Annotated in this window: 51 protein-coding genes and 2 pseudogenes (2 of these 53 cut by a window edge); 29 read left to right on the top strand and 24 right to left on the bottom strand. The window is 70.2% G+C overall.

Features of this window, described 5'->3' with window-relative positions:
- The 4 genes from AC07FA_RS18850 to msrB form a co-directional block, all read left to right on the top strand.
- On the top strand, positions 1-342 hold the end of the coding sequence (locus AC07FA_RS18850) for a pyrimidine reductase family protein (protein ID WP_479076772.1). It extends 474 nt beyond the left edge of the window; 342 of the gene's 816 nt are visible here — the last part of the coding sequence; the start codon falls outside the window, past its left edge; it ends in the stop codon at positions 340-342.
- A gap of 185 nt (positions 343-527) precedes the next feature.
- Positions 528-980, top strand: coding sequence for an indole-3-glycerol phosphate synthase (locus AC07FA_RS18845; protein WP_479076770.1), 453 nt, complete (start codon positions 528-530; stop codon positions 978-980).
- Positions 981-1,022: 42 nt separating this feature from the next.
- Positions 1,023-2,417 carry a UDP-N-acetylmuramate--L-alanine ligase gene (murC, locus tag AC07FA_RS18840; RefSeq protein ID WP_479076769.1) on the top strand — a complete coding sequence of 465 codons (1,395 nt, stop codon included), beginning with the start codon at positions 1,023-1,025 and terminating at the stop codon, positions 2,415-2,417.
- 10 nt (positions 2,418-2,427) lie between these two features.
- Positions 2,428-2,835, top strand: coding sequence for a peptide-methionine (R)-S-oxide reductase MsrB (gene msrB, locus AC07FA_RS18835; RefSeq protein ID WP_479076768.1), 408 nt, complete (start codon positions 2,428-2,430; stop codon positions 2,833-2,835).
- A gap of 27 nt (positions 2,836-2,862) precedes the next feature.
- Here the strand turns inward: msrB and AC07FA_RS18830 are convergent, their stop codons facing one another.
- The 4 genes from AC07FA_RS18830 to AC07FA_RS18815 form a co-directional block, all read right to left on the bottom strand.
- A complete protein-coding gene (locus AC07FA_RS18830) occupies positions 2,863-3,324 on the bottom strand; it encodes a hypothetical protein (protein WP_479076767.1) in 462 nt (153 codons plus the stop codon).
- Between the two features lie 135 nt (positions 3,325-3,459).
- A complete protein-coding gene (locus tag AC07FA_RS18825) occupies positions 3,460-4,842 on the bottom strand; it encodes a hypothetical protein (protein WP_479076765.1) in 1,383 nt (460 codons plus the stop codon).
- Positions 4,843-4,863: 21 nt separating this feature from the next.
- Entirely contained in the window at positions 4,864-5,808 is a 945-nt protein-coding gene (locus AC07FA_RS18820; protein WP_479076763.1) for a hypothetical protein, read from the bottom strand.
- Positions 5,809-5,891: 83 nt separating this feature from the next.
- A complete protein-coding gene (locus tag AC07FA_RS18815; protein ID WP_479076761.1) occupies positions 5,892-6,419 on the bottom strand; it encodes a hypothetical protein in 528 nt (175 codons plus the stop codon).
- A 540-nt stretch (positions 6,420-6,959) separates the two neighbouring features.
- On the opposite strand from AC07FA_RS18815, the gene AC07FA_RS18810 reads away from it, so the two are divergent.
- From AC07FA_RS18810 to AC07FA_RS18800, 3 genes are read left to right on the top strand one after another with little or no spacing between them, the layout of a single operon-like run.
- Complete coding sequence (locus tag AC07FA_RS18810; RefSeq protein WP_479076760.1) at positions 6,960-8,174, top strand: RCC1-like domain-containing protein; 1,215 nt, start codon at positions 6,960-6,962, stop codon at positions 8,172-8,174.
- Positions 8,164-9,351, top strand: a complete 1,188-nt coding sequence (locus AC07FA_RS18805) for an RCC1 domain-containing protein (RefSeq protein WP_479076759.1) — start codon at positions 8,164-8,166, stop codon at positions 9,349-9,351. The genes AC07FA_RS18810 and AC07FA_RS18805 overlap by 11 nt, the downstream gene beginning before the upstream one ends.
- A gap of 9 nt (positions 9,352-9,360) precedes the next feature.
- The gene (locus AC07FA_RS18800) at positions 9,361-10,536 is read left to right on the top strand and encodes an RCC1 domain-containing protein (protein ID WP_479076758.1); all 1,176 of its coding nucleotides are present in this window, start codon (positions 9,361-9,363) and stop codon (positions 10,534-10,536) included.
- Positions 10,537-10,594: 58 nt separating this feature from the next.
- Here the strand turns inward: AC07FA_RS18800 and AC07FA_RS18795 are convergent, their stop codons facing one another.
- From AC07FA_RS18795 to AC07FA_RS18760, 8 genes and pseudogenes are all read right to left on the bottom strand, one after another.
- Positions 10,595-10,822, bottom strand: coding sequence for a hypothetical protein (locus tag AC07FA_RS18795; RefSeq protein WP_479076756.1), 228 nt, complete (start codon positions 10,820-10,822; stop codon positions 10,595-10,597).
- A 173-nt stretch (positions 10,823-10,995) separates the two neighbouring features.
- Entirely contained in the window at positions 10,996-12,453 is a 1,458-nt protein-coding gene (locus AC07FA_RS18790; RefSeq protein ID WP_479076754.1) for an FG-GAP repeat domain-containing protein, read from the bottom strand.
- A gap of 154 nt (positions 12,454-12,607) precedes the next feature.
- Positions 12,608-15,019: a GTPase-associated protein 1-related protein gene (locus tag AC07FA_RS18785; protein ID WP_479076752.1), complete on the bottom strand. Its 2,412-nt coding sequence runs from the start codon at positions 15,017-15,019 to the stop codon at positions 12,608-12,610.
- Positions 15,020-15,140: 121 nt separating this feature from the next.
- Positions 15,141-15,386 (bottom strand): DUF397 domain-containing protein, encoded by a 246-nt coding sequence (locus tag AC07FA_RS18780; protein ID WP_479076750.1) that lies wholly within the window; start codon positions 15,384-15,386, stop codon positions 15,141-15,143.
- Positions 15,383-16,234: a helix-turn-helix domain-containing protein gene (locus AC07FA_RS18775; RefSeq protein WP_479076748.1), complete on the bottom strand. Its 852-nt coding sequence runs from the start codon at positions 16,232-16,234 to the stop codon at positions 15,383-15,385. Before AC07FA_RS18775 ends, AC07FA_RS18780 begins: the two co-directional genes overlap by 4 nt.
- Before the next feature lie 204 nt (positions 16,235-16,438).
- Positions 16,439-16,543: pseudogene (locus tag AC07FA_RS18770) on the bottom strand (MarR family transcriptional regulator); the annotation flags it as partial.
- A 104-nt stretch (positions 16,544-16,647) separates the two neighbouring features.
- Positions 16,648-18,060 (bottom strand): non-reducing end alpha-L-arabinofuranosidase family hydrolase, encoded by a 1,413-nt coding sequence (locus AC07FA_RS18765; RefSeq protein WP_479076746.1) that lies wholly within the window; start codon positions 18,058-18,060, stop codon positions 16,648-16,650.
- A 635-nt stretch (positions 18,061-18,695) separates the two neighbouring features.
- A pseudogene (locus tag AC07FA_RS18760) lies at positions 18,696-19,114 on the bottom strand (IS5 family transposase); the annotation flags it as partial.
- 446 nt (positions 19,115-19,560) lie between these two features.
- Between AC07FA_RS18760 and AC07FA_RS18755 the strand changes: the two are divergent.
- The 3 genes from AC07FA_RS18755 to AC07FA_RS18745 all read left to right on the top strand — a co-directional run bounded on the left by AC07FA_RS18755 (position 19,561) and on the right by AC07FA_RS18745 (position 21,326).
- Complete coding sequence (locus tag AC07FA_RS18755; protein WP_479076744.1) at positions 19,561-20,022, top strand: ATP-binding protein; 462 nt, start codon at positions 19,561-19,563, stop codon at positions 20,020-20,022.
- A gap of 237 nt (positions 20,023-20,259) precedes the next feature.
- Positions 20,260-20,859, top strand: a complete 600-nt coding sequence (locus tag AC07FA_RS18750) for an RNA polymerase sigma factor (protein WP_479077232.1) — start codon at positions 20,260-20,262, stop codon at positions 20,857-20,859.
- 155 nt (positions 20,860-21,014) lie between these two features.
- Entirely contained in the window at positions 21,015-21,326 is a 312-nt protein-coding gene (locus tag AC07FA_RS18745; RefSeq protein ID WP_479077230.1) for a hypothetical protein, read from the top strand.
- Between the two features lie 28 nt (positions 21,327-21,354).
- Here AC07FA_RS18745 and AC07FA_RS18740 read toward each other — a convergent pair whose 3' ends face one another.
- The gene (locus AC07FA_RS18740) at positions 21,355-22,071 is read right to left on the bottom strand and encodes a DinB family protein (protein ID WP_479076742.1); all 717 of its coding nucleotides are present in this window, start codon (positions 22,069-22,071) and stop codon (positions 21,355-21,357) included.
- A 185-nt stretch (positions 22,072-22,256) separates the two neighbouring features.
- Between AC07FA_RS18740 and AC07FA_RS18735 the strand changes: the two genes are divergently transcribed.
- The 4 genes from AC07FA_RS18735 (at position 22,257) to AC07FA_RS18720 (ending at position 24,963) form a co-directional block, all read left to right on the top strand.
- Positions 22,257-22,664, top strand: coding sequence for a peptidase inhibitor family I36 protein (locus AC07FA_RS18735; RefSeq protein WP_479076741.1), 408 nt, complete (start codon positions 22,257-22,259; stop codon positions 22,662-22,664).
- 155 nt (positions 22,665-22,819) lie between these two features.
- Positions 22,820-23,716: a hypothetical protein gene (locus tag AC07FA_RS18730; RefSeq protein WP_479076740.1), complete on the top strand. Its 897-nt coding sequence runs from the start codon at positions 22,820-22,822 to the stop codon at positions 23,714-23,716.
- Between the two features lie 81 nt (positions 23,717-23,797).
- Positions 23,798-24,406, top strand: a complete 609-nt coding sequence (locus AC07FA_RS18725; protein ID WP_479076738.1) for a sugar O-acetyltransferase — start codon at positions 23,798-23,800, stop codon at positions 24,404-24,406.
- An 11-nt stretch (positions 24,407-24,417) separates the two neighbouring features.
- Complete coding sequence (locus tag AC07FA_RS18720; protein WP_479076736.1) at positions 24,418-24,963, top strand: TetR/AcrR family transcriptional regulator; 546 nt, start codon at positions 24,418-24,420, stop codon at positions 24,961-24,963.
- 138 nt (positions 24,964-25,101) lie between these two features.
- Here AC07FA_RS18720 and AC07FA_RS18715 read toward each other — a convergent pair whose 3' ends face one another.
- Positions 25,102-25,542, bottom strand: a complete 441-nt coding sequence (locus AC07FA_RS18715) for a MarR family winged helix-turn-helix transcriptional regulator (protein ID WP_479076734.1) — start codon at positions 25,540-25,542, stop codon at positions 25,102-25,104.
- A gap of 88 nt (positions 25,543-25,630) precedes the next feature.
- Between AC07FA_RS18715 and AC07FA_RS18710 the strand changes: the two genes are divergently transcribed.
- A complete protein-coding gene (locus AC07FA_RS18710; protein ID WP_479076733.1) occupies positions 25,631-26,044 on the top strand; it encodes a nuclear transport factor 2 family protein in 414 nt (137 codons plus the stop codon).
- Between the two features lie 215 nt (positions 26,045-26,259).
- Here AC07FA_RS18710 and AC07FA_RS18705 read toward each other — a convergent pair whose 3' ends face one another.
- The 3 genes from AC07FA_RS18705 to AC07FA_RS18695 form a co-directional block, all read right to left on the bottom strand.
- Positions 26,260-26,772, bottom strand: a complete 513-nt coding sequence (locus AC07FA_RS18705) for a hypothetical protein (protein ID WP_479076731.1) — start codon at positions 26,770-26,772, stop codon at positions 26,260-26,262.
- Positions 26,772-27,449 (bottom strand): hypothetical protein, encoded by a 678-nt coding sequence (locus tag AC07FA_RS18700; protein WP_479076730.1) that lies wholly within the window; start codon positions 27,447-27,449, stop codon positions 26,772-26,774. The genes AC07FA_RS18705 and AC07FA_RS18700 overlap by 1 nt, the downstream gene beginning before the upstream one ends.
- A gap of 469 nt (positions 27,450-27,918) precedes the next feature.
- Positions 27,919-28,350 carry a hypothetical protein gene (locus tag AC07FA_RS18695; RefSeq protein ID WP_479076729.1) on the bottom strand — a complete coding sequence of 144 codons (432 nt, stop codon included), beginning with the start codon at positions 28,348-28,350 and terminating at the stop codon, positions 27,919-27,921.
- Positions 28,351-28,491: 141 nt separating this feature from the next.
- On the opposite strand from AC07FA_RS18695, the gene AC07FA_RS18690 reads away from it, so the two are divergent.
- On the top strand, positions 28,492-29,118 hold the full coding sequence (locus AC07FA_RS18690) for an RNA polymerase sigma factor (protein WP_479076728.1): 627 nt from the start codon (positions 28,492-28,494) through the stop codon (positions 29,116-29,118).
- Positions 29,115-30,251: a CU044_5270 family protein gene (locus AC07FA_RS18685; protein ID WP_479076727.1), complete on the top strand. Its 1,137-nt coding sequence runs from the start codon at positions 29,115-29,117 to the stop codon at positions 30,249-30,251. Before AC07FA_RS18690 ends, AC07FA_RS18685 begins: the two co-directional genes overlap by 4 nt.
- A 131-nt stretch (positions 30,252-30,382) precedes the next feature.
- Here the strand turns inward: AC07FA_RS18685 and AC07FA_RS18680 are convergent, their stop codons facing one another.
- Entirely contained in the window at positions 30,383-33,379 is a 2,997-nt protein-coding gene (locus tag AC07FA_RS18680; protein WP_479076725.1) for a 3-keto-alpha-glucoside-1,2-lyase-like domain-containing protein, read from the bottom strand.
- Between the two features lie 243 nt (positions 33,380-33,622).
- Here AC07FA_RS18680 and AC07FA_RS18675 point away from each other — a divergent pair, with 243 nt between their 5' ends.
- From AC07FA_RS18675 to AC07FA_RS18660, 4 genes are all read left to right on the top strand, one after another.
- The gene (locus AC07FA_RS18675; protein ID WP_479077228.1) at positions 33,623-34,468 is read left to right on the top strand and encodes an alpha/beta fold hydrolase; all 846 of its coding nucleotides are present in this window, start codon (positions 33,623-33,625) and stop codon (positions 34,466-34,468) included.
- 415 nt (positions 34,469-34,883) lie between these two features.
- Entirely contained in the window at positions 34,884-35,912 is a 1,029-nt protein-coding gene (gene tdh / locus AC07FA_RS18670) for an L-threonine 3-dehydrogenase (RefSeq protein WP_479076723.1), read from the top strand.
- A gap of 60 nt (positions 35,913-35,972) precedes the next feature.
- Positions 35,973-37,166, top strand: coding sequence for a glycine C-acetyltransferase (locus AC07FA_RS18665; RefSeq protein WP_479076721.1), 1,194 nt, complete (start codon positions 35,973-35,975; stop codon positions 37,164-37,166).
- A gap of 61 nt (positions 37,167-37,227) precedes the next feature.
- Positions 37,228-38,157 (top strand): LysR family transcriptional regulator, encoded by a 930-nt coding sequence (locus AC07FA_RS18660; protein WP_479076719.1) that lies wholly within the window; start codon positions 37,228-37,230, stop codon positions 38,155-38,157.
- 74 nt (positions 38,158-38,231) lie between these two features.
- Here the strand turns inward: AC07FA_RS18660 and AC07FA_RS18655 are convergent, their stop codons facing one another.
- Positions 38,232-38,621, bottom strand: coding sequence for a VOC family protein (locus AC07FA_RS18655; protein WP_479076717.1), 390 nt, complete (start codon positions 38,619-38,621; stop codon positions 38,232-38,234).
- Positions 38,622-38,826: 205 nt separating this feature from the next.
- On the opposite strand from AC07FA_RS18655, the gene AC07FA_RS18650 reads away from it, so the two are divergent.
- Entirely contained in the window at positions 38,827-39,462 is a 636-nt protein-coding gene (locus tag AC07FA_RS18650) for a nucleoside/nucleotide kinase family protein (RefSeq protein ID WP_479076715.1), read from the top strand.
- Positions 39,463-39,591: 129 nt separating this feature from the next.
- Positions 39,592-40,722 carry a M24 family metallopeptidase gene (locus AC07FA_RS18645; protein WP_479076714.1) on the top strand — a complete coding sequence of 377 codons (1,131 nt, stop codon included), beginning with the start codon at positions 39,592-39,594 and terminating at the stop codon, positions 40,720-40,722.
- 146 nt (positions 40,723-40,868) lie between these two features.
- Here the strand turns inward: AC07FA_RS18645 and treZ are convergent, their stop codons facing one another.
- The 3 genes from treZ to AC07FA_RS18630 form a co-directional block, all read right to left on the bottom strand.
- On the bottom strand, positions 40,869-42,629 hold the full coding sequence (gene treZ / locus AC07FA_RS18640) for a malto-oligosyltrehalose trehalohydrolase (protein WP_479077226.1): 1,761 nt from the start codon (positions 42,627-42,629) through the stop codon (positions 40,869-40,871).
- Positions 42,630-42,830: 201 nt separating this feature from the next.
- Positions 42,831-43,742 (bottom strand): GNAT family N-acetyltransferase, encoded by a 912-nt coding sequence (locus AC07FA_RS18635; protein ID WP_479076712.1) that lies wholly within the window; start codon positions 43,740-43,742, stop codon positions 42,831-42,833.
- Positions 43,743-44,036: 294 nt separating this feature from the next.
- Positions 44,037-44,990 carry a GNAT family N-acetyltransferase gene (locus tag AC07FA_RS18630; protein ID WP_479076710.1) on the bottom strand — a complete coding sequence of 318 codons (954 nt, stop codon included), beginning with the start codon at positions 44,988-44,990 and terminating at the stop codon, positions 44,037-44,039.
- Positions 44,991-45,165: 175 nt separating this feature from the next.
- Between AC07FA_RS18630 and AC07FA_RS18625 the strand changes: the two genes are divergently transcribed.
- From AC07FA_RS18625 to AC07FA_RS18615, 3 genes are all read left to right on the top strand, one after another.
- Positions 45,166-45,732, top strand: coding sequence for an FHA domain-containing protein (locus tag AC07FA_RS18625; protein ID WP_479076708.1), 567 nt, complete (start codon positions 45,166-45,168; stop codon positions 45,730-45,732).
- A gap of 210 nt (positions 45,733-45,942) precedes the next feature.
- On the top strand, positions 45,943-48,180 hold the full coding sequence (locus tag AC07FA_RS18620) for an MMPL family transporter (RefSeq protein WP_479076706.1): 2,238 nt from the start codon (positions 45,943-45,945) through the stop codon (positions 48,178-48,180).
- A gap of 142 nt (positions 48,181-48,322) precedes the next feature.
- Positions 48,323-49,420, top strand: coding sequence for a cytochrome P450 (locus AC07FA_RS18615; RefSeq protein ID WP_479076705.1), 1,098 nt, complete (start codon positions 48,323-48,325; stop codon positions 49,418-49,420).
- On the opposite strand, the gene treY is transcribed toward AC07FA_RS18615, so the two are convergent.
- Together treY and glgX are read right to left on the bottom strand one after the other, a co-directional pair.
- Complete coding sequence (gene treY / locus AC07FA_RS18610; RefSeq protein WP_479076703.1) at positions 49,323-51,746, bottom strand: malto-oligosyltrehalose synthase; 2,424 nt, start codon at positions 51,744-51,746, stop codon at positions 49,323-49,325. The genes AC07FA_RS18615 and treY overlap by 98 nt on opposite strands.
- A 101-nt stretch (positions 51,747-51,847) precedes the next feature.
- Positions 51,848-54,019, bottom strand: a complete 2,172-nt coding sequence (glgX, locus tag AC07FA_RS18605; RefSeq protein ID WP_479076701.1) for a glycogen debranching protein GlgX — start codon at positions 54,017-54,019, stop codon at positions 51,848-51,850.
- 347 nt (positions 54,020-54,366) lie between these two features.
- Here glgX and AC07FA_RS18600 point away from each other — a divergent pair, with 347 nt between their 5' ends.
- From AC07FA_RS18600 to AC07FA_RS18590, 3 genes are all read left to right on the top strand, one after another.
- A complete protein-coding gene (locus tag AC07FA_RS18600) occupies positions 54,367-55,599 on the top strand; it encodes an SAV2148 family HEPN domain-containing protein (protein ID WP_479076699.1) in 1,233 nt (410 codons plus the stop codon).
- A 100-nt stretch (positions 55,600-55,699) separates the two neighbouring features.
- Positions 55,700-56,428: an exonuclease domain-containing protein gene (locus AC07FA_RS18595; protein WP_479076698.1), complete on the top strand. Its 729-nt coding sequence runs from the start codon at positions 55,700-55,702 to the stop codon at positions 56,426-56,428.
- 218 nt (positions 56,429-56,646) lie between these two features.
- On the top strand, positions 56,647-56,754 hold the start of the coding sequence (locus tag AC07FA_RS18590) for a basic amino acid/polyamine antiporter (RefSeq protein ID WP_479076697.1). Its footprint extends 1,347 nt past the window's final position; 108 of the gene's 1,455 nt are visible here — the first part of the coding sequence; it begins with the start codon at positions 56,647-56,649; the stop codon falls past the right edge of the window.

Genomic DNA, 56,754 nt, shown 5'->3' with positions numbered 1-56,754 from the left:
GCTCCGTCCGACCGCGTCCAGGAGGCCGAGCGGGCGGGCGCCCAGGTCGTCGTCGCCGGTGAGGGCGCCGTGGTGGCTCCGGAGCGGGCGGTCCGCGAGCTGGCCGCCCGCGGTCTGACCCGGCAGCTGACGGAGGGCGGGCCGAGGCTGCTCGGCCAGTTCGTGGCGGCCGACGCGCTGGACGAGCTCTGTCTGACCGTGTCCCCGATGCTGTCGGCCGGAGACGCGCAGCGGATCGCGGTGGGCCTCTCGGTGGGAGTGCCGGAACGATTCGCCCTGACGTCGATGCTGGAGGAGGACGGGTTCCTGTTCACCCGGTACCGCCGTGAGCGGTCTGGCTGATCCGCGACCCGGCACGTGTTGACACGAGTTCTGACAAGTAACGGAATTTCCCGTTCCGGTTAGCTCCGGATGGGCACACTTACTTCTGCAGACCCCGTGGGAGCGCGGGGAAGGATGGTTTCAGCAGCGACCGTCAGGTCGATGGGACAAAGCGGAAGGCCCCTGTCGTGTTCACAAGCGTTTTGATGATCGAGAAGCCCCTCACCCCGGAGGACGTGGAATTCGTCACCACCCTCCACGGCGAGGAGCGGATCTCGTTCGTCGTACTGATGCAGCCGCGGGGCGACCAGGCCGACGTACTCCTGCGTGCGATCGACGACGTGGCGCTCGGCGAACTGAAGGAGGCCACCCGGGAGGGCGCGGAACCGGAGGGCACAGACGCCCGCGAGCCCGCCGAACTCGCTCTGGAGTACTCGCTCCAGGCGCTGCGCAAGGCCGGTTCGGACGCCGTCGGACAGGTGATCGAGGACCACCCCCTCGACAAGCTGAAGACCGTCGTGGACGAGGCGACGGCGGACGAGGTCATCGTCCTGACCGCACCGCACTACGTGGAGGAGTTCTTCCACCGCGACTGGGCCTCCCGGGCCCGTCACAAGGTCGGTGTACCGGTGCTCAAGCTCTTCGCGCACAGCGAATAGGCTGGGGGACCGTTACTAGCCTCGACCCTGGGAGACACGCGCATGGCACCCGGAATTCCTGCCGCCCTTGAACGGCCGCACTTCATCGGCATCGGCGGCGCCGGAATGTCGGGCATCGCGAAGATCCTCGCCCAGCGGGGCGCGAAGGTGGCGGGCAGCGATTCCAAGGAGTCCGCCACCGCCGAGGCGCTGCGGGCGCTGGGGGTGACCGTCCACATCGGGCACGCCGCCGGCCATCTGGCCGACGACGCCACGTGTGTGGTCGTCTCCAGCGCCATCCGCTCCGACAACCCGGAGCTGGTCCGCGCCGCCGAACTGTCGGTCCCGGTCGTGCACCGCTCCGACGCGCTCGCCGCCCTCATGGCGGGCCTGCGCGCGATCGCCGTCGCCGGTACGCACGGCAAGACCACCACCACGTCGATGCTCGCCGTCGCCCTGACCGAGCTGGGCCTCGACCCCTCGTACGCCATCGGCGGCGACCTGGAGGGTCCCGGTACCAACGCCAGGCACGGTGAGGGCGGGGTCTTCGTTGCCGAGGCCGACGAAAGCGACCGCAGCTTCCAGAAGTACGACCCCGAGGTCGCGATCGTCCTCAACGTCGAGCTGGACCACCACGCGAACTACGCCTCGATGGACGAGATCTACGACTCCTTCGAGACGTTCGTCGGCAAGGTCGTCCCCGGCGGCACCCTGGTGGTCTCCGCCGACCAGCCGGGCGCCGTCGAGCTGGTCCAGCGGGTCCGCGACATCTCCTCCCTGAACGTCGTCACCTACGGCTCCGCGCCGACCGCCGACGTACGCGTCCACAAGGTCACCCCGCGCGGCCTGACCAGCGAGGTGACGGTCGTCCTGAACGGGAAGTACCTCACCTTCACCGTCTCCGTGCCCGGCAGCCACTACGCCCACAACGCGGTGGCCGCCCTCGCCGCCGGTGTCGCCGTCGGCATCCCCGCCCACAACCTCGCCTCGGCCCTCGGCAAGTACACCGGGGTCAAGCGGCGCCTCCAGCTCAAGGGCGAGGCGGCGGGCGTCCAGGTCATCGACTCGTACGCGCACCACCCCACCGAGATGACCGCCGACCTCGAAGCCATGCGCGGCGCCGCGTCCGACGCCCGCCTGCTCGTCGTCTTCCAGCCCCACCTGTTCTCCCGCACCCAGGAGCTCGGCACCGAGATGGGCCAGGCCCTCGCGCTGGCCGACGCCTCCGTGGTCCTCGACATCTACCCGGCCCGCGAGGACCCGATCCCGGGCATCACCAGCACCCTGATCGTCGACGCGGCGAAGGCGGCCGGGGCCGATGTCGTCGCGGTCCACGACAAGGCGACGATCCCCCAGGTCATCGCGGGAATGGCGAAGCCCGGTGATCTCGTTCTCACCATGGGAGCGGGCGACGTCACGGACCTCGGCCCGCAGATCCTGGACCACCTGTCGAGCTGAGGGAGCCACTGTGGCGTACGACATCGAGAAGCCGGACGAGCAATGGCGGGCGGAGCTGTCCCCCGCCGAGTACGCCGTGCTGCGCCAGGCCGGCACCGAACCCGCCTTCCGGGGCGAGTACACGGACACCAAGACCGAGGGCGTCTACTCCTGCCGGGCGTGCGGCGCCGAGCTGTTCCGCTCCGACACCAAGTTCGACTCGCACTGCGGCTGGCCGTCGTTCTACGACCCGAAGGACACGGACGCGGTCGAACTGATCCAGGACAGCTCCCACGGCATGGTCCGCACCGAGGTGCGCTGCGCCCGCTGCGGCTCGCACCTGGGGCACGTCTTCGAGGGCGAGGGCTATCCGACGCCCACCGACCAGCGGTACTGCATCAACTCGATCTCGCTGACGCTGGCGCCCGACGAGAGCTGAGCCCGCCCGGCGGCCGGGGCCCCGAAGTCAGTCCTCTTCGGGCGCCTCGGGGCGCAGCAGCGGATGCACGACCCCGGGAAAGACGCGGGCCCGGACGACCGGCTCGGCCGAACCGCCCTGGATGACCGTCTCGGCGACGCCCCAGGGGCGGCCGGCCAGGTGCACGGTGAGGGTGTACGAGGACGGGCAGCCCGTGCACTCGTAGCGGTCGGCCCAGGTCTCCACGTCCGTGACACTGCCCGGGTACCGCTTCACATGCAGATGCGTGGCGTGACAGCGGTCGCACTTCTCGCCCGGCTCGCACGTCCCGCCGCAGGGGCAGGGGACGTCGAGGGAGTCCGCGGGGCGCCAGTGCTGGATGAGCAGGGCTTCCCGGGTCTGGCCCATGTCCTTCATGGCCTTCAGATTCCGGGCGGCCACGTTGTACGACTCGCCGGTGGCGGCCATCCGGTCCCGGATCACGTCCTTGCGTCCGCGGTTGGTCGTCATGTGTTCCTCCTGGGTTTCACGCAGCCCGCCAGGAGGCCCACGAGATAGCTTCTCCCCACGGTACCTGCCCGAAGGGGCACGCCCGTGCGCCGGTGCCCGTCCGCGGGCACCGGCGCCATGGTGTGAGGGGGCCTGTCAGCCCTTCGCCGAGGTGCCGTGGACCGCGCGCACGCCCGGGGCGGTCGGCGCGGGGATCTCCAGCAGCCCCTTGTCGGCGGAGTCGGCGGGGGCGTCGGCGTCCACCGGCGTGGTGGTCATCGGCCGCGCGGCGGCGCACCGCTGCTTCTCCGACTCGGACATCGGCCCGGTGCGCTGGAGGACACGGTCCGGGACCGCGCGCGACGGGCCGTCGATGACCGCGTGCAGCCGGTAGTCCTCCTTGTTGCTGTGGAACCAGCCCTCGACCCGTTCCCGGCTCGGCTGGAGCTCCACCCAGCTCACCTCACCCGGCTGGATCTTCTCCACGATCTCGCGCCGGTCACTGGAGAACCACTGCCAGGGCCGCTGCCAGCCCTTCTCGTACGCCAGGGCGAACTGGGTCGCCATCGGGCGTTCCCTGAGGCGCTTCGTGTCCTCCTCGCGGTCCCCGGTGCTGGGCAGCCTGGCCACCTCGTTGAGCGCGAGCCCCGCGTCGACGTAGGTCTGCGCGATGCTGTCGTGGGTGCGCTCGGCGTAGCTGAGGACCCGGGTGTGCTCCAGCGGGTTGCGGGTGCAGTTGATGAACGCCTCGCCGATCACCCGCGCCCGGCCGTAGTAGCGGAACGACATCCGGCTGTCGGGCCGGAAGACGCACGCGTTCTCGCCGTTGCAGGAGGCCGCGGCGTTGTGCAGGGTCTTCTCGCGCTCGTTGCCCTTGTACGCCTCCGAGCGCTCCAGGTTCATCCGGGACACCCGCTTGTCCGGATCGGTCGGCACCTCCACCACGCGCACCTTGGCGATCATCGGTGAACACGTCACATGTGTACGGGAGTCGGTGACCTTCGACGTGAAGGCGAGCACGGGCTCGTTCTCGGTGGCGGTGAACTCGTAGCTCCGGGCGGTCCAACGGCCGCTCCCCGCCTTGCCCTTGGTGCGCCCGGCCTCCCCGGCGGTGGTGACGGCACGGACCGTCCCGCCGGAGCCCTCCACGGTGTACGGCTGGCCGTCGGCGACCTGTTCGGGCGTGCACTCCTTGGACACGGCCGGGCTGTCCTCGTAGCTGACCGTGACCTTGGCTCCCGTGCGCACACCGCGCAGCCTCTGCTGGAGGGAGTTGTTGTCCTTCTGGAGCGCGACACCGTGGGCGTTGTCGCCCCGGCCCGAAGCGGACGGCGAATAACGCTGGTTGGAGCCGGTCCAGAAGTCGATGCCGACGGTGGTGGGGCCCTCCCCCTTCATGACGGGTTCGGCGAAGTCGGAGTTGAGGACGGGAACGGACTGGGCCGGTGCCGCGGCACCGGCGGGGGCGGCGCCGAGCGCGGCGGGCAGGGCGAACCCGGCGATGCCGAGCACGGCCAGGGTGCGAAGAGGCAGGGACATGAGAGCTCCTGGGGACAAGGATCAGCGCTGGGCGGGCAGAAGGGCGTCCTGGCGGGTGGGCAGGACACCGCGTGGTACGAGTCCCTGGGCCGGGACCTCGCGCAGACCGGTCTGCGCGGCACGGTCGGTGTCGACGTCGGGCGCCTGGTTCCCCGTGGGCCGCTTGCGACCGCAGAGGCTGTCCGGGACCGGGTAGGTCTGCGCCACGAACGTGCTGCTGTTGACCATCGACGGACTGTCCACGGCGATGTCGCTGATCTTCGCGCCCTGGTCCGTGACCAGGCTCCCGACCACCCGGCGCATCGCCGCACTGGCCCCGAACACCAGCATGTCGTACGGCTTGACGACGGACTTGTAGGCGGTGGCCTCGGTGTTCTCGACCGTCCAGGACTTGCTGTACGTGGCCTTGAAGGCCGCCTGGAACGCGAGGGTGGCGGACATGGTGCCCGATGCCTTCGCCCCGCCGGTGACGCTGGTCTTGTTGCCGTTCTCGGACGTGGGACCGTCCTTGAGGTTCGGCGTCTTGTTGGTGCTGTGGGTGTCGTTGCCGAGGGAGGTGGAGACCTCTCCGGTGGCGGAGACGGTGCCGCTGGCGGTGATGCTGCCGGAGATCTCACCGCCGATGTTGTCGGTGCTGCTGGAGCGCAGCGTCACGGTACGGGTCACGTCGATCGGGTCCACCGTGCAGTTGACGACCGCGTTGCCCAGGGACTTGACGGCGGTGGCGAACTCCCGGTCCTTGGCCGGGTCGATCGTGAAGGTGCAGGCGTTCCGCCTGGACTTGTTCTTCTCGCAGTACTCCAGCACCTCACTGATCCTCGCCGCCCGGTTGTCGGCGGTGAACGCGCGGGCGGTGGGCACGCTGTCCGCGCCCTCCTCGGCCATCGCGGGGGCGAGCGGGGCGACCAGGCCGAGGGCGATCAGGGGGAGGAGCAGCGTGGAGCGGTGCAGGGCGCGCTTGGGCATGACGGAGTTCCTTCCGGCTGTGGGATAGCTGGGGGAGCAGGACGCAGGGAGCGTGGAGCGGGGGAGAGGCGAGCGGGGACGGCTCAGGAACCGAGCAGGGAGCAGAGCTGCGAGACCGGGAAGGGCGACGCGCCGTCCTCGGCGGAACCGGGCGGCAGGGAACCGGGGAAGCCGTCGCAGGTGGACTTGACGGTCGACGCCGCGTTGTCCGAGGGGTCGGGCTTGAACGAACCGATGGTCCCGGTCATGTCCGAGATCCCGCCCTCCTCGCGTGCGCCCTTGCCCGCCAGCTTCTCCATGCAGGCGCTGGAGCCCGGCGGGCACTCCTCCAGCTTCTCCTTGGCGGCGTCGATGTCCTTGCCGGCCTGGGTCGCCGCCTCCTTGTTCTTCTCCTGCTCCTTCTCGATCTCCTTGGCCTCCTTGTCGTTGGCCTCGCGGTCCTTGCACGCCTGGTCTTCCGGCTTGCATTCCTCGGCGGGGGCGGCAGTTGAAGCCTGTACGGGGTGACTCGCGCCGTACGCGGCGGCGGAGCCCGCGAGGGGGAACAGGGCGGCGGCACACGCGGCGGCGACCAGCAGAACGGGGCGGGCGGGCAGCGGACGGATACGCATGGGGGACTCCAGGCGAGGGGAGGTGGGGGACGGGTGGGCCTGTGGGGGCCCGTCGGGGGACGCGCGGCCCGTGGGGGCGGGCCATCGGGTCGGCAGGGGGAAAGGGGGCGCGGGGCGGAGCCGGGGGACGGCTACGCCAAGATCGTCAAGCGCAGTGAAAAAGTACATAAGCCGCGTCCCGCGCGGCCGGGGACACACGGAAGTCATGGCCCGGGAGGGAAGCTCACCGCATCGGCGTAGTGGCGCCCAAGTCCCTTTCACGACAAGGCTCCAGAGGCCCGCGCCCTTACTCCCGACTGGCCCGTGGCACCCCTGCCGCAAGCCGCCGGTACCCCTGCGTACCCCGTACAGCGGCCCGTCGCTCGGGTGGTGGCTCCGGTTCGGCGCGCACAAACGATCTTGTCTGGACAGTCTTGAGATGAGCGCGGCGGCCGTGACCCGGTCCGCCGGGCAGCGCCGTAGGCATCCCATGCTCACGGCCGTCCCCATGCCCAGGACCCGCCCCGCCTCGTCCCACGTACCCCACACCGAAGGACGCCCATGTCCCGTTCCACGCGTCGTACTCCGCGCCTGCGCGCCCTGTCCGTGCTGGCGGCCACCGCCACCGCACTGGCCGCACTGCCCGCCCTGGCCCCACTCGCCAGCGCCAACGAGGGCAACCCCACCGTCCTCGCCTGGGGAGCGGGCCGCACCGGCCAGCTCGGCAACGGCACCAGCACCGACAGCCTGACCCCGGCCTCCGTGACGAGCCTCTTCCGTGGCGACGTCGACCAGCTCTCGGCGGGCGGCACGTCCTCCTCCGACTCCTTCGCGCTCGCCCGCACCGACAAGACTGTCAAGTCCTGGGGCAACAACTCCATGGGCCAGCTCGGCAACGGCGGCTCCATCAACCAGACCGTCCCCACCACGGTCCCGCGTCTGACTAACATCAAGGACATCGCCGCCGGCGGCAGCCACGCCCTCGCCCTGGACACCAGCGGCCAGGTCTACTCCTGGGGCGACAACGCCTACGGCCAGCTCGGCAACAACCGCACCGGCGACAGCCGTACCGTCCCGGACCGCGTCCAGGGCATGCCCAAGGTCAAGCAGATCTCGGCGGGCTGCGACTTCAGCCTGGCTCTGCTGGAGAACGGCAAGGTGTACGCGTGGGGCCGCGGGGTCTACGGCCAGCTCGGCAACGGAAGCCGCGCCGTCAGCGCCGTACCCCGCCAGGTCCAGGGACTGGAAAACATCACCGAGATCGACGCGGGCTGCCACCACGCCCTCGCCCTGACCGCCGACTCCACCGTCAAGTCCTGGGGCTACAACCTCTACGGCCAGCTCGGCAACTCCTCCACCAAGTCCGCCGTCACCCCCGTCGACGTCGACTGGCTGGAGGACGTCTCCGACATCGAGGCGGGCGCCCACCACAACTACGTGATCACCAGCGACAGCAAGGTCTGGGGCTGGGGCAACAACCAGTACGGCCAGCTCCTGGAGTCCGACGAGGCGTTCGACTCCAACGTCTCGCGCACCAACCGCACCGCCCCCGTCGAGATCCCCCGCCTTGACGGCGCACAGCACCTGGCGGCCGGCGCGCGCCACGGCGTCGCCGTCACCTCCGACGACGTCTTCTCCTGGGGCCACAACGGCGAGGGCCAGCTCGGCAACGGCACCACGGTCCCGCGCTACGAGTCCGTGAAGATCCTCAACGAGGGCTCGGCGATCAAGGACGTGGCCGCCTCGCTGGGAGGCAACACGACGTATGCGTACTGAGTCGTACGGCCTCCGTACCGCCGTGGGCGCCGCGTTGACCGTGGCCGTCTCCCTCGCGGCAGCCGTCCCGGCGCAGTCCGCGGGGGCCGACCCGTGGGTCCGGTCCTGGGGAACCAACGCGGCGGGCCAGCTCGGCAACAGGTCGACGGTCACCCAGCCCACGCCGGGTTCGGTCCCGGAACTGCGCCGCGCGGACGTACGGCAGGTGGCGGCGGGCGGCTACTCCGACGTCAGCGGATTCGCGGTGGCCGCTCTCGACGACGGCACCGTGAAGGCCTGGGGCGCCAATCCCACCGGCCAGCTCGGCAACGGCACTCAGACAGGCCAGAACATGTCCGCCACCGTCGCCGGACTGACGGGCGTCACCGCGGTAGCCGCGGGCCAGGAACACGTGCTCGCCCTGAGCGGCGGCCGCGTAGTGGCCTGGGGCGCCAACCAGTACGGGCAGTTGGGCAACGGGCGGACCGTCCCGCTCCAGGACGGCACGGAGAACCGGCCCGTCGCCGTCCAGGGCCTCGACCGGGTGACGGACGTCGGCGCGGGCTCCGCCTTCAGCGTCGCCCTCCGTGAGGACGGCACGGTGTGGACCTGGGGCGCCGGGCACAACGGCCGGCTCGGCCACGGCGACACCACCAACCTCGACACACCACGCCGGGTCGACGGGCTCACCGACGTCGTGGCGATCTCCGTCGGCCTTCAGCACACGCTCGCGCTCGACGCCGACGGCACCGTCAGAGCGTGGGGCCACGGCGGGAGCGGCCGCCTCGGCACGGATTCCCAGGACGACAGTCCGGTCCCCGTCGAGGTGGCCCATCTCGACGGCGTGTCGAGGATCTACGCGGGCGGTCGCCACAACTTCGCCGTCCTGGACGACGGCGAGGTCCGGGCCTGGGGTGCCAACACCTCCGGCCAGCTCGGCGACGGCACCACGACCGACCGCACCACCCCCGTCCCGATCGACACCCTGCGCGACATCCAGGACATGGACCCGGGCGCCGACCACAGCCTCGCGGTCCGCACCGACCAGTCGGTCATCGCCTGGGGCGGCAACGACGCCGGGCAGCTCGGTGACGGCACCACCACACCCCGCCTCGCCCCCGTGAAGGTGCTGCCCGCCGGAAGCGGCATCACCCACGTCGACGCGGCCACCAACGTGAAGTCCAGCTACGCCTACTGAAAGGGCGCCATGACCACCCTGCGCACCACGCTCACCGCCACCCTCACCCTCGCGGCCCTCGCCGCCCCATGTCTCCCCGCGCACGCCGCGCCCAGCGACCCGTGGGTGCGCGCCTGGGGCATCAACAACCTCGGCCAGCTCGGCAACAGCAGCATCGTCAACCAGCAGACCCCTGCCGACGTGCAGGGCATCGCCCGCGACGACGTACGGGAGATGTCGGGCGGCGGCGACGCCGACAAGAACTCCTTCGCCGTCGCCCTCCTCAAGGACGGCACCATCAAGTCCTGGGGCGCCAACCTCACCGGCCAGCTCGGCAACGGCACCCTCGTCGGGCAGTCCTTCCCGGCCGCCGTCGCCGGGCTCGCCGGTGTCAGTGACGTGTCGGCCGGCAGCAACCACGTACTCGCCGTGCGCGGCGGACGCGTCCTTTCCTGGGGCAGCAACACCAAGGGCCAGCTCGGCAACGGCCTGACCGCGGCCGACCCGACCGGGGTGCAGAAGACCCCGGTCGACGTGCAGAGCCTCAGCAAGGTCAAGGACGTCGGCGCGGGCTGCGACTTCAGTGTGGCCCTGCGTCAGGACGGCACGGTCTGGGCCTGGGGCGAGGGCGCCAACGGCCGCCTCGGCAACGGGGACAACGCGGCTCGAAACACGCCGCAGAAGGTCAAGGACCTCGCCGACATCGTGGCCATCTCGGTCGGCTGCGCCCACGTCCTGGCCCTCACCGCCGACGGCACGGTCAAGTCGTGGGGCAAGAACACGGAAGGCGAGCTGGGCAACGACTCCGTGGCCGACAGCAACATCCCCGTGGACGTGCACCACCTCGACGGCGTCGCCAAGATCTCCGCCAACGCCTACACCAACTTCGCGATTCTGGACGACAACAGCGTCAGCGCCTGGGGCAAGAACGACGTGGGCCAGCTCGGCGACGACACGACCACCACGCGCACCACCCCGGTCCCGGTCGCCATGCTCCAGGGGGCCACGGAAGTCGTCAGCGGCTTCGACTACACGGTCGCCGCCCTGGACGACGGCTCCGTGATCTCGTTCGGCGCCAACGCCAACGCCCAGCTCGGCGACGGCACCATCACGGCAACACGTAAGCCGGTGACGGTACTTCCGGCGGGGAGCGGAGTCGCCCACGTCGCGGCGGCGACGACGGGCAAGTCCACGTTCGCGTACTGAGCCCGGTAGACCTTCGGACGCCGCCCCCGGCAGGAAGCCGGGGGCGGCACCGCGCGTATCAGCGGTTGAAGGACGACCCCAGGGCCGCCTTCACGGCGACCGTGCCGAGCGTGAACGCCGGATCTCCGTCCCCGTCCCCGTTGAAGTCGCTCCGGAGCCCGGCGGAGGCGGTCGTCGCCTGGACCGGGCCGGACGGCACGGCGGCCTGCGCGGCAGGCAGGCTGATGACGGCGCAGGCCACGGTGATGGCGAGGACGAGAGGTGTGCCGAGTGCACGGGATGCCACGAGGGCTCCTTAGCGCGAGAGTGCGCGGAACATCCCGGGCACGTTCACCCGGCGCTCTCCGCGCGTACGAGCGCGGTTGATCTGCACCCACGGAGACAGCCGAATCCGGCCAAGGGCTGTAGCGCCGGGAGCGCCGGGGAAGTCCTGATCAGAACCCCCCGGCGCCGCACGCCTCAGCGGTTGATCGATGCTCCCAGGGCGGCCTTCACCGCCACGGTGCCGAGCGTGCCGTGGCCGAAGGTGAAGGAGCCGGTCCCGGTCTTCATGGAGGGGATGACCCACATGGAGCCTTCTCCGGCGTTCTCCCCGGGCGCGCTGACGGCGAGCTCGGCGCGGCGGTCCTTGTTGCCGTCGATGAAGGCGGCGGACTCGCCGAACAGGTCGTCCGCCTCGGCGGTGCCGGTGATGCCCGCGGTGGTCTGGTTGAAGCCGGTGGAACCCGTGCCGGTCGGCCCGGCCGCCGTTCCGGGCAGGATCACGATGCCGCCGGCCCGCTTGGTGGTTTCGAGAGTTTCGTTCGGTACGCCGACGGCGACCTCGCCGAAGCCGTCACCGTTGGTGTCGGCGATGGAGAGGGACGAACCGAACCCGTCGAGGTACTCGGCGACACCGGGCACGCCCGTCGAGTCCTGGTTCATCATCTTCGCCTTGCCGACCTGGGGGCCCGTGGCGCCGCCGGGTACGTACGTGATCATGCCGCCGAAGGAGAACGGGAAGTCCTCGTCGCCGTCCAGGCCGTCGTCGCGGCCCACGACGATGTCGGCGTACGCGTCGCCGTTGACGTTGCCGATGGCGACGGTCTCGCCGCCTTCGAACCGCCGTACGTCGCTGTGCCTCATATCGACGAACGGCCCAGGACCCGTGGGGCCGCCGGTGGCGATGCTGGCGACCCGGGAGTCCTCGCCACCGGCGACACCGACGATCTCGTCGAAGCCGTCGCCGTTGAGGTCGCCCGCCGCCATGTCGAACCACCCGTGGTGGTAGTCCGCGGACACGGCAGTGGTGCCGGCTGCCGAGCCCTGGCGGGTGAACGGACCCTTCAGGACCTGGAGGACGGAGGCGCGCGTCGTGCCGATGTCCTGGCTGCCGTCCCCGTTGAAGTCGCCGACGACCAGCTGGCTGCCCACGTAGTCATTGGTCTCGCCCGTCAGGAGCGTGGCGCCGCCCGAAAGCCCGCCCGCACCGCCCCAGACGACGGTCAGGGAGCCTGCCCCGGAGACGGTGCCGACGGACTCGGCCCACGCACCGACCACCAGGTCGGCATAGCCGTCCTTGTCGAGGTCGGCCGAGACGATGGTGGTGCCGAACGCGTCCGAGGCCTCGGCCGTGTCGGGTATGCCAGCCGAGTTCTGGGTGAGGACCTGCTTGGTGGCGGTCTGCAGGCCGGTGCCGGACCCGTAGACGACGCCGACGTAACCGGCGCCCGCGAGGCCGCCGACCGTGGCCCCGGGCGCGGTGAAGGCCAGGTCGGCGTAGCCGTCGCCGTTGAAGTCGGTCTTCGTCCCCGGCAGGGCGGTCGTCGCCTGTACCGGGCCGGACGGCGCCGTGGCCTGGGCGGTGGGCAGAGCGACGAGTGTGGACGCCATGGTGAGGGCGAGGACCACACAGGTGCCGAGTGCACGGGATGCCACGCGGGCTCCTTAGCGGGAGAGTGCGCGGACAGGTCCGGACACGTTCACCCGGTAGCCGTCGCACGTTCGAATGCAGTTGATCTGCACACGTACAGACAGCCGGATCTGGCCAAAGGTTGTACCCGTCGGACACACGTGATCAAGAAGCGACGGTTCAGCCCCGCCGCACGCGCCCCGAAATCCGCCGGCCGAGCCGTCCGAGCGTGCTCGGCCGGTTCCACGCCCGGAACGCGTCCGCACGGCCGCTGCTGCCCGCGCTCTCCACGGCCTGCTCGACCTCCTTGAGCCGGCCGGGCGCGAGTGTGCGTACGGCGGGCCGCAGTACGTCCTTGAGCAGGGCTTCGGCCGTGGTGTTCCACACCGGGCCCGCATGCGGGTACGCGGTCCAGACCCCGAAGCAGTCGGCCGCGTAGACGGCGTCGGTACGCAGCCGCTGGGCGACCCCCTCCGTACGGGCCACCCGGTCGTACGCCGCCACCAGATCGGCATCCTCGCTGTGCACGAACGCGTACAGCTCGGCCTCCGGACGGTCGTGCGCCAGCAGTCGTACGGCCAGGGCACCGAACGCCCGCTCCCGGACGGCCGGCTCGACCGGTTCGGCCTGCGCGCACAGAGTCCGGGCCCGCTCCACCCAGCCCGCGTCGGCGGCCCCGGAACTCACCTCGCGGGCGAAGTCGAGCAGCTGCAGCGCGCCCCGTACCCGCCCCTCGATCTCCTGCGGGAAGCCGCGCAGCAGATCGTGCGTGAGCCCGGCCGCCTCCTCGTCGTCGGCGGCAGCGGCGAGCGCCGCATCGACGAGCCGCGCCCACGTCCCGGCCACCCGGTGCGCGTCCGACGTGGCCGCCTCAAGCAGCAGCCGCGCCTCCCCGGCCGTCGGCGCACGGTCCCCCCACACCAGCCCCGCGGCCGTCCGCAGGACCATCGGCTCCGCGAACGGCGAGAGCCCCGCCGCCCGCAGCACCCGGTGCCACACCGCCGCCCGGTCACCGCCCAGCGTCGCCCGCGCCCCGGCGGCCTCCGCGCACATCCGCAGGTGCGGCAGCGACTGCGTCCCCGTGAACGGCAACGTCACCCGCCCCAGCAGCCGTTCCACCGCCCCCGGATCGTCCGGCGCGAGCCGGTCCAGCGCGCCGAGCAACGCCGTCCGCACATCGAACTGCTCGTCCAGCAACTCCAGCAGCGCCGGCCCGAACTCCGGCTCCTCCTCGGCGACCAGCGCGGGCGCCAACCGCCGTACGACCGACGGCAGGAACTCCGCACAGTCCACGTCCAGCAGCCGCGCCACCCGCAGCAACTGCACCGTCCGCGCCACCGTGCCACCGGTCGCGGGCGCGCTCAGCTCCGCCAGGATCTCCGGGCCGAGTACGCTCCCGATCGCCTCGCCGTCCGGCCCCGCGAACGCGGAACGACCGGGCAGTTCCAGCGAACCGTTCCCCCCACGCACCGCTTCCGTCACCAGCATCGCCGCGAGCGGCGCGGTCGTCGAGACCGGCGAGCGCCCGTCCAGAGCCCCGAACAGCCGCCCCACCGCATCGAATTCAGGACCGGTACGGTCGTCGACACCCGGCGACGTCAGCGCCTCGATCAACTGCCGTGTCTGCTTGGCGTCCAGCGCGTACGGCCGCTCGGCGGCCCAATCAGCGGCAGCAGCCCTCTCGTTGGAGCCGAGCGCGATCCCCGCACACAGTGCCGTCACAGCCAGCGGCCCGGCGGCGAAAGGCTCCCCGGGAAGCTCACCCGCCTCCCGGAACAGCTCGGGCGCCCGACTCCGCCAGATCCGCGCGGCGGTCTCCGCCCACGCATCCTCCGAAGCTCCCTGGGGACGAGCCCCGGTGCACGTATGCACACGGAGGCCGTTGCCCAACTCCCGTACGTCATCCGGCAGTACGCCCACGACCCGGTGCGGTGAGTGCCCCGGCTTCCGGGTGTACGTCGTGAACGTCAGCCGCTCGGCGCTCTCCCGGGGCAACGCGGCCCCGGCCAGCGCGACCCACCGTGCCACGTCCGCACTCTGCCGCTCGACGAGCACGACCGGTGAGACCGGCGGACTCTCCTCGCTCACCCGGCGCAGATCGGCGAAGACGGACGCGAGCCACGGACTCCGGGAGACGGCGAAGTCGCCGAGCCCTTCACGCACCGCCCCGTGCCCCGGCGGCAGGCTGCTGAGGGGGTCGGGTATCGCACCGCCGGGTGTCACCGAGACCCAGTGCGGCGACCTCCACGCGTCGACCGGCAGCCGGCCACCCGTCAGCCGCGCGTCCACGGGCAGATGCACCGCGTGGGCGTGAAACCGCAGGGGAGCGGAGCCCGCCCCGCGCACCGGCACCGTGCGGCAGAGCAGCCGACTGCCGTCGGACAACGTGCTGAAGCTGAACGCCTGCGGCAGGGACCACAGTTCGGCATCCGACGGAAGGAACGGAACGTCGGCCGGAAACTCGTACCCGATCAACGGCTCGATCTCGGCGAGCAGCGCCGCCGAGATCCCGGGACCGACCGCCGTGAACCGTCCCCCCGAAGCCTCGCTCCCCGGCGCGGCGGAGGTGTAGTGCACCTGTGCAAGGCTCATGCGTCGGCCCTCTTCGTCCCTGCCGCGAGCGTCCCCGTATCCACCCCACGGCTGGGGGCGGGGAGAAGTCCCGCAGCCGTGGGGGCGACGCTATCAAGAGGGGGCGCACTGATGTGCGGGCTCAGACCCCAGCGGCGTACGAGACGAAACTCGCCCAGGAACCGGGCCGGAGCGCGAGCTGCGGGCCTTCGGTCACCTTGGAGTCGCGGACGTGGATGGTGTCGGGGCAGGTGGCGACTTCTACGCAGGAGTCGCCGGACCCGCTGCTGTAGCTGGACTTGTGCCAGGAGAGGGCCACTTCTACGCAGTCGTCTCCGGAGCTGCCGCTGAAGCTGCTCTTGAACCAGATCAGTTCTGTGGTGCTCATACCGCTCCTCGCATCTGCCGCAACAGGCTCAGGGAGTCCTCCAGGGAGAGAGCCTGTGACCGCATCCTGGCATACCTCATCTTGAGCATGCTGACGAGTTTGGGGTCGGAGATGAGCTGCCCGCTTTCCTGCCCTTCGCTGTAGCCGAGCCAGCGGTTGCCGGGGGTCTCGCACAGCCGCATGGGCCCGTCCATCCCTGCGTGCCCCGTACGTACCAGAGGCATCACCTGGACCTCCACATTGCGCAGTTGCGCGATGTCGAGCACTTGGTCAATGAGTTCTCTGGTTACTCCTGGTCCGCCCATCTGGCGCCGGAACAGATGCTCTTCAACGATGAAGCTGTACGAGGTGTTCGGCCGCTCCCGCAGCAGACGCTTACGTCCCAACCGGGCCGACAATCGGTCCTCGACCTCATCGTCACCCAAGGGAGGAAGCCGGTTCTCGAACAACCGCCTCGCGTACGCCTCCGTCTGCAACAGCCCCGGCACCAACCGGCATTCGTACGTGTACAGACTCACCGCCTCTGCCTCCAGCTTCGCCCACTGGCGGAACCAGCTCGCCAGCCCCGGCCGCCGGGACAGATGCCGTGCGGCCCCCCGGATCGCGCCGAACGCGTCCAGCACCACTTCCGCGCGGTCCACGAAGTCCCCGGGAGGGAAGCGTCGGCCCTGCTCGATGGAGGCGACCGTCGGCACCGAGTAGCAGACCAGCGGTGCGAATTCCTCCTGTGTCAGGCCGGCCCGTTTCCGGAACGCCTTGACGACCTCTCCGAACGCTTTGAGGCTGTCCGAGGATTCCGGCTCCCCGCCGCTCGTAATTCCACTCGTACTGCCCCCGATGTCCGCCATGGCCGGTCACCTTTCGCGCCTGTCCCCAACCGCTCCAATCCAACTGATCAATCGTCACGTTCCGTGAGAGGTACTGTCCACTTTCTGTACCCGTACGCTGACCGAGCGTACGAGTCGCTGACCTGGTGCGTGTGGGGGTCATGAAGGCCGCGTGAGCAGGCGGAGCTCGTCCACGAGGGCATGGACGTCACGCGCGGCACTGCTCACCGCGCTCTTGCTGTCCTCGGCGGCGATGAAGGCGGCCCACCACTCGTTGTCGCGGGCCGTGCGGGACCAGAAGGTGCGGAAGACCCAGCGGACCTGGTCGCCCGCCAAGGTCCTCGCCGACGCCTGAGCGGGCGGAACCCCGGCCGACGCACGGCTGGGGTTCCGCGAGAGGGCGCATGGGTGAATATCACCCTGGATCAGACGGGTCAGCGCTGCAGGGTGAGGACGCCCGGCCGGTACGGCAGTTCGTCGTAGTCGCCGCCGGCGGTCGGGGACTTGCCCTGGTAGAGGAACTTCAGGTTGCAGGGGTCGATGGTCATGGTCTGGTCGGGGTTGTCGCGGACCAGGTCACCGTGGCTGATGTCGTTGGTCCAGGTGGCACCGCTGTTGGCCTTGCCCGCGAAGGGGTTGCTCTCGCTGCCGGCCTGCGGGGTCCACGTGCCGCTCAGGCTGGAGGCCGTGAATGAGCGGAAGTAGCGTCCCTGCGCACCCATCGCCTCGACGATCATCAGGTACTGGTTCTGGCCCTGAACCTTGTAGACCTGGACCCCCTCGAACAGGTTGCTCGTCGTGTCGCTCATGATCGTCGTGTACGACGAGCCGAAGCTGCCCGGGAAGTTCCCGATCGGCATGCTCGCCCGGTAGATCTTGCCGTTGTCACCGGCGAAGAACAGGTACATGTTCTGGCCATCGGCGATCAGGGTCTGGTCGATCGGGCCGGTGTTGGAGCCGGAGATGCTGCCGGTGAACAGCGGCTGCGGCGCGGACCAGCCGTTGGCGTTGGCCGGGTCGTTCGACGTGCGGTAGACGAAGGCCGACGCACCCCACTGGTACGCCAGCACCCAGATGTTCTTGGGCGCGAAGTAGAAGAGCGTGGGCGCCACCGCGGCCTGGCTCATCCCGGTCTGGCCGGCCGACGCCATGTCCGACCAGTTCGTGAAGGGGCTGAACATCATCGAACCGTACGACGATCCGGTTGAGTTGGACGCGTAGACCAGGCGCTTGCCGTTGTGCATCACGCTGGTGAAGTCCTTCAGCGAGACCCACCCGTTCGCCGGCTGCGCCAGGGCACCCGTCGACGTCCACCGGTACGTCGAGGGCAGAGAGCACGTGCCGCCGGCGGACAGCCCCGTCCACTTCTGGCTGCTGCCGCCGTTGCACGTCCGGAGCTCCACCGCCGTGCCGTTGGCTGTACCGGAGCCCGTGACGTTCAGACACAGCCCGGACTGAACGCCGACGACCGTGCCGTCGGCGTTCACCCGCCACTGCTGGTTCGCACCGCCGGAACAGGTCCAGATCTGCACACGGGTACCGGAGGCGGTGGCGTGGCCCGGAACATCCAGGCACTTACTGCCGTACACCGTCAGCTGGTTGCTGTCCGTCGACGTCCACTGCTGATTGGCCCCGCTCCAGCAGTCGTAGATCTGCAGGTACGTGCCATTGGTCTGGGAGGCGTCCGGCACATCGAGGCACCGTCCCGAACCCACACCGCGCAAGGCGCCACTGGCAGCCGCCTGAGCCGGGGTGGCGACGAGCATCGCCGCCAACGCGACCAGGGCCGCCACCGCGGCGGCGAAGACCGCAGACAGGCGTCTGCGGCTGAAGTTTCCACTGCGCATGGGGACTTCCAATCATTGAACAAGGTGATTGAGGAGGTCATGACATATGCACGCGCAAGCAAGACGGCACAACGTTCGTTATATCGAACAAGGTTCGACTTGCCGGGCAACCTGAATGATAGGGACTCGCCAAGCAGCGTCAATACTTCTCGCATGAATCGCCATCAGCACCGAAACATTCGCTGCCCTGGCGCCTCCATCGGATGACTGATCTGCGCAGGTGAACCGCCCTTCAGATCGCGGCGAGGCCATTTCCAGGGGCAATGGCCACACGCGCGACCGCCCTCCGGGGCCGCGCCACCCCCTGTTCTCTCGAATAACAGCCGAAATGTTTCGAGGTGCATGGTTGGTCGGTATCGGGAAAAGGCTTCCCGCCACCCAAGAGCCCGCCCGTCGAACCTCGCGTCAAGGTGGTCGTCGGGGAGTCGGGGAGTCGGGGTGTCAGTGGCTGGTGACAGGATCCAGGGGCTCTGATCGAGGGCCGGGGACCATCCCCGCGGGTGCGGGGAGCAGCCACACCCTTAGGAGCTCATAACACGATCATGATCGATGCTTCTTGAGTCGCCGCCAGCAGATGAGGCCGCAGGCCAGGGAGGCGAAGGCATCGTGGAGTTCGGTGCGACGTTCCCAGCGGCGACGGGCGGGATGCCTTCGACCAGGGCGAGGGTCTGGGTGACGTCGTTGACGTTGGCCGCCGTGGTGATGACCTTGAGCGGGGTGCCGCGTCCGTCGCAGATCAGGTGATGTTTGCTGCCCGTCTTCCTCCGGTCGACCGGCGACGGACCGGTGTCGGCGCCCCCTTTTTCGCGCGAACGTGGGAACCGTCCACGCATGCCCTGGACCAGTCCAGCTCGCCGGCCGCGTTCAGTTCGGCGAGCAGGTTCCGGTGCAGCTGGCCGAAGACCCCGGCCTTCCGCCAGCGGTCCAGCCGCCGCCAGCAGGTCTGACCTGAACCGAACCCCAGCTCCATAGGCAGCAGTTGCCAGGCGATGTCGTTGTGCAGCACGTACAGGATGCCCTGGAGGCACATACGGTCCGGTACCGGCCGTGGCCCGGCGATCGCTCGGGCCAGGGCGGCAGAAACGACCAGGGCTCTTCAGCAAGATCGTGTTACGAGCTCTAAGCAGCCGTGCGGGCGCGCCGCAAGCTGGTCCCGATTAGTCGTACTTGCTCGCGGTGGCAGGCGGGGGAGGTGGGGTGGGGTTTCCCCAACCGGCTTTACTCACCCACCGGTTAGGAAGAAGCTCGGGCCTCGTGTCTCGCATCCCGCTGCTCGCATCCCGAGGCTTGAGCTTCGGGGTGCCCACTCCCGTACGTACCCTCGAACGAGTGAGGAATGGCGTCCGGGTCTCGAAGCCCGAGATCCGAGCCCCGAGATGCGGGGCGGCCCCGAGGTCACGGACCGTCACCCCGACGGCTCGGTGGGCGTATCCGTACGCATACTCCGCGTACGAGCGCCCGATCTGGAGATATGAGGGCTGCGGCCGCCACGCTCGTCGCATGGAAGCTCCCTCTGCAACCCCATGCCCGCTCACTGTGCGTGAGTTCACCCAGCGCTTCAGCGCCACTCCCCGGGGTGCCCGTCTCGCCCGGCGGTTCGCCAGGTTCGAGCTGGACCGGTGGGGCATCCCGTACGGCGGCGACGTGTCCGACACGGCGGCGCTGCTCGTCGCGGAACTGGCCGCGAACGCCGCCACCCACGGCCGCGTACCGGGCCGTGACTTCGAACTGGCCCTGACGCTCACCCCGCGCGGCCCGGCCCTCAGCACCCTCCGTATCGAACTCTCCGACACCCGCACCGAGACCCGCCCGCCTTCGCCCGGTGACATCACCCCGCCTCCGCCCGACGCCGAGACCGGCCGGGGCCTGGTCCTGGTGGAAGCTCTGGCGGACCGCTGGGAGGTGCTCGACCGCCGTCCGCCCGGCAAGACGGTCCGCGCCGAACTGGACCTGCTGTACTGAGGAAACCTCGGCCGGAGGTGAATCCTTTCCGGACCTCCCCGTCTCCTATCTGCGTACCGGCCGAACGGGCCGGCAGAACCGGGAGGAAACACCCATGATGATCACTGGCCTCGTAGCGATCGGAGTCCTGCTCGTGGGCGCGTGCAGCTGGCATCTGGTGCGGCGCTACAGGAGCCGAAGCTGACCAGCGCCTGCGTGCGGGGGCGGGGGGCCTTCATGTCTGAATGTGGGGAGCACATGAAACAACGCTTTTCCTGGCCGGACGAGCGACTGATCAAGGCAGCTCAAGACGGCGATGTCACATCGCTCACCACCGTTGTCGTGGAATCGCAGCCCCATGTGCGCAAGTTCGCGCTGTCGCTGTGCGCCTCGCAGCAGGACGCGGAGGACGCGGCACAGGAGGCGTTGATCATCCTCTACCGGAAGATCGGCACCTTGCGGGCCACGGGCGCGCTCGCCTCATGGATGTTCCGGATCGTGCGCAACGAATGTCTTCGGCAGGTACGGCTGCTCGTCCCGCGGAGGGTCGAGGCGTCGGCCGAACCGGAGGCGTCCGCGGAACAGTCCGCCGAGGACGCGGTGCTGCACAGGCTGGAGGCGGAGCGGATCGCGGCTGCGGTGAGTGCCCTTCCCCCTGACCAGCGACAGGTCCTGATCATGCGGGACCTACAGGGCCTGCCCGGCAGGACTGTCGCCCATGCGCTCGGTCTGAGCAACGCCGCAATGAAATCGCGGTTGCACAGAGCACGCGCCACACTGCGGGACGCGCTGACAGGGGCCGATCGGGCGGCCGGCCAGGCCATGGACCAACCAGAGGGAGGAGACCCGCGACCATGAACACCGCGAACACTGCGAATACCGTGAACGCTGCGAGGACCGTGGCCACTCCGAACACCGTGACCCCCGCGAACACTGCGAAGTCCGTGAGCGCTGTGAAGTCCGGGCGGGGTGAGAAGGGCCGGGCAGCAGGCGCGCAGTCCGGGGCGCCCGAGATGAACTTCGCCAGCACGTCCGTCTCGCGCCACCTGGCGCGCGGCGCCATCGGCTTCGGGCTGATCATCGGCGCGATCGCCCTGGTCCCCGTCGCCGGCCCGGCCGCCCTGCTGGCGGCCCCGTTGTCCCTGATCGCCTTCCGTGGCTGCCCCACCTGCTGGATGGTCGGCCTGGCGCAGACCATCTCCAGGGGCCGTCTGGAGCGCCGGTGCGTGGACGGCGTCTGCACCCTCACCAAGGCGCACCCGGCGACGAACGCCGTGGCGCACGAGCCGGCAGTCGGCAACAACGGCCCGGCCACCTCCCGGTGACCAGGCCACGTGCACCGAGAGACCGAGGTCAGCGGGCCCTGTCGCGGGCCCGCCAGAGGTCGCGGAGCACCGCGATCTCGGCCATGTGGTGGATGAATTCCAGGTTGGCCCCGGCCAGCACGGTGATGTACGGGTCGTCGGGGTCGGAGCCGTAGGGATACTGCGAGAAGCCGACCGTGTCGAGCTGCTCCTCGGTGAGGGCGGCGACGCTGTCGCGCCAGCGGTCGATCAGGGCCCAGAACCGTTCGAGTGCCAGGGCGGCGGAGGGGGTGAAGTCGACCAGCAGCTTCGGCTCCTGCCGCCGCTCGCCGAAGGTCCACTCCCATTGGCCCGCGAAGCAGGAGTGCAGGTGCGCCAGCCGCCAGGCGATGGTGGTGACCGGCGTGTCGTCGGGGGCCGGGGCGCCGGTGTGGGCGAGGACCTGCTCGACCCGCTCGACGCTCACGCTCCAGTCCTCGGCGATCTTGTCGACCGTCATGCCGTCGGCCGCCTGCCGGGCGATCTCGGCGTACTCGTTCGACGGGATGTCCGGGGCGCCCTTGTCGAGCACCCATTCGCCCGGCCCGTACGCCCTCGGCGTCACCGCCTCGCCCCGGCGGCGGATCGACCAGCAGCCGGCCACCGGCTCCCACAGGTGCTCCTCGTCGCCGAGCCCGGTCAGCCGTACCTGGGCCATCTCCCTGGCCTGGTCGAACTGGTCGATGAGCAAGCTCAAGCGGTCGGTTCGTGCACCCTCTGTCTTCATGCGTGGAAGTTAACGGCTCACCTCATGGAACGCCACTGATTTTCCCGTGGGGATGAATCGGGCATTTCGGTGGGTCGGAATTCGGCCATGAGTCTCGATTATGTCGTCACAAAGAAAAGCTTGATCACCGACTGGTGCGGTGTTAGCGTCCTCCGCGTATCAGCCCGGCGAGAAATGGAGTATCCATGTCGAAACTGAAGGCCGCTTCCGCGCTTGCGGCAGTCGCATTCACCGCCACTGTCGCTTTCACCGGAAGCGCGGCCGCGGGCAGCTACAACGGCGTATGCGAAAGCTCCAACGGTGGCGAGGTCTGTCTGTACGACAGCAACAACAACACCGGCAGAGTTTATGACACGCTTTACAGCAAGGCGTCGTACACCGGCACGTATTACGGCTCGGACGTCGGCATCAACGACACCGTGTCGTCCACCTGGAACCGTGACCCCGACACCGAGGTCACTTTCTACGCCGGGGCGAACTACACCGGCACCGCCATGGGGAATGTCCCCGGTTGGAAGGTCAACTGGGAAGGCGGCTGGGCCGACAAGTGGAGCTCGCACTGCTTCGCCAACAACTCGGCCTGCCCCAACTGATGTCCGTGTAGGTGAATCCCCTGGTGGGCGGCGGTGCGGGACGTCCGACCGTCCCCACCCGCCAGGGGCCGCGAGCCGCGATCCGCGGTCGGGCGGCAGGTACGGGTGGTAGGTATGGGGGGATTGGGATGCTCAACAAAGGTCGGTCGCTTCTCGTGCTCGCCCTGCTCGGCTCCGTGGTCACCGGGTGCGCGAACAGCGAAGTGTCTCCTCGGAACGCGAATACCAAGGAGACGCTGAGAATCAGTCGGGCGGACGCCTATTACGAGGGGGGTGAGATCAAGCTCCCGCTCGATGCGTACGCACTCACCAAGGACCAGCGCCGCGATTTCTCATCGGCCGTCTATTCGCTGTCCAGCGCATGTATGAAAGACTTCGATCTGAGCTGGCCGAAGCCCGTCGAGCAGAATTCCAGAGAAGGCGACAATTCTCGCCGCTACGGAGTCGTCGACGCACGTCATACCAAAGAGTTCGGGTACGGAGTCCCCCTCCCCGAGGGTGTGACCCTGGCGGAGGCGCTGAAGGTCGGCCGTCAGAACACGGAGAGAACCAGAGTGCTCTCCCAGAAGACCCGTGATGTGTATACCGGCGAGCGCGTTCGGAATTACGCCGGAAAAAAGGTGCCCAAGGGCGGTTGCCGCGGTAAGGCGTACGGGATTCTGGGACTGCCCCCGCAGGGAATGACGTCCACGACCCTCGACGCCATGCGGTACGAGGCGTGGGACAGGGCGCGCAACCACAGGATCGTGCTGGACGCCGTCGTGCAGTGGAGCGCGTGCATGAGCAAGGCGGGCTATACGTACAAGACGCCCGAGGACGCGGTCGCCGACCCGGCCTGGCAGCGCCAAGGAGAGCCTTCGCGCGCGGAGATCGCCACCTCCGCCGCCGATGTGCGGTGCAAGCGCGACGTGATGCTGGTCGAGAAGTGGCACGCGCTGGAGGTGAAGAACCAGGAGCGCCTGGTGCACGAGAGGGCGGACGTGCTCAAGGGACTGGGGAGCCAGGTGAAGTCGCTCGTGACCCACGTCGAGCAGGTGCGCGCCGAGGGGTGAACCGGCCGGAACGTTCATGGCGGCGTACGTCTTGGATGCTCCGAGCGTACGACCGTACGCCGGGAGCGTACGATCGTACGCATGACGACGGACTCCACGGACTCGACCGGCTCGGCGGACTACTTCGCCGGCGACCCACGCACCAACCTGGAGCGGATGCTCGCGGGCGACCACTACATCGCCGACGACCCGGAGATCGCCCGACGGCAGCAACGCGCCATGCGACTCGCGGCGCGCTACCAGGCCGTCTACGTCGAGGACACCGTGGGAGCCAGGCCGCTCCTGGCCGAGCTGCTCGCCTCCGTGGGTGAGGACGTCGACGTACGGCCGCCGCTCCACGTCGACTACGGCAGCAACATCACCATCGGGGCCCGTACGTTCGTCAACTACAACCTGACCGCGCTGGACGTCGCGCGGATCACCATCGGCGAGGACTGCCAGATCGGTCCGAACGTCCAACTCCTCACGCCCACCCACCCCGTGGAGCCGAAGCCCCGGCGCGACAAGCTCGAAGCCGCACTGCCCATCACCATCGGCGACAACGTCTGGCTCGGCGGGGGAGCGATCGTGTGCCCCGGCGTGACGATCGGCGACAACTCCGTCATCGGTGCCGGTGCGGTGGTCACCAAGGACGTCCCCGCCAACGTCGTCGCGGTCGGTAATCCCGCGCGGCCCGTCCGCAGCATCTGAGGCGCACCCTCGTGGCAACCGGACAGACCGACCCGCAGCGGCGCGAGCGCATCCTCGCCGCCACCCTGGACCTGATCGCCGACGACGGCGTGGCCGGCGTCTCCCACCGCAAGATCGCGAGCCGCGCCGAGGTGCCGCTCGGCTCGATGACGTACCACTTCTCCGGCATCGACGAGCTGCTGCGCGAAGCGTTCACCGGATTCGCCCGTCACATCCAGGACGTCTTCGCGCTGTACCTCAGCCGTGCCGACAGCACCGAGCAGGCCCGGGAAGCGGTCACCGACCTCATCCACACGCTCTCCGAGGGCCCGCGCCGCGATCTCGTACTCGCGCAGGAGCTCTACACGCTCGCTGCCCGGCACGCGGAATACCGGTCGCTGACACAGGAGTGGATGCTGCGCAGCCGCCACCTGCTGGAGCAGCACTTCGACGCGGACACGGCCCGCCAACTGGACGCGCTGATCGAGGGTATGACATTGCACCGTGCACTGGACGCCTCACCTCACGACCGCGCACTGACCCGGCTGGCCGTCGCCCGCCTCACCGCCGTCGCATAGGCGGCACCCACAATCAGCCCGTGGGGTGCGGACCTGACACCGCGCCCCACGGGCGTTCGTACGCGACGCGACCTTCGGCCCCGCCTTCACCCGCACACCGAGTTTCAGCACGCCACCCGCAGCCTTCTTCAGCCCGCTTCAGGCGCGTTGGTGGTGCGTGAGCAGGCGAGTGAGCAGGCGGGTCAGGGTCTGCCTGTCCTCGGCCGAAAGCGGTTCCAAGAGGTCGTCCTGCACCTTGTCGAGCGCTCGATCCATGCGTCGCAGGTGCCGGTGACCTGCCGTGGTGAGGGTCACTCTGTTGCGCCTTCGGTCATCCGGGTCCGGCGTCCGCTCGACGTAACCCTGCTCGGCCAGTTCGTTGATCGCCGCCACGACGTCGCTGCGGTCCATGCTGCACCGGCGGCCGAGCTCGGCCTGGCTGGCCACCCCGAACTCGTCCAGTGCGGCCAGGATCCGGTAGTGGTAGCCGCGCGCGCCCACCTCGGCGAAGCCGTCGGACGCCAACCGATGGGCGTGCACTGCTACCTGGGTGAGCAGCCAACTCGGCTTCGCGGTCAGGTGCGCGGGGGTCTCTTCCACGACAGTCAGCCTACATCGTTGGCGCTGCCAACGAACCTCTGTATAGTTGGCGCCGCCAATGTTGGACTCGCCAACGAAAAGGTATGTCATGTCACCGAATACCGTGCTCGCTGACCGTATCGAGATCGCCGACCTGTTCTCCCGCTTCGCACTCCTGCTCGACGAGAAGCGGTGGGAGGATGCGGGCACCGTCTTCACCGACGATGTGTCGGGCCACTCGCCCCGCTCGGGCGAAATCCGCGGCATCGACGAGCTCGTCGGCTTTATGCGACAGGCCGAGGTCGAGGGGGAGCGCACCCAGCACCTGACCACTGACCTGCTGGTGGACGTCAGCGGCGACCAGGCGGCCGCCTCGGCGAACTCGCTCGTGTACTTCTACCGCGATGGCCAGGCCCCCCACCTGACAAGCGGTCTTCGTCTGGCCTGCACCGCGGTGCGGACGCCGGCGGGCTGGCGAATCCGCGAGACGCGAACCATGCTCGCCTGGATGCGCGAAAAGTGATCTCTCTCCGACGAAAGCCCCCGTCGGCTCGGCCGGCGGGGCTTTCGTCGCGGGCCATGGGGGCTGATGTGCCGCCGCGCGGGCCCCGTTCACGACTCGGTGGTGCAGTGCCTGGGGCGCGGCGGGCTCCCACCCGGCTCCAGCGGGGTGAGGCCGGGTGGCCGCCGTCCGTGACGGCAGCCACCCCACCGCTTGATCGCGACTCGAGACAGGCCCTAGTAGCGGTCGTGCGAGGCGTTCTCGTTCTTCAGGGTGGACACCAGGTTGTCCGAGGGCCAGTAATCTCCGCAGGTCGGCAGGAATGCCTGGCTCGGCCCGCTGTATCCGGAGTAGAAGTAGACGCGATATGTGGCCGAGCACTCGCCGTTCGACGCCGAGGCCGCGTTGTTCTTGACCGCCTGGCCGTCGCCCTCATTCGACAGGACGCACGTGGCGGCGGTTCCGGAAATCTGCCCGGGCCTGAACACGTACCGCACCAGGGCCACCCCGTTCGGGGAGTACCCGAAGTAATCGGGTATGTCATGGTTCGCAACGAAACAAGGGCTGGACGAGTACCACGTCTGCTCGCCCCGGCTGTTGAAGTGAATGGCGAAGCAGTAGCTGTTCCCCGACGAACTGCACGCATCCCCTTCGTACGAGGTGGCGGCCGATGCGGGAGTCGCCGAGAGAGCCAGGGCGCTCATGGCGCAGAAGGCGGCGATTCCGGCGATTCTCTTCCTGATATTCATTAGTTACCCGCCGCCTCGTACGCCTGACGAACCTTTGCCGAGTTCTTGTCCTTTACGCTCTTCTCCTTGGCGAGCTTGGAGGCGTTCTCCTTGATCGCCTTCTGCTGCCCCGCCTTCTCCTTCGTGTTCCAGACTCCGATGAGCTTGGAATCCGCCTTGCACTCGACATCGGCGACCGCGTGCGCGATCTCCTCACGGCCGGCGGTGGGAGCAGACGGTGAGAGGCCGAGCTTGTTGAGGTCTTCGAGGGGGTGGCTCCGCTCGTACCCCTTCTGCTTCATGCAGGAAACCCACTGCGCGACGGCCTTGACGACCTCGGGGCTCTTTCGCGTCTCCTCGAAAACGGTGATCCCCATACGCTCCGCTTCGGGCGTCTGGGGCATGGGGAACATGCGCCGCGCCTCTCCGCGGCAGCCGCCGTCGGGAAGCGGCTTCCCCTCGTAGGTGCCGTTGTCGACCCCCGCCCCCTCGCCGGTGAAGACGGCCGACTCGGCTCCCGCGGCGGGTTCCCAGTACGCGGATTCCTGGACGCCGGTCGGGAGGTGATATCCGAACTTCTTCGCCAGGTCGAGATCCGAAATGCCGTAGCGGCGGCCCAGTGCGGAGTCCGCCTGCATGACCGCCGACTGCTCGGAAATCTGCGGCGGTCCGAAGTCGGCGAATCCGAAGCGCGCCATGCAGGAACGCCACTGATCCTGTACGGCGACCTTCCAGGCGTAACCGTCGACTGAACTTGTGGCGTAATCATCCAGGGGCAGAGTGAGCCCCTTGGCCAACCCCTTGGTGGGAGCCGTCGGCAACTCGTCGAGCGCAAGCCGCTCGGCCGTTGGTGGCGCACCGTTCCCGGCTCGGATTTCGGGTGATTCATCTGCTTGTTGTGTTCCGCACCCAACAAGTAGAGCCGCGAGCGTGGCGACACTCGCTATCCCTCTGATCGGTCTCAAAGCGAAAGGACCTTTCGTGTGATACCTCGGCTGTCGAACTACAGCACGCCCCCCCACGAGGGCACCTAACCGAGAGTGCGCCGCCCATTGCGGACGGTCCCGGCGCGGCCGAGCATATGCATGCCAAAAGTGAATGTCTAGACCTTTATTCTGACGCCCCGTCGACAGCGTGAGAGGGGTGGGCGCACGGGGTCGGCCGAGGTCAACGGCCCTCGGTGTCGGGGGGATTGGCGTCATGGGGGTGGGTGTCGCGGGGTTTGGCGTAATGGGGCTTGACGTCGAAGCCGCACCCCCGGGCCGCTGTGGGAGCCAGTCCCCCCAGCACCACGACGCCGAGCGCGCCCCCGACTGCGGCAAGGGTGCCGTGGAAGAGGAGCAGGGGTCCGGCGACGAGCCCGGCGACGAGGGCCAGCAGCGCGACCGTGCCCACCCAGCTCTCGTCGTCCTGGGTCCATGAGCGGATGCGGACTCCGGCGAGTATCAGCGCCATGACCCAGAACTCGGTGCCGAACAGCCACCCCAATTCCCCGGTGCTCGCCCGCACGCACCAGGCGTCGAGGTACGAAACGATCGCGGCGAGGGGCGCGATGAGGGCCCCTTTCCCGGCCGCGGTGATCAGAGACGCCTTGGTCAACCGACTTCCCCCGGGTTGGTGCGGCATTGGCGTCCTAGGGTGCTACGGCCGCCGGGCGGCAGTCATCCGTCCGGTGGGGGTGTGATGTGGATCACAGGAACTGGCCGGCGTGGTCGGACAAGTCAGAAGGTGAACTACTCGATGCATGCGCGCATCCGCGCGGGGGACCCGGAGGCCTTCCGGGAGTTGTTCCGCGACCACGCCCAGCTGATCTACCGGCACGCTGTCCGGACCACCGGGGACTGGGCCGCAGCCGAGGACATAGTCTCGCTGACCTTCCTGGAGGCCTGGCGGCTGCGCGAGAAGCTGCGGGACGAAGGCGACAGCCCGCGGCCCTGGTTGATGGGCATCGCGGTCAACGTGCTGCGTAATACGGGCCGCGCGGCGCGGCGGCACGAAAGAGCCCTCGCCAGACTGCCGTTACGGGACGTGCTGCCTGATTTCGCGGACGAACTGGTCGGAAGGATCACCGACTCCGAGGAACTCGCCGCGGCGAAGGTGGCCATGGGGCAGTTGCGCAGAGGTGAGCGCGAGGTGTTCGCGCTGTGCGTGTGGTCGGGCCTCGGCTACGCGGAGGCCGCCGAGGCGCTCGGCGTGCCGGTCGGCACGGTGCGCTCCCGCCTGTCGCGCGCGAGGAGCCGCCTGCGCAAGCTGACGGACGGTGAACTGCGCCACCGCCGCAGAAAGATGGAACGGGTCGGGGCGGTCGGACAAGTACAGAGTGACCGCATCGATGCGGTCCGGTCGGAAGAGGAGAGGCACCGATGAATCGCACCCCCTGGCGGCGGCGCCGAGAGCCGCTCGACCATGCGGAGCTGGCGGGGCTGCTGCCGGCGCCGGGCGATCCGGCGCTGCCCCACGGCCGCATGACGACGCTCGAGGAGCACCTGATGCACGAGATCCAGCAGGCGCAGGCCCGCAAAGCCGGGGAGCCGGAGCCGCAGGCGGCGGCCCCGGTTCCCTCGCGGCCTTCCGGCCGGCCGCTCCGTGGCGGTCGTCGGCTCGCGCTGATCGGGGCGGCCGTCGCGGTGGCGGTGCTGGCCGGTGTGGCCGGGGCCACCCAGTTCGCCGGCCAGGACACGGTCGAAGCGGCCGGTCCGCCGGAGTGGTCGGTGCCCGCGTCGGTCGTCCAGGCCGGGCAGGGCACGACCCAAGGGCTGGACAGCACGGTCGCCCTGATCTCCGGAGCGGCAGCCCGCGAGAAGCTGCCCGAGCCGAAGCCGGGCCAGTTCATCTACATAAAGAGCCAGGTCTCCTGGCTGACGACGTCAGAGGACGCCGACGGCAAGAGCGAGACCTACGTACAGAAGCTGCATCCCCGCCAGGTGTGGATGTCACCGGACGGACGCAAGGGCTGGCTCATCGAGCCGGGTAACGGCACCACCTCTCGCGAAGGGCTGACCCTGGACGCCGAGGGCGAGGCGCTGGCCGAGGGGCCGACGCTCGGCGGCCCCAGTTACGACTACCTCAAGAAGCTCACCACCGACCCCGACGAGCTGCTGAGAAAGATCTACGCGGAGACGAAGGGGCAGGGCAACGGACCGGACCAGCAGGCGTTCACCACGATCGGTGACCTGGTGCGTGAGCAGTTGATGCCGGCGGAGTTGACGTCCGCGCTGTACCGGACGGCGGCGAAGATCCCTGGCGTGATGGTGGTGAACAAGACGACCGACGCGGCGGGCCGCCAGGGAATCGCCATAGCCCGGACCGACGAGCATTCCGGCGACCGCACGGAGTGGATTTTCGACCCGGAGACCTTCAGCTACCTGGGGGAGCGCACGGTGCAGATGCGTGACCGGAACGGGATCAAAGCCGGCACGGTGACGGGACACACAGCGATAACGGAGCGCGCGGTCGTCGACGAGATGAAGGAGCTCCCGGGGTCGAGGAACACGATCTGACGATCAGACATCACACGTCCGGAGCGGCCAGAGCGTTCGACCGGGGCTTGCCGCCCCGGTCGGACACCCCGGTCGGACACCCCAGCCGTACACTCCGCCCGTCCACTCCGCCCGCACACTCCGCCCGGCCTCTAGACCAGCGGCTCGATCCAGATATTGCGGTAGCGGACCTTGCTGCCGTGGTCCTGGAGGCGGATGGCTCCGGCCGTCGGGCCCTCGGGAGCCCCGGCACCCGTCGGTCCGTCGATGGCCACGTTGTCGTGGACGGTCTTGCCGTTCCATACCACCGTGACCCGGGCGTCGGCGGTCTTCTTGCCCGTGTCGTCGAAGCGGGCCGCGTGGAAGGTGATGTCGTACGACTGCCACGTCTCCGGCGGTGTCGCGGCGTTGAGGTCCGGAGCCTTCTTGGTGTAGATCGCCCCGGCCTCGTTGTCCGCGAGAGTCGTGTCACCGTACGAGTCGAGGATCTGGACCTCGTAGCGGTCCTGGAGGTAGACGCCGCTGTTCGCGCGGTTCTGGCCGGTCACGTCCGGAGGGAGGTTCGGCAGCCAGAATTCGGCATGCAGGGTGAAGTCCTTGAACGACTCCTTGGTGCGGATGTCACCGCAGCAGACCTCCATCGAGTCGCCGGCCATCGGCCATTGCACCGTCCGGCCGTCGGTGTGCTGCCAGGCCGCCTGGCTCGATCCGTCGAACAGCGGGACGCGTTCGCCCTGGGGGCGCACGGTGATCAGATCGAGGTTGACGTGGCCGGTGTCCCCGCTGTCGTACACATAGGTGATCCGATTGCGCCCGGCGCGCAGGGTCAGCGGCTCCGTCTGCGTCGACCAGGTGTCCCAGTCGCGGGTGCTCAGCAGACTGGTCTGCTTGATCTTCGTGCCGTTGACGTGAACGCTGATGCTCTTGGTACCGGTGAAGGGATTCGGTCCGTTGGAGTAGCGCAGCCCCACGTCGTATGTGCCCGCCGCCTCGACGTCGACATCGAAACTGGTGGCGGCGCCCTCGGTGCCGTAGCCGTCGACGAAGCCTCCGCCCGAGTAACCCGGGTGGTCGGTGCCGAAGGAGGCGCCGCCGGTGAGGGTCGCCTCTTCTGCCTCGTACAGGGGGGACGGGGTCTGTTTGCCGGGCATGGAATTGAGTGTGTACCACGCCTCCGTGCTCCACAGGGATTCACCGCTCGACGAGCTGAAGGGCCGGGGGGAGCGGACGTGGACGACGCGGTTGGCCTTCAGGCCGGGGATGTCCAGGGTGACCTTCCTGCGGTCGGACGACAGCGTGGCCGACCGTACGGACAGGGTCTCCTCGTCGACCTTGGGGCCACCGTAGGAGGGGGTAGGGACGTAGAACCACTGCTTGACCTTGTACCGCTCGGCCAGCTCGGCCGCTGTCTCCTCGGAGAGCGGCTGGGTGTACTCCAGCTCGAAGCCGCCCGGCTTCGCGCGCATCGCCAGGATGTCGAAAGCCTTGTCGCCGCTGGGGGACAGCTTCTGCAGACCGTAGGTGAGCTTGCCCTCCTGGCCCCAGTTGCCGCCCGCGCCGAGGCCACCGGCGTAGATCGCGCCGTCCGGCCCCATGCTGATCCGGTTGACCCCGGCCTCCAGGCCCTGGGTGAAGCGGAACACGGCCCCCTGGTACTGACCTTTGACCTTCTCCAGATACGCCCGCTGGATGCCGCCGTAGGTCACGTCACCGAACAGCATCTGTCCCGCGAACCTGCCCTCGGCGAGCAGGAGCGGGGTGCTGGGAGAGTTCGCGATGTCGTTCTGCGGCAGCCACAGCACCGGCTTCGTCACGGGGTTCGCGTCGAAGGGGCCGTCGGGATTCGTGTAGTGGTTGAAGAAGCGGTCCTGTTTGATGTGGACCAGCTTCGACGAGGGCAGCCAGCCGCCCTGGTTGTCGGTGACGAAAATGTCGCCGCCAGGCCCCCAGCCGATGCCGTTGGGAGTACGCAGACCACCCGCGACGTACGAGACCTCACCGGTCTTCCGGTTCACCTTGATCGTGGAGCCCCGGTTCTCAGCGGGCTGCGGATCGGTGGTCGCGCCGCCGTAGTTGATCGCCACCGAGAGATTGAGGTAGAAGAACCCCTTCTTGTACAGCAGGCCGAAGGCGAATTCGTGGAAATTGCCGCCGTACGGCCAGGTGGCGATCGTCTTCTGCTCGTCGATCACATCGTCGCCGTCGGCGTCGGTGAGCTCGGTCAGCTCGTGCTTCTGCGAGACGTACAGCTTGCCGTCGACGGATTTGACGCCCATGGGTTCCTTGAGCCCGCCGACGACCTTCTTGGCCGTCACCTTGCTCGTATCGGTGTTCCCCTGGACGTTGTCGAGGAGGTAGACCTCGCCCGCCGTCTGGGTGCTGCCGCCCCAGGTGGTCACGGCCAGCCGGCCGTCCGGCAGCCAGTCCATCGCGGTGACCTGCGGTTCGAAGCCCTCGGGGCGCAGATCTGTCAGCCGGTAGTCGGGGTGGACCGAGTTCAGGGGCAGCCCGTCGCCCGGCGCGTCCGATACGCCCTCGCACTCCTTGCGGCCCGGCGCCGTGACGCGTACGACATCGGCATCGGTGCTCAGCACGGAGTTGGGCACGACGGCGAAGCCGGAGGCACCCGGCGGCTGCCACGCCAGGGTGATCTGCTGCCCGCCGGTGCGCTCGAAGTGCTCGATGCGAAGAGAGTGGTGGCCGGCCGACAGAGTGACGGAACCGTCCTTGGGTTCGGCGCCGTGCAGTCCGTCGTGATCGATGACGAGCTGATCGTCGATCAGCAGCCGCGAGCCGTCGTCGCTGGTCAGCCGGAAGGTGTACGCGCCGTCCTCCGGGACGGCGATGTTGCCGATCACATGCGCGACGAAGTAGTCGCCGAAGCCGAAGTCGTCCGGAGAGCTCCAGTCGATCGTCGGCATCAACTTGTCGACATTGGGAGTCTGTCCGGACTTGATGTCGCACAACTCGCTGAGCGGCGACTGTACATCGAACACCCGCAACGTGACCCCGGGCTCCTGCGGCGGTAGCTCTGCCCGCCCGGACGGTTCGGCTCCGGCCGGTGACGCGGAGAAGGCGCCGACGAGGAAGGAGGCGACGAGCAGCCCCACCAAGCGTCTGCGACAGCGTTGATACAGCCGTGAGTTCATTCTTCCTCCTGGCCCCTCCAGTGAGGAGCACGTGGGCGAACGTTCTACGGGAGTTGTCCGGCAGCGCCTTACCTGAGCGGAAGTTGGGGGGTTGCGACGGAAACAGTAGGAGGCTTTTGCTGATGACGTCCATACTTCGTCATCACTGTGTTCAAAGTCGGACGCGAAGGACCCGAACACCCATCCGGCGAGCTCCGCCGCTGACAGACTGGACGGATGGCCGAAGCATCGGAATTGCCCGTAGTGTCCGAAGTCGAGCTCTCCGCAGGCGTGATCACGTACGAGGACACGGGCGGGGAGGGGCCGGTGACCGTCCTCCTGCACGGGGTCGCGATGGACGGCTCCCTGTGGCGCAACGTCGTCGACGGGCTCCGCGCCGACTTCCGGTGCGTCGTACCGACCCTGCCACTCGGCGGGCACCGGCGGCCCATGCGGCCGGACGCGGATCTGTCCGTCCTCGGAGTGGCCCGGCTGGTGGCGGAATTCCTCGAGGCGCTCGACCTTCGGGACGTCGCGCTCGTGATGAACGACTGGGGCGGGGCACAGGCCCTCGTCGCGGACGGCCGGGACGAGCGGATCGGCAAGCTGGTGATCACGTCCTGCGAGGCATTCGACAACTACCCTCCGGGCCTGCCCGGTTCCAACCTCCACGCCTCCGCGAGGATGCCCGGCGGCCTGTATCTCGCCTTCGCCCTGCTCAAGCTGAAGCCCATGCGGCGGCTGCCCATGACTTGGGGCCGGATGTGCAAGCGGCCCGTCCCGCACGAGGTGATGGACGAGTGGTTCCGGCCGTTGTGGACCTCTGCGGAGATCCGCCGTGATCTGCGGAAGTACGTCCTCGGCGTGCCACCCAAGGCGGAACTCCGGCACTGGACGGAAAAGCTGCGGGACTTCGACCGCCCGGCGCTCGTCGTCTGGGCGTCCGAGGACAAGGTCATGCCACCCGAGCACGGACGCCGACTGGCCGAACTCCTGCCCCAGGGACAGCTGGTGGAAGTCGCTGACAGCTACACCCTCCTCCCGGAGGACCAGCCCACCGTGCTCGCCACGCACATCAGCACATTCCTGCGGAAGGGCGCTCAGTCCTAGAAGCCGAGGGGGGCTCGTCCGAGCCCGGGGCGCCGGACGCCACGCCCGGCCCCGGGACGGGCCGGCCGCCGCAGCCGCTCGCGCCGTGCTCGCGGGCGGCGCGGGCGCCGCCGTCCACGCCAGGGCATCGCCCGTCCCGGCCGCCGAGGCCGGGGCCCGCGTCCTCGGCGGTCCGGACGCGAAGGTACGGACAGCGTGAAGCGGAGCTGCGGGGGCGCTTAAGAAATCCTCGATGGACCTGCGGCGCGGGGTGCGGCAGATTGCTTCCTGACGGCAGAGAGTGGTGCGCGGAGCCGGACGTCCGACGCGCACGGCGACCTGCCGTACCTCATGTCTTCCCCGGGCCGCAGGCTTTCTTCCCCACGCCCCCGGCCCGGGGTACTCAACGCCGCACCAGGCACAGGGAGCCGCAGCCGTGAAGGCACTCGTGAAGCAGAAGGCCGAGCCGGGGCTCTGGCTGATGGACGTGCCGGAACCGGAGATCGGTCCCGGCGACGTACTCATCAAGGTCCTCCGCACCGGCATCTGCGGCACCGACCTGCACATCCGGGCCTACGACGGCTGGGCCCAGCAGGCCGTGCGCACCCCCCTCGTCCTGGGACACGAATTCGTCGGCGAGGTCGCAGAGCTCGGCTCCGACGTCGTCGACATCAAGGTCGGCGACCTCGTCAGCGGCGAGGGCCACCTCGTCTGCGGCAAGTGCCGAAACTGCCTGGCAGGCCGCCGTCACCTCTGCCGCTCCACCGTGGGTCTCGGCGTCGGCCGCGACGGGGCGTTCGCCGAGTACGTCGCGCTGCCCGCGTCCAACGTCTGGGTGCACCGGGTCCCCGTGGACCTCGACATCGCCGCGATCTTCGACCCGTTCGGCAACGCCGTGCACACCGCGCTGTCCTTCCCGCTGGTCGGCGAGGACGTGCTGATCACCGGCGCCGGACCGATCGGTATCATGGCCGCGGCCGTCGCCCGCCACGCCGGTGCCCGCAACATCATGATCACCGACGTCAGCGAGGCCCGCCTCGAACTGGCCCGCAAGGTCGGCGTCAGCCTCGCCCTCAACGTCGCCGACGAGACCATCGCCGACGGCCAGAAGCACCTCGGACTCCGCGAGGGCTTCGACATCGGCCTGGAGATGTCCGGCCGGCCCGAGGCGATGCGCGACATGATCGCGAACATGACGCACGGCGGGCGGATCGCGATGCTCGGACTGCCGTCCGAGGAGTTCGCCGTCGACTGGTCGCGGGTCGTCACCTCGATGATCACCATCAAGGGCATCTACGGCCGCGAGATGTACGAGACCTGGTACGCGATGTCCGTGCTGCTGGAGGGCGGTCTGGACCTCGCCCCCGTCATCACCGGACGATACGGCTACCGGGACTTCGAAGCGGCGTTCGACGACGCGGCGAGTGGTCGCGGTGGCAAGGTCATCCTCGACTGGACCGTCTGAACCACGCGCGTCCAGTCAAGCCACTGACGTATCCAGCTACCGAGCCGGGAGACACCCCTCATGTTCGACTCCGTACGTGACGACGTGCGCACCACCCTCGACGAGATCAAGGCCGCCGGACTCCACAAGCCCGAGCGCGTGATCGGCACCCCGCAGTCCGCCACCGTCGCGGTCACCTCCGGCGGACGCCCTGGCGAGGTCCTCAACTTCTGCGCCAACAACTACCTGGGCCTCGCCGACCACCCCGAGGTCGTCGCCGCCGCGCACGAGGCACTGGACCGCTGGGGCTACGGGCTCGCCTCGGTCCGCTTCATCTGCGGCACGCAGGAGGTCCACAAGGAGCTGGAGCAGCGGCTGTCGTCGTTCCTCGGCCAGGAGGACACGATCCTCTACTCCTCCTGCTTCGACGCCAACGGCGGTGTCTTCGAGACCCTCCTCGGCGCGGAGGACGCGGTCATCTCCGACGCCCTCAACCACGCCTCGATCATCGACGGCATCCGGCTCTCCAAGGCCCAGCGCTTCCGCTACGCCAACCGCGACATGGCCGACCTGGAGCAGCAGCTCAAGGAGGCGTCCGGGGCGCGGCGCCGGCTCATCGTCACCGACGGTGTGTTCTCCATGGATGGTTACGTCGCTCCGCTGCGCGAGATCTGCGACCTGGCCGACCGCTACGACGCCATGGTGATGGTCGACGACTCGCACGCCGTGGGCTTCGTCGGCGCCGGTGGGCGCGGCACCCCCGAGCTGCACGACGTCATGGACCGCGTCGACATCATCACCGGCACCCTCGGCAAGGCGCTCGGCGGCGCGTCCGGCGGCTACGTCGCGGCCCGCGCCGAGATCGTCGCCCTGCTCCGTCAGCGCTCGCGCCCGTACCTCTTCTCCAACTCGCTCGCGCCCGTCATCGCAGCCGCCTCCCTCAAGGTCATCGACCTGCTGGAGTCCGCGGGCGAACTGCGCGACCGGCTCAACGCCAACACCGCGCTCTTCCGGACCCGGATGACCGAGGAAGGCTTCGACGTCCTGCCCGGCGACCACGCCATCGCCCCCGTCATGTTCGGGGACGCGGCGAAGGCAGGCCGGATGGCGGAGCTGCTCCTCGAGCGCGGTGTGTACGTGATCGGGTTCTCCTACCCGGTCGTCCCGCAGGGCGCGGCGCGCATCCGCGTGCAGCTGTCCGCCGCGCACTCCACGGACGACGTGAACCGTGCCGTGGACGCGTTCGTCGACGCGCGGGCGGCGCTGGCGGAGTAGCCGGGCCGCCCAGGAGTTCCCGCCGGACCCGGAACGATCCGGACCTGGGACAATAGGGCACATGATCGATGCACGGCGGCTGCGCATTCTCCGTGCGGTGGCGGACCACCGCACGGTGACTGCCGCGGCCGCCGCGCTGTATCTGACCCCCTCCGCCGTGTCCCAGCAGCTCGCCGCCCTTGAGCAGGAGACCGGCCACCGGCTGGTCGAACGCGGGGCGCGCGGGGCGCGGCTCACGGCGGCGGGGGAGATCCTGCTGACCCACACCAATGTGGTGCTGGCCCAGCTGGAACGGGCCGAGGCGGAGCTCGCGGCATACAGCGCGGGGGTGGCCGGTACGGTGACGGTCGCCGCGTTCGCCACCGGCATCGGCCTCGTCCTCGCCCCCGCCATCACCGAGCTGAACCTCACCGCGCCCGGCATCCGGGTCCGGGTGCAGGACGCCGAGGGTGACGCGAGTGTGCCGATGGTGCTGGACCGGCAGGTGGATGTGGCGGTCGCCGTCGAGTACCGGGGCGCGCCGGGAGCGGACGACGAGCGGCTGACCCGGGTGCCGCTCTACTCCGAACCCTTCGACGCGGTACTGCCCGTGGACCACCGGCTGGCCGGTCAGGACCAGGTGGCGGTCGCGGACCTCGCGAAGGACCCGTGGATCGGCCCGTACCCGGGAAACCCCTGCCATGACGTGGTCGTCCTCGCCTGCGAGTTCGCCGGCTTCGAACCCCGGCTGGAACACTCCTCGGACGACTTCCGCGCGGTGGTCGCGCTGGCCGGGGCGGGCGCGGGCGTGGCACTGGTGCCGAGGTCCGCGTTGCGGGGGGTCGAACTGACGGGAGTCGTCGTACGGCCTGTGGAGGGCAGCCCGCCGACCCGCCGGGTCTTCGCGGCCGTCCGTCAGGGCGCGGAGGGCCACCCCTTGATCCGTCCGGTACTGGACGCGCTCGGGGCGGCGGGGGCGCGGGAGGAGGGCCTGGCCGCGCGCACGCCGTAGCGCGCGCCCGGCAACGCGGTGCGCGTCCGTGACCACCGCCCTACGGACTCACGCGGGCTGCATGCCGTACGGGCTCACGCGGGCTGCAGCAGGTCCCAGCGGTTGCCGTACAGGTCCTCGAAGACCGCCACCGAACCGTAGACCTCGTGCCGCGGCTCCTCCAGGAACCGCACCCCGGCATCCCGCATCCGCGCGTGGTCGCCCGCGAAGTCCTCCGTGTGCAGGAAGAAGCCCACTCGGCCGCCGGTCTGCGCCCCGACGCTCGCGTGCTGAGCCTCGTCCTTGGCACGCGCCAGCAGCAGCCCCGTCCCCACCGGACCGCCGCGCGGGCGCACGACCACCCAGCGGGAGCCATCACCCCGGTCGGTGTCCTCCACGAGCTCGAAGCCCAGGGCGTCGCGGTAGAAGGCGATGGCTTCGTCGTAGTCGGTGACGACCAGGGTGACGAGGGCGATCTGTGACATGTCATACCTCAATGTGACGTGTGACGGTGGTTCGTGAAGTTGTACGTAACACTAACGCTCCTGCCCCCGCCCCCGCCCCCCGCGCCAGCGCACCGGCCACCCGCCTCACCACACCCACCACCCGCCCCACCACACCCACCACCCGCCCCACCACACCGCCCACCCGCCTCCCACAATGAACGCCCGCCCCACCACAATGACGTGCATGGACACGAGTGACCTCGCCGCCCTGACGGCCCGCGCCCGGCTTCTGGCCGTCCCAGGCCGCCGCCGCGTCCTCGGAATCGCGGGCCCGCCGGGCGCCGGGAAGTCCACGCTGGCCGCCCGGCTCGTCGCGGCACTGGACGGGCTCGCCGTTCTCGTCCCCATGGACGGCTTCCACCTGGCCCAGGCGGAACTGGACCGCCTCGGCCGCGCCGGCCGCAAGGGCGCCCCCGACACCTTCGACGCCGCCGGGTACGCGGCCCTCCTGCGGCGACTCCGCGACACGGGCGAGCCCGGACCCGTCTACGCGCCCGCCTTCGACCGGGCGCTGGAGGAGCCGATCGCCGGTTCCGTCCCCGTACCGCCCGACATCCCGCTCGTCGTCACCGAGGGGAACTACCTCCTGCACGACGAGGGGGCCTGGGCGCCCGTACGCGCGCTGCTCGACGAGACGTGGTACCTGGACGTGGACCCCGGCCTGCGGGTGCACCGGCTCGTCGAGCGGCATGTGCGCTTCGGCAAGTCCCGCCCGTACGCCGAACGCTGGGTCACCGGCTCCGACGAGCCGAACGCCCACCTGGTGGAGCGGGGCCGCGCCCGCGCCGACTTCGTCGTACGGCTCGGCGACGCCCACTGACGCACGGACGCACGCACGGACGGACCGACGGACGGACTGACCGACCGGCCGGGACTCCACCCCCGTTCGCACGAGCGTGCTCCGACCGGCAGGATGCTGTGTGCCGTGTCGCGCCGCCAGGAGGTCCGTATGCCCAGCCCGCACCAGCCCGTACCGTTCACCGCCGACGACTACCGGGCGCGCATGGCGCGCGCCGTCGAGTCCGCCGCCGAGGCGGGCCTTGCCGGTCTCCTCGTCGCACCGGGCCCCGACCTCGTCTACCTCACCGGCTACCAGCCGACCGCGATCACCGAACGCCTCACCGTCCTCGTCCTCGCAGCGGGCCAGGAGCCGGTCCTCGTCGTCCCGACCCTTGAGGCGCCGGACGCCGAGCAGGCGGTCGGAGCCCCCGCCCTCACCCTGCGCGACTGGACCGACGGCAAGGACCCGTACGCCGTCACCGCTCCGCTGCTCGACGCCGAGGGCCGGTTCGGGATCAGCGACAACGCCTGGGCGATGCATCTCCTCGGTCTCCAGCAGCTCCTGCCCGGCACCTCGTACGCCTCGCTCACCGAGGCCCTGCCGATGCTGCGGGCCGTGAAGGACGCCCACGAACTGGAGCGCCTCACGGCCGCCGGAGCCGCCGCCGACGCCACGTACGGCGAGATCCTCAAGGTGCGCTTCTCCGGCCGCAGGGAGACCGACGTGGCGGCCGACCTGTCAGCGCTCCTCAAGCAATTCGGCCACTCCCAGGTCGACTTCACCGTCGTCGGCTCCGGCCCCAACGGCGCCAACCCGCACCACGAGGCCGGTGAGCGTGTCATCGAGCAGGGTGACATGGTGGTCCTCGACTTCGGCGGTCTCAAGCACGGGTACGGCTCCGACACCTCCCGTACGGTCCACGTCGGTGAACCGACCGCCGAGGAGCAGCGGGTGCACGACATCGTGCGGGAGGCGCAGGAGGCGGGCTGCCGTGCCGTCAGGCCCGGTGTCGCCTGCCAGGAGATCGACCGGGCGGCCCGCGCCGTCATCACCGAATTCGGCTACGGCGAGCGGTTCATCCACCGCACCGGGCACGGCATCGGCGTCACCACCCACGAACCGCCGTACATGATCGAGGGCGAGGAACAGCCGCTGGTACCCGGCATGTGCTTCTCCGTGGAGCCGGGCGTCTACCTCCCCGGCCGCTTCGGAGTCCGGATCGAGGACATCGTGACGGTGACCGAGGACGGCGGGCGCCGGCTGAACACCACCCCCCGCGAACTGGCGATCGTCGAGTAGCGCCGGCCCACCGGCCCGCCACCCAGTCCTCCCGCCACCCAGTCCTCCCGCCACCCAGTCCTCCAGCCACCCCGCCCGGCATCACCCCGCCGGCCAGCCGGTGGGCCCGCCCGCCCGCCTCCGCCGCCCGCCTCCGCCCGCCCGCGTCAGTCGTCGGCGAGGATCACGCACGACTCCGGCGGCAGATGCAGCAGACCGTCCGCGCCCGGTGGCTCGACCGGCTCCCAGGCCGCCAGCACCCTGCCCCCGCCACCGCGGTGCCGGCCACCGCCCAGCGGGATGGTGGCCGGCTTCCCGGAGAGGTTGACCGCGATCCGCAGATCACCTCGGCGGTACGCCAGCCAGCGGGCGGTCTCGTCGTACGCGGTCTTCACCGTCGCCAGGTCCGGGTCGTGCAGGTCGGGCATCGCCCGGCGCAGCGCGATCAGTTCGCGGTACCAGGCGTGCATCCGGGCGTGCGGTTCGCGCTCCGGTTCGCTCCAGTCGAGGCAGGAGCGGTCGCGGGTGGCCGGGTCCTGCGGATCGGGAATCTTCTCCTCCGCCCAGCCGTGCGCCCCGAACTCGCGCCGCCTGCCGTTGCGCACGGCCTCCGCCAGCTCCGGATCGGTGTGGTCGGTGAAGAACTGCCAGGGGGTGCGGGCGCCCCACTCCTCGCCCATGAACAGCATCGGGGTGAAGGGACCGGTGAGGACCAGGGCCGCCATACACGCCTGGAGACCGGGGGAGAGGGAGGCGGCGAGCCGGTCGCCGAGGGCCCGGTTGCCGATCTGGTCGTGCGTCTGCGCGTAACCGACGAAGCGGTGGGCGGCGGTCCGGGTGACGTCGACGGGACGGCCGTGCGTACGGCCACGGAAGCTGGAGTACGTCCCGTTGTGGAAGAAGGCGCTGGTCATGGTCTTGGCGAGGGCCGCGAGCGGGGCGGCGGCGAAGTCGGCGTAGTACCCCTGGGACTCGCCGGTGAGCGCGGTGTGCAGGGCGTGATGGAAGTCGTCGTTCCACTGGGCGTGCAGTCCGAGGCCACCGGCCTCGCGCGGCGCGGTCGTGCGCGGATCGCAGAGATCGGACTCGGCGATGAGGGAGAGCGGCCGGCCGGTGTCCGCCGCGAGGGTGTCGACGGCCGTGGAGAGTTCCTCGAGGAAGGTGAGCGCCCGGCTGTCGGCGAGCGCGTGGACGGCGTCCAGCCGCAGCCCGTCGAGACGGTAGTCGCGCAGCCAGGCGAGCGCGCTCCCCAGCAGATACGCCCGCACCTCGTCCGAGCCCGGGGCGTCCAGGTTCACGGCCGCGCCCCACGGGGTGTGGTGGGTGTCGGTGAAGTAGGGGCCGAAGGCGGGAAGGTAGTTGCCGGACGGGCCCAGGTGGTTGTGGACCACGTCCAGGATGACGCCGAGCCCGAGGCCGTGCGCCGCGTCGACGAAGCGTTTCAGTCCGGCCGGGCCGCCGTACGGCTCGTGCACGGCCCACAGTGACACCCCCTCGTACCCCCACCCGTGGGTGCCGGGGAAGGGGCAGACGGGCATGAGCGACACATGGGTGATGCCCAGTTCGGCGAGGTGCCCGAGCCGCTCGGCGGCCGCGTCGAAGGTCCCGGCCTCGGTGTACGTACCGACGTGCAGTTCGTACAGGACGGCGCCGGGCAGCCCGCGCCCCGGCCATTCGTTGCGCCAGACGTACGTGTTCTGGTCGAACACGGCGCTCTCGCCGTCGGGACCGTTCGGCTGGCGGCGCGAGCGCGGATCGGGGAGGACGGGCCCGCCGTCCACCGAGAAGCCGTAACGGTCGCCGTCGGCGGCCTCGGCCAGGGCCGTCCACCAGCCGGGCCGCGTCACGTCCCGTTCCATCGGCTGCGTCCCGCTCGCCACCCGGAGCCCGACGGACTCCGCGTCAGGTGCCCACACCTCGAACTGCATGCGCCACTCCTCGTCCGTGAACGGGATGCCCTTGCGACAGGCCCGCCCGTTTCTGGCGATCAGGGTCTGCTCCTGATCATTGCCCTGCCGGGTTCCGCTCATACGTAGCAAGGCCGGGCGGCCGGGGAAGGTCCCTCGTGCGGCTGGTACCCGACGCGCGGAGGGCCGGCGCGGGGTCACCGCGCCGGCCCTCCACTGCCCCTAGGCCAGGTGGACGCGTTCCTGCGTCACGGGGTGGCCGGCCCGTGCGAACGCGGCGGCCATCGGCACGTTCCCACGGTCGGTCGCGCCCGCGACGAACTCGGCGCCCTCGGCGACCAGGAAGTGCGTGCACTCCACGAGCAGGTCGTAGCCGTAGCCGTGCCCGCGTGCCTCCGGTACGACCCCGATGAAGCCGATGCACGGACCCGAGGGGTTGTGGGCGGGCACATGGAGCCCGGCCAGCTCACCGTCCGCCGTGTACGCGAGCTGCCACCAGGAACGCGGCGAGGGGCACCAGTTGAAGAAGTCCAGCTCCTCCTGGGCCGCCTTCTCCAGGCCCCCCGGGCCCTCGATGGCACGCCGGGCGTGCGCGTCCAGGGTGACGGAGTGGACGCGGCGCAGCACGTCCAGGATCACCGCGTCGTCGGGTTCCGGGCGGAACGTCAGCCGGCCGGGGCGCTCCGGGAGGCCGCACTCCGGAGTCCACAGATAGCGGTACCGCTCGACGAGAGGCTTCATGCCGGCCGCGGTGGCGGCGGCGATCCTGGCCTCGGCCGCCGCGCGGACCTCGGGGATCTCCCGCCAGTTGGCGGGGAGGATCAGCTCGTACTCGGCGTACAGCGGGGAACGGCGCAGCAGTTCGGTGCCCGCCTCGTCCTCGCCCTCGGCGAAGTCGAACCAGTTGAGCAGTACGGGCTCGGTGTCGTCGGGCCCCGACCACCAGGCGGCCCTGGCGACGACGGTGTCGTCGCGCAGGGCGATCCAGGTCCACTCGGGGCGGTACTCCCCGCCGTCGGCGACCGTGCCGTAGCGGTGTCCGAAGGCGGCGCGGCCGACGAGGTCGTCGTCCTGCAGTGAGTCGAAGAGCGAAGCGTCGCTCTGGGTGAGCGCGCGAATGACCAGATCGGTCATGGAAGTGTCCTCCGGGACGAAGCGTGCGCCCCCGGGTCAGACGGAGTCCGACACCGCCCTGCGGACGGGACGGGAGCGCGGGAATGAAGTGGTACGTGGGGTGGTGCCGGTGCTGGTACGCACTCTTCTCGCCTCCTTCCTCGACCGTGGCTGTTGACTTCGCGGCTCACCGTAACCCGATCCGGGCGGGCCGTCCACGGCTTTTCGTACGTCTCCCAGTGAACGGCCCGGCCACAGGCCACGGAACGGTCAGTCCCGGACCGTCCGGCCCCAGACCACTCCATCCCGGACCGATCAGTCCCACACCATGTTGAACGCGCGCTCGAAGTTCACGTACCCCAGGCGCTCGAAGGACTTCGCCATCGGGACGTTGCCGAGATCGGTCGCCGCCCTGATCCGCTCCACGCCCGTCGCCGCCAGCACCCGGGTGCCCTCGGCGAGGATGTCGTCGATGTAGCCCTTGCCGCGGTGCGCGGGCAGCACGCCGATGTACGCGATGATCGGGTTGTAGTTGTTGCGCGCGGGAACGACGAATCCGACCGGCTCACCGTCCGGCAGCTCCGCGATCCGCCACCACTCCCGCGGCGTCGTGTAGCCCGTGAGCTCCTCGTCGTAGTGCTTCTCGGCCGCCTTGCGGGCCCCGATCCCCGTGGCCATGTCCGCCTGGCCGTGGGCGTCGAGGGTGCCCTCCATCACCGGGGTCATCAGCGCGACCAGGTCCTCGCGCCCGGTGACGGGACGGAACACCAGACGGCCCGAGTCCTCGGGAACCGGCGTTCCCTCGCGCCATTCCAGGCGCAGCCGCTCGACCAGCATCCGGGCGCCGGTCTGCTCCATGACCCGTATCCGGGCCTCGATGGCCTCGCGCGTCGCAGGGTCCTCGCGCCAGTCCGGTGGGATGAACCGGCCGTACTCGGGGCGCTCGGCACCGGCGGGTACGACAGCCGCTGTGGCCGTCTCCAGCAGCCGGACGCCGATGTCGTGACGTTCCCGCGCGGGCAGGGTGTCGTCCAGGTCGAAGAAGTCCAGCGCGAGAGGGGCGCCGCCGTCCTGCGAGGTCCACCACGACACCCGGCCCACGACGCGCTCGCCGTGCAGGGCCACCCACATCCAGTCGGGGCGGCGGCGGCCGGTGGCGAGGTCGTCGGCCAGTTCGTGGTCGAGGACATAGGAAAGACGGCAGAAAAGACCGAGTTCGTCCGCACCGGTGAGTGGACGGACGGTCAGTTCCTGAGGCGCTATGGGCACAAAGTCTCCTTCGAGGGCGAGAAGCCGGCCGCTTCCCCGCGGACGGCTCGCGGTCGCAGACGTTAGCAAGACGGGATTAGCAAGACAGGACAAGAGCAAGAGCCGTGCAGGTCAGCGGCGGGGAAAGAGGAGTTCTTCTGGACACCTCGGCCCCGTCGGACCGACAATCAGGTCTGTGACGTCCTCCTTCGAGTTCCACACGTATCCCGCGCGGCTCACCGACGCCCAGCGCGACCGTGTCCTCGGTGTGCTCAGAGACGGTGCGGCGCAGGGCAAGCTCTCGCACGACACGTTCATGCGACGCATGGAACTGGCCCTCACCGCCCGGCGCGCCGAGGAACTGGACGCACTCACCTGCGACCTGGAATCAGGCGGCCGCTGGTCGCGCGGACTGTTCCGCGCCGTCGGCGGCGTATCGGCCTTCTCCGTACGGCTGCGCAGGGCCTGGACGTCCGAGCGGCTGCCGAAGCTCCTGCTGCCCGTACCCGGCCCGCACCCCCTGCTCATCGGGCGCGACCCGGGGAACGGGCTGCGGCTCAGCCACGAGACCGTCTCCAGGACGCACGCCGAACTCACCGCGCACGGCAGCCGGTGGATTCTGCGCGACCTCGGCTCCACGAACGGCACCTGCGTCAACGGCCAGCGGGTCACCGGCTCGGTGCCGGTGCGCGACGGGGACCAGGTCAGCTTCGGACGGATGAGCTTCCGCCTCACCGCGCCCGCACTCAACCCGCCTGCCTGATCCCCAGCCCCCTGCCTTACCTCCTGGCCGATCCGCGGCCTGATCCCCACCCCCAGCCCCCGCCTGACGCCCCGTCCGGTATCCCCTAGGGGGAGTGACCAAGGGTAGGGACAGCCATAGCGGCACTCGGCGGGAAGCCCCAATGACCTGCGCCTTCCCGGGCGGGACGCTGATCCACGACAGAATCAGCGTTCAAGGGGAGGTGCCCGCATGACGGGCAGGAATCCGGTCACGGTTCGCATCGCGCGCTGGTGCGCGGTTCATCCATGGCGAGCCGTCGTCGGGTGGCTCGTCTTCATCACCCTGTGCGTCGGCGCGGGCGCCGCGGTGGGCACCAACAAGGGCACGTTCGAGGACTTCTGGGTCGGTGAGGCGGGCCGGGCGGAGCAGCTCGCCGCGGAGAGCGGTCTCACCCCCGCACCCGTCGAGCAGATCCTCATCACCGGGAAGGGCATGCCCCCGGCCGGCGGCACGGCAGGTTCGGCCGACGCGCGGTCCGCGGCGCGGGACATCACCGTACGGATGCGGAAGCTGCCCGCCGTCGTGTCGGTCGCCGGTCCCCGGCCCGCCCGGGACGGTTCGGCCCTGATGGTCGCGGTCACCCTGCGCGGCGACCGGGAGACCGCCAAGGAGGACGTCGACGCCCTGCTCGTACAGACGGCCGAGGTCCAGCGCGCCCACGACGGGCTGCGGATCGAGGAGACCGGCAGCGCGTCCATCTCCGTCGGGGTCAACGACAAGCAGGGCAAGGACCTTCAGCGGACCGAGGCGATCAGCCTCCCGGTGACGTTCGTCATCCTCTTCGTGGTCTTCGGCGCCGTGCTCGCCGCCGGCATCCCGGTGCTCCTCGCGCTCTCCGCGTTCGCCGGGGCGGTCGGCCTGTACGGACTCGCCTCCTGGGTCACTCCCGACGCGGGCGGCGCGGCCCTCAGCGTGATCTTCATGATCGGTATGGCCGTCGGGGTCGACTACTCCCTCTTCTACCTCAAGCGGGCCCGCGAGGAGAGGGAGCGGTCGGGCGGCACCATCAGCCACGCCGCAGCGGTCGAACTGGCGGCGGCGACCTCGGGCCGTGCGGTGGTCGACTCCGGCATCGCGGTCGTGCTGGCACTCGGCGGCCTCTACGTGATGGACGACGTGATCTTCTCGTCGATCGCCTCCGGCGCGATCCTGGTGACGCTGGTCGCGGTGGCCGGTTCGCTGACCGTGCTGCCCGCCCTCCTCACCAAGCTGGGACGCCGCCTCGACAGCCGGACGACCCGGCGCGGCAAGGCGAGGAACCGGCCGGGACGCCCGGACGGCGGCAGCAGGATGTGGACGGCGATGCTGCGTCCCGTGATGCGGCGGCCGCTGGCGACCCTGCTGATCGGTACGGCGGTGACGGCGGCGCTCGCCCTGCCCGTCCTCGGCATGAAGCTGGGCACCGAGGGCAAGGAGACCTTCCCCGACAGCGTCGCCGCGGTCGCCGCCTACGACAGGCTCGTCGAGGCGTACCCCTCCGAAGGCCCCACGCACCTCGTCGTCGTACGCGGCACGGAACCCACCGCCGCGCTGCGGCGGCTCGCCGAACGGGCCGAGGACGAACCCCTCTTCGCCCACGACCGCGAACCGCGGCTGACGACCTCCGACGACGGGCGCACCGCCCTGCTGCGGCTGCCCGTCCCGTACGCCCAGAACTCCGAGGAGGCCACCCGCTCCCTGGAAGTGCTGCGCACCGAGCTGATTCCCGCCATGGTCGGGAAGACGGCGGGCGCGGGAGCCGAGACCGCGGTCAGCGGCGAGATCGCGGGCGGTGTGGACTACGCCGAACACCAGAGCGGCCGACTGCCGTGGGTGATTCTCTTCGTCTCGCTGACGACCCTCGGCATCATGTTCGCCGCGTTCCGGTCCGTCGCGCTCTCGGTGCTCGGTGTGCTGCTCAACCTGGCGTCGGTGATGGTGTCCTGGGGCGTGCTGACCCTGGTCTTCCAGGGGACCTGGGCGGACGGGCCGCTCGGTTTCGAGTCGCTGGGCTTCGTCGGATCACGCACCCCGCTGCTCGTGTTCGCGATCCTGGTCGGCCTCTCCACCGACTACCAGATCTTCGTGGTGAGCCGCATCAGGGAAGCCGTACGGCGCGGGGTGCCGACCCGGCAGGCCGTCGTCGAGGGGATCGCCGGCTCGGCCGGAGTCGTCACCAGCGCCGCCGTGATCATGGTGTCGGTCTTCGCCAGCTTCCTGTTCATCGACCGGGTGGAGATGAAGCAGATCGCGGTGGGGCTGACCGTGGCGGTCCTCTTCGACGCCGTGGTGCTGCGGGCGCTGATCCTGCCGTCCGCCCTCGCCCTGCTCGGCGACCGCTGCTGGTGGCCCGACCGGCCGGTGCCGAAGGACGTGACCGACGGCCCGCACCCGGAACGGCCCGGCGGCACGTGGCCCGAGGTGCGCGCCGCGGAACGGGGGCACTGACAGCGTGACGAAGCGGCTGCCCGTGCGGGCAACCGCTTCGCCCGTCACCCGGACGGCCGTACGTCCACTGCGCCCGGCCCCCGGCGATGGTCGGCTGGGGGCACACGCGCCGAACGGCGACCCACGCACTCGGGGGGTACGGATGCAGCTCGGCCCGCCCGCGGAATCCCCCGGCACCGACAGCCCCCGCACCCGGGAGGGCACGGGGGCGCCCAGCGTCCTGACCCCCGGGGCGGACCGGGACCCGTACCGGCTGCGCCTCTACCGGCGGCTGCGCGAGGACCACCCCCTGACGTACGACACGGGCCTGGGCGCCTGGCTGCTCAGCAGGTACGCCGATGTGGCCGCCGCACTCACCGACCCCCGGTTCGCGGGTTACCCGCACGAGGGCGCGCCCCGCGGCGGCCCCGCCCCCCTCGGACTCTGCCGGGGCAGCCTCGGCTGCGCGCCCCTGCCCGGCGGCGCCCGGCACCGGCCCGCGGCACAGCCGGCGCACGGCGGCGAGGCCCTGGAACGGACCGCCTACGTCCTGGCGCGCCGGATAGCCGACCGGGAACACGCCGACCTCGTACCGGAGTTCTGCCGCTGGCTCCCGCTCGGTGGCGCCGTCGCCGCGGCCGGGCTCTCGCACCCCGACCTCACCCGGCTCTCCCGGGCCGACCTCCACCTGCGGATAGCCAGGTCCGCGGCGACGACCTGCGCCGTGCACACCGCCCTCCGCGAGACGGCCCTCGCCTCGTTCCTCGCCAACGTCCTGGACGAGCCCTGCCTCCTGGCGGTCCTCGGCACCGACCCCGACCTGATCGTGGGCGCCTGGACGGAGACCCTGCGCCGTGACCCTCCCGTGCAGATCGTCCTGCGCCGCACCCTGACGGACGTACCGCTCAGCGGCGGCACACTCCCGGCGGGGGTGCCCGTCGCGTGTCTGATGGGGTCGGCCGGCCGTGACCCCGACCGGTTCGCCGCACCCGACCGCTTCGACCCGTTCCGGCCCGACCCGGGCCACCTCACCACCGGCCCGGCGCACTGCCCGGCCGTCCTCCTCGGCCGGCTGGAAGCCGAGCAGGGACTGCACGCCCTGCTCGACGCCATGCCCGGCATCCGCTGGGTGGAGGGCTTCCGTCCCACCGCCACCGGGCTCATCACCCGGGGCCCGCGGACCCTTCTCGTACGGCCTTCCGGAGCAGTGCCACCGGACGTTCGGCGAACAGGTCGGCCACCTCGACCGCCGGACCGGTGAACTCCCGTCCCGGCGTCAGCAGATCGCGCCACGGCCCCTCGTCGGGCAGCGTCAGCACCGTGCCGCGCCAGCCGCCCTCCTCCGCGAGACGCAGGGACAGCCGGGTCACCGCGGTGACCGCCTCGCCCGACCGGGAGAAGGCCAGACAGTGGGCCGCCGCCGGGCCGTGCGCCGCCAGCGGGGTGTACGTCCCCGGCTCGCCGAAGAGCTCCGGCCGCTCACGGCGCAGGCCCAGCGCCGCCACCGTGACCGCCGTCTTCTCGTCGGCCTCGCGGTCGGGCTCCCGGAACGGCCTGCGGTTGTCCGGGTCGACGAGGGCGAGGTACTCCCGCTCCGTGCCCTGATACAGATCCGGCACACCCGGCATCGTCAGCTGCACCAGCGCCGCGCCCAGCACATTGGCCCGCACATGGGGGCCGAGCGTGGCCGCGAACCGCGTCAGCAGCGCACGCGCGGGACCCGCCTCACTGCCGGGCCCCGCGGCGACGAAGTCCGTCACCGCCCGCTCGTACGCCGGATCGGGTTCGGTCCAGCTGGTGAACAGACCCGCCTCCCGTACGGCCTTCAGCAGCGCGGGCTCCAGCCGCGCCGCCAGCTCCTCCGCCGGCAGGCCCGCGCAGCCGTACGCGGACTGCCACGCCTGCCAGGCCAGCTGCGGATCGGGAGCGGCCGCCGAAGTGGCCCGGGCCAGCTGCGCCACCAGTGACGCCCACTGTTCGGGGCACTCCGAGAGCACCGCGATCCGGGCCCGCACATCGGCGCTCCGCTTGGTGTCGTGCGTGGTCAGCACCGTGCCCGTGGCGGGCCAGTCACGGGCGAGACGGGCGCAGAACGCGTGGAACTCCTCCGGCGTCACCGCGGGCCTGCCCGGATCACCGCCCACCTCGGTCGCCGAGATCAGCGGGACGTAGCGGTAGAAGGCGGTGTCCTCGACCGACTTGGCGTGCAGCGCGGAAGCCGTCTGCGCGAACCGGGCGCAGAAGGCCGTCTGCGCCTCGCCCTCACCGAGCCGCCCCAGCGCCAGCTCCCGCACCACGTCGACGGCCTTCGCCTCGTCGGGCACGGAGAACACCGACTTCGCCTCCCGTACCGCCTCCGCCGGAAGGGCCGACTCCGCGAGCTCCGTGACTGGGCCGCCCGCGGTGACGTAGGGGCGGTAGACGGGGATCCGGACGAGCAGTTCGGTGAGGGCCGCGCGCAGCGCCCACGGGGCGTGGTCGCGCAGGGCGGGGTCCTGGGCGCAGACCTCGGTGGCGAGCCGGGTCAGCCACCGGGTCTCGGCGGCCAGTTCGTGGTTCACCACGCGGTACGCGGCCCGGCGCACCGTCGCCGTCCAGTAGCCGCCGCGGTCCCCGGGCGGCCCCGCGAAGTCCCGGTACCGGCCGAGCAGGTCCGCCGCGCCGGCCGGGTCGGTGAAGAGCCCGTCGATCCGGTGGAGCGCGTCGTACCCCGTCGTACCGGCGACCGCCCAGTCGGCCGGGAGCGTCTCGGAGCCGGTGAGGATCTTCTCCACCACCGTCCACCTGCCGCCGGCCGCCTCGCTCAGCTGTGCCAGATAGGCGGCCGGTTCGGCGAGTCCGTCCGGATGGTCGACGCGCAGCCCGTCGACGACGCCGTCGTTCAGGAGTTCGAGGATCTTGGCGTGCGTGGCGGTGAAGACCTCGGGATGTTCCACGCGCACCCCGATCAGCTCGGAGATGGTGAAGAACCGCCGGTAGTTCAGCTCGGTGCGGGCCAGGCGCCACCAGGCGAGCCGGTAGTGCTGGGCGTCGAGCAGCTCGGGCAGGGGCAGCCCGGCCGTGCCCTCGCGCAGGGGGAACTCCTGCTCGCCGTAGCGCAGCACCGGCGCACCGGAGCCCTCGTCGGAGCCGGCCCCGGAGCGGCCGACCGTGAAGCGGCCGATCTCGTCGGCGAGCGGGCCCGCGAGCACCGGCAGCAGCACCTTGCCGCCGCCCGCCGTCCAGTCGATGTCGAACCATCGCGCGTACGGGGAGGCCCGGCCCTCCCGCAGCACCTCCCACAGCTGGCGGTTGTGGCGGGGCGCGGCGGCCATGTGGTTGGGCACGATGTCCAGGACCAGTCCGAGGCCGTACTCCCGGGCGGTGGCGGACAGCTGCCGCAGCCCCGCCTCACCGCCCAGTTCCGCGCGTACGCGGCTGTGGTCGACGACGTCGTAGCCGTGCCGGGAGCCGGGGACCGCCTCCAGGACGGGCGACAGATGCAGATGGGAGACACCGAGCGCGGCGAGGTAGGGCACTGCCTTGCCGGCAGCGGAGAAGGGGAAGTCCGGTTGGAGCTGGAGCCGGTACGTGGCAGTGGGCGTCATGAACACGTACGTACCCATGGGGGAGCCATCTGTGTCACGGCCCCGGCGGAAGGACCCCTCCGGCGGCATCGGATGCGTCCGCCGGAGGGGCCCGTCCTGGGCTAGGCCGTGCGTTTCAGGACCGTCAGACTGCGCCCGATCAGCGTGACCCGCTCACCCGCCGAGACCTTCGGCCCGGTGCCCGGTGGCACACCGTCCGGGCGGGCCGTGTCGACGACGATCTGCCACTGCCGGCCGTGATCCACCGGAACGGCGAATTCCAGGGTGTCGGCGCCGGCATTGAACATCAGCAGGAACGAGTCGTCGGAGATCCGCTCGCCGCGCGGACCCGGCTCCGAGATCGCGTGCCCGTTCAGAAAGACCGTCAGGGCCTTGGCATGGGCGGCCTGCCAGTCCCGCTGGGTCATCTCCTGCCCCTCGGGGGTGAACCAGGCGATGTCGGAGAGCTCGTCGTGCGTGCCCTCCACCGGCCGGCCGTGGAAGAACCTCCGGCGTCTGAACACTGGATGGTCGCGGCGCAGCCACACCATCGTGCGGGTGAACTCCAGCAGCCCGGTGTCCGCACCGGAGCCGTCCTCGGTCCCCTCCTCGCCCTCCTCGCCGTCCGCGGTACGGGCGGCGGCCGGGTCGGGCCAGTGCACCCACGCCAGCTCGTTGTCCTGGCAGTAGGCGTTGTTGTTGCCGTGCTGCGTGCGGGCGAACTCGTCCCCGTGGCTGAGCATCGGGACACCCTGCGACAGCATCAGCGTGGCGATGAAGTTGCGCATCTGGCGGTTGCGCAGCTCCAGGACCTCCTTGTTGTCGGTCTCGCCCTCGGCACCGCAGTTCCAGGACCGGTTGTGGCTCTCCCCGTCCCGGTTGCCCTCGCCGTTGGCGTCGTTGCGCTTGTCGTTGTACGAGACGAGGTCGTGCAGGGTGAAGCCGTCGTGGCAGGTGGTGAAGTTGATCGAGGCGAGCGGTCGCCGGCCGTCGTCCTGGTACAGGTCGGAGGAGCCCGTCAGCCGCCCGGCGAACTCGGCGAGCGTCCGTGGTTCGCCCCGCCACAGGTCCCGCACCGTGTCGCGGTACTTGCCGTTCCACTCGGTCCACAGCGGCGGGAAGTTCCCCACCTGGTAGCCGCCCTCGCCCACGTCCCACGGCTCGGCGATCAGCTTGACCTGGCTGACCACCGGGTCCTGCTGCACCAGGTCGAAGAACGACGACAGCCGGTCCACCTCGTGGAACTGGCGTGCCAGGGTCGCCGCCAGGTCGAAGCGGAAGCCGTCGACGTGCATCTCGGTCACCCAGTACCGCAGGGAGTCCATGATCAGTTGCAGGACGTGCGGCGACCGCATGAGCAGGGAATTCCCGGTCCCGGTGGTGTCCATGTAGTACCGCTGGTCGTCGGCCAGCCGGTAGTACGAGGCGTTGTCCAGGCCCCGGAAGGAGAGCGTCGGTCCGAGATGGTTGCCCTCGGCCGTGTGGTTGTAGACCACGTCGAGGATCACCTCGATGCCCGCCTTGTGCAGGGCCCGTACGGCCTGCTTGAACTCCAGCACCTGTTCGCCGCGGTCGCCCCAGGAGGCGTACGCGTTGTGCGGGGCGAAGAAACCGATGGTGTTGTAGCCCCAGTAGTTGGCCAGGCCCGCGTCGGCCAGACGGTGGTCCTGGACGAACTGATGCACCGGCATCAGCTCGATCGCCGTCACGCCCAGCTCGGTCAGATGGGCGATGACCTCCGGGTGCGCCAGCCCCGCGTACGTACCGCGCAGCTCCTCCGGCAGCCCCGGGTGCAGCATCGTCAGGCCCTTCACATGGGCCTCGTAGATCACCGTGCGGTGGTAGTCCGTGCGGGGCGGCCGGTCGTCGCCCCAGTCGAAGTACGGATTGACCACCACCGAGCTCATGGTGTGCGGAGCCGAGTCGAGGTCGTTACGGGCGTCGGGCCGGCCGAAGGGATAGCCGTACACCGCCTCGCCCCACTCGATCTTCCCGGAGACCGCCCGCGCGTAGGGGTCGAGCAGCAGCTTCGCCGAATTGCAGCGCTGCCCGCGCTGCGGCTCGTACGGTCCGTGCACCCGGAAGCCGTACCGCTGACCCGGCATCACACCGGGCAGGTAGGCATGCCGGACGAAGGCATCGGTTTCCCTGAGCTCCACCGCCGTTTCGGAACCGTCGTCGTGCAGGAGGCACAACTCGATTCGGTTGGCGGCCTCCGAAAAGACCGCGAAGTTGGTACCGGCGCCGTCGTAGGTGGCGCCGAGGGGATACGCCTGTCCCGGCCAGACCTGCATAGATCGACTCTTCCACTTCTGATCCGGGTGCTGCGGGGTCTTCGTCCCGATACTCCCCGAAAGTTGGGCGTGCGCCTAGGACGTCGGCCGGTGCTGTCAACATCGGGCACTTCGATGCCGCCCCGGACAGGAATCCGTGCGCCCCGTGCGCCGTACCGTGCGCCGGGGGATCGGGGGCAGGGTTCCTAATCACTATGAATCGGCTCACTCCACCCGATCTCGCCATCAGGAACAGGCCTGATTTACAGGGCAGTTGGGGAAGCAGCCTGCGCATCGGGCTGCACCGGCTCACCCTTGCGGAGTACCCTTCCTTGATCGTTGGTGGGGGAGTGGAAGGCGGTACGCGGGTGAGCTCGGGAGGTTTCGAGCTACCCCCAGGTGGCCCAGGTCACGAGGGGGAATCGACGGATGCCCCGCCAGGGGCGGTCTCCCTCGCGCAGCCCATGGAGATAGGCGCTGAGCTGGACTGGGGAGCCGACGCCTGGAGCGAGGTGCGTACGCGCGCCCAGCGGGCCGGGCGCGCCTACATCTGGCTGAATCTCGTCGAACAGCGGCTGCGTGCCGTCGTCGCCGCGGTGCTCCGGCCCATCTACGAGCCCGTGCACGGCGAGGACTGGGTGGTGGCCGCGGCTGGGCCCGCCGGGCAGGAGTGGGTGCAGCGGGCCGTCGCCGTCCGCGAGGTCTCGCGCCGCAAGGGCTATCTGCTCGATCCGGCCGACGACAACGTCCTCAGCTTCCTGACGCTCCCGCAGCTGCGGGAACTGATGGTGCAGCACTGGCCCTGTTTCGAGCCCTACTTCGACGACCGCCGCGATGTCGAGCTGGCACTCGACGAGCTGGAGGTGGCGCGCAACGTCGTCTCCCGCAACCGCGCGCTGAACGAGGCGGTCCTCGCCCAGGCCGAGCGGGCCTCCGCGCGCCTCCTGGAGATCCTGGGCAGCGGGGCCGCCGTGCCGTCCGCCGACCGGCTGCCCGTGGACGCCGTCGAGGAACTGGTCGGCGACCGGTACGCCGACGTGGTCTCCGTCCACCCCGACCGCGTACGGCTCCAGCGCCAGCTGCCCGCCGAGGATCTGTTCGGCGGGGCGCGCCGCCTCGACGCGATCGGGATAGGGCTCAATCTGCTCGTACAGAACTTCTCCGGCCGCCGGCTGGTCAGGCTCGCCGAATCGGGCTGCCGGGTCCGGCTGCTCTTCATCAATCCGGCGAGCAGCGCGGTCAAGCGCCGTGAGCGGGAACTGGGGCTGAAGAAGGGCGAGCTGAGCCGTTCGGTGGAGATGAACATCCTTCATATGCGCCGGGTCCGCTCCAGGCTCCGCGACCCCGGGGCCTTCGAGATCCAGGTCTTCGACGAGACGCCCCGCTTCACGGCCTATCTGGTGGACGGCGACGGGCCCGACGCGGTCGGGGTCGTCCAGTCGTATCTGCGGCGCGCTCGCGGCATGGAGGCTCCCGTGCTGGTCCTGCGGGGCGGGGGCCGCGCGGTGGTCCGGGCGGGGCAGGACAGCGAGCACGGTCTCTTCGAGACGTACCGCGAGGAGTTCGAGGCGGTCTGGACGGACTCCCGGCCGGTGTCCTGAGACGTCCGGGTGCCTTCGGGGACACCACTCGGAAGCGTTGTCAGTGGTGCGTGCGATGGTGGTCGTCATTCGGGGGAGAGCACCACGTAGGAGGTACGGGATGGTCTGGCACAGGGAGCCGCTGGTCGGCTTCGACCTGGAGACGACGGGTACGGAACCGCAGGAGGCGCGGATCGTGACCGCGGCGGTCGTCGCGGTCGGCGGCCGGGACGGCGAGCCGCTGAGCCAGCGCACCTGGCTGGCCGATCCGGGCGTCCTGATTCCCGCGCAGGCTTCGGCGATCCACGGCATCAGCAGCGAGCGTGCGGCGGCCGAGGGGAGGCCGGTGCGCGAGGTGGCGGACGAGATCGCGGAGACCCTCGTGGAGTACTGGCACCGGGGCGTGCCGGTCGTCGCGTACAACGCGGCATTCGATCTGACCCTGCTGACGGCCGAGTTGCGGCGCCACGGACTGCCGTCGCTGAGCGACCGGCTCGGCGGGTCCGGGATCGGCCCGGTCGTCGACCCGTACACCATCGACCGTGCCGTCGACCGCTACCGCAAGGGGAAGCGCACGCTGGAGGCGGTCTGCGTCGAGTACGGGGTGGTGCACGGAGGGGCCCACGACGCCGGCGCGGACGCGCTCGCCGCGGTGCGCGTGGCGTACGCGATAGCCGGGCGGCACGGCTCGGTGGCCGAGCTGACCCCCGCCGAACTGCACGAGCGCCAGATCGGCTGGTACGCGGAGTGGGCGGCCGACTTCCAGCAGTTCCTGCGCCGCAAGGGCACGGCCGACGCGGTGATAGACGGCCGCTGGCCGCTGCGTGAGCCGACGCCCGTGGCCGGCTGAGTAACGGCCTGCCCGGAACGGCCTCGTATCCGGGCGAAATACACACCACCAAAGCCCGCAAAAGGGGCAAATAGCGCTTCACGGCGTAGATTCACTCCCGTTGGATGGGCGATGCGGCAGATGCGAGCCGCCTCCTGACGGGGACCCGTGTCACGCTCCCCCTGTCTGTCGGCCGTCCTTCCCCGTGCCCGGAACACGCCGCACCGACGAGGGAAGACATGAGCCACGCTGACGCCGGGACCGACACGGCCGCGCGAGTCCCGGCCGCGGCCAAACTGACCTTGCTGACGCTGACCACGATGGTCGTCGGATCGATGGTGGGTGCG

The organism is Streptomyces sp. NPDC045968, assembly GCF_056430475.1.
This window is presented reverse-complemented; position numbering and strand designations above follow the sequence as displayed.

Bases quoted from the DNA above. Each gene is read 5' to 3' on its own strand.
- AC07FA_RS18620 (WP_479076706.1), top strand. From the start codon at position 45,943: ATGACGGGCAGGAATCCGGTCACGGTTCGCATCGCGCGCTGGTGCGCG.
- AC07FA_RS18700 (WP_479076730.1), bottom strand. From the start codon at position 27,449: ATGGCGCGCTTCGGATTCGCCGACTTCGGACCGCCGCAGATTTCCGAG.
- AC07FA_RS18690 (WP_479076728.1), top strand. From the start codon at position 28,492: ATGCATGCGCGCATCCGCGCGGGGGACCCGGAGGCCTTCCGGGAGTTG.
- AC07FA_RS18655 (WP_479076717.1), bottom strand. From the start codon at position 38,621: ATGTCACAGATCGCCCTCGTCACCCTGGTCGTCACCGACTACGACGAA.
- AC07FA_RS18820 (WP_479076763.1), bottom strand. From the start codon at position 5,808: ATGCCCAAGCGCGCCCTGCACCGCTCCACGCTGCTCCTCCCCCTGATC.
- AC07FA_RS18845 (WP_479076770.1), top strand. From the start codon at position 528: ATGATCGAGAAGCCCCTCACCCCGGAGGACGTGGAATTCGTCACCACC.
- treZ (WP_479077226.1), bottom strand. From the start codon at position 42,629: ATGCAGTTCGAGGTGTGGGCACCTGACGCGGAGTCCGTCGGGCTCCGG.
- AC07FA_RS18765 (WP_479076746.1), bottom strand. From the start codon at position 18,060: ATGCGCAGTGGAAACTTCAGCCGCAGACGCCTGTCTGCGGTCTTCGCC.
- AC07FA_RS18815 (WP_479076761.1), bottom strand. From the start codon at position 6,419: ATGCGTATCCGTCCGCTGCCCGCCCGCCCCGTTCTGCTGGTCGCCGCC.
- AC07FA_RS18735 (WP_479076741.1), top strand. From the start codon at position 22,257: ATGTCGAAACTGAAGGCCGCTTCCGCGCTTGCGGCAGTCGCATTCACC.
- AC07FA_RS18660 (WP_479076719.1), top strand. From the start codon at position 37,228: ATGATCGATGCACGGCGGCTGCGCATTCTCCGTGCGGTGGCGGACCAC.
- AC07FA_RS18750 (WP_479077232.1), top strand. From the start codon at position 20,260: ATGAAACAACGCTTTTCCTGGCCGGACGAGCGACTGATCAAGGCAGCT.
- AC07FA_RS18595 (WP_479076698.1), top strand. From the start codon at position 55,700: ATGGTCTGGCACAGGGAGCCGCTGGTCGGCTTCGACCTGGAGACGACG.
- AC07FA_RS18650 (WP_479076715.1), top strand. From the start codon at position 38,827: ATGGACACGAGTGACCTCGCCGCCCTGACGGCCCGCGCCCGGCTTCTG.
- AC07FA_RS18710 (WP_479076733.1), top strand. From the start codon at position 25,631: ATGTCACCGAATACCGTGCTCGCTGACCGTATCGAGATCGCCGACCTG.
- AC07FA_RS18745 (WP_479077230.1), top strand. From the start codon at position 21,015: ATGAACTTCGCCAGCACGTCCGTCTCGCGCCACCTGGCGCGCGGCGCC.
- AC07FA_RS18665 (WP_479076721.1), top strand. From the start codon at position 35,973: ATGTTCGACTCCGTACGTGACGACGTGCGCACCACCCTCGACGAGATC.
- AC07FA_RS18685 (WP_479076727.1), top strand. From the start codon at position 29,115: ATGAATCGCACCCCCTGGCGGCGGCGCCGAGAGCCGCTCGACCATGCG.
- AC07FA_RS18800 (WP_479076758.1), top strand. From the start codon at position 9,361: ATGACCACCCTGCGCACCACGCTCACCGCCACCCTCACCCTCGCGGCC.
- AC07FA_RS18775 (WP_479076748.1), bottom strand. From the start codon at position 16,234: ATGGCGGACATCGGGGGCAGTACGAGTGGAATTACGAGCGGCGGGGAG.
- AC07FA_RS18825 (WP_479076765.1), bottom strand. From the start codon at position 4,842: ATGTCCCTGCCTCTTCGCACCCTGGCCGTGCTCGGCATCGCCGGGTTC.
- AC07FA_RS18785 (WP_479076752.1), bottom strand. From the start codon at position 15,019: ATGAGCCTTGCACAGGTGCACTACACCTCCGCCGCGCCGGGGAGCGAG.
- AC07FA_RS18805 (WP_479076759.1), top strand. From the start codon at position 8,164: ATGCGTACTGAGTCGTACGGCCTCCGTACCGCCGTGGGCGCCGCGTTG.
- AC07FA_RS18740 (WP_479076742.1), bottom strand. From the start codon at position 22,071: ATGAAGACAGAGGGTGCACGAACCGACCGCTTGAGCTTGCTCATCGAC.
- AC07FA_RS18635 (WP_479076712.1), bottom strand. From the start codon at position 43,742: ATGACCGATCTGGTCATTCGCGCGCTCACCCAGAGCGACGCTTCGCTC.
- AC07FA_RS18705 (WP_479076731.1), bottom strand. From the start codon at position 26,772: ATGAATATCAGGAAGAGAATCGCCGGAATCGCCGCCTTCTGCGCCATG.
- AC07FA_RS18680 (WP_479076725.1), bottom strand. From the start codon at position 33,379: ATGAACTCACGGCTGTATCAACGCTGTCGCAGACGCTTGGTGGGGCTG.
- glgX (WP_479076701.1), bottom strand. From the start codon at position 54,019: ATGCAGGTCTGGCCGGGACAGGCGTATCCCCTCGGCGCCACCTACGAC.
- AC07FA_RS18780 (WP_479076750.1), bottom strand. From the start codon at position 15,386: ATGAGCACCACAGAACTGATCTGGTTCAAGAGCAGCTTCAGCGGCAGC.
- AC07FA_RS18755 (WP_479076744.1), top strand. From the start codon at position 19,561: ATGGAAGCTCCCTCTGCAACCCCATGCCCGCTCACTGTGCGTGAGTTC.
- AC07FA_RS18830 (WP_479076767.1), bottom strand. From the start codon at position 3,324: ATGACGACCAACCGCGGACGCAAGGACGTGATCCGGGACCGGATGGCC.
- murC (WP_479076769.1), top strand. From the start codon at position 1,023: ATGGCACCCGGAATTCCTGCCGCCCTTGAACGGCCGCACTTCATCGGC.
- treY (WP_479076703.1), bottom strand. From the start codon at position 51,746: ATGACGCCCACTGCCACGTACCGGCTCCAGCTCCAACCGGACTTCCCC.
- AC07FA_RS18810 (WP_479076760.1), top strand. From the start codon at position 6,960: ATGTCCCGTTCCACGCGTCGTACTCCGCGCCTGCGCGCCCTGTCCGTG.
- AC07FA_RS18645 (WP_479076714.1), top strand. From the start codon at position 39,592: ATGCCCAGCCCGCACCAGCCCGTACCGTTCACCGCCGACGACTACCGG.
- AC07FA_RS18615 (WP_479076705.1), top strand. From the start codon at position 48,323: ATGCAGCTCGGCCCGCCCGCGGAATCCCCCGGCACCGACAGCCCCCGC.
- AC07FA_RS18725 (WP_479076738.1), top strand. From the start codon at position 23,798: ATGACGACGGACTCCACGGACTCGACCGGCTCGGCGGACTACTTCGCC.